Source organism: Microvirga soli, assembly GCF_016734765.1.
GTDB lineage: Bacteria > Pseudomonadota > Alphaproteobacteria > Rhizobiales > Beijerinckiaceae > Microvirga > Microvirga soli.
On the sequence record NZ_JAERQE010000017.1, the window covers coordinates 56773 to 105958 of the forward strand.

Below are 49186 nucleotides of genomic sequence, written 5' to 3' on the forward strand. Positions count from 1 at the left end.
AGCCGATCACGGCCACGCGCTTGCCGGTCTGAATGTCCGCTGGCTCCGGCTTCACGAAGCCCATCTCCCAGGCCTTGTCGGCGATGGCCTGCTCGATGGTCTTGATGGTGACCGGCTGGTTCTCGAGGTTCAGCGTACAGGCTTCCTCGCAGGGCGCCGGGCAGATGCGGCCCGTAAATTCGGGGAAGTTGTTGGTGGTGTGGAGGTTGCGCGCGGCCTCCTCCCAATCGTCGGACCAGACGAGGTCGTTCCAATCGGGGATCTGGTTATGCACCGGGCAGCCTGTCGGCCCGTGGCAGAAGGGGATGCCGCAATCCATGCAGCGCCCTGCCTGCTTGCGCAGATCGTTGGTGTCGAGCGGCAGCGTGAACTCGCGGAAGTGGCGCACGCGCTCACCGGCGAGCTGATACTTCTGCTCCTGCCGGTCGTATTCGAGAAAGCCTGTGACCTTGCCCATGGGTTTGCCCCTTACAATCCTTATTCCGCCGCCTGCAGGTTCCGGAGACGATCCATCTCCTGGAGCGCACGGCGATACTCGACCGGCATGACCTTTACGAACTTGGTGCGGTAGGTCGTCCAGTTGTCGAGGATCTCCTTGGCGCGCGTCGAGCCCGTATAGGTGTGGTGATTGGTGATGAGCTGCATCAGGCGCTCTTCATCGGGGCCGGACATGTTGGCCATGATGTCGATGCGGCCCTTGGTCTCCAGGTCGCCGCCGTGATGGTGAAGACGGCGCATCAGGTCCTCCTCCTCCTCGACGGGTTCGAGATCGACCATGGACAGGTTGCAGCGCTTGGTGAAGGTGCCGTCCTCGTCGAGCACATAGGCGATGCCGCCCGACATGCCCGCCGCGAAGTTGCGGCCGGTCTGGCCCAGCACCACCACGAGGCCGCCCGTCATGTATTCGCAACCGTGATCGCCCGTGCCCTCGACCACCGCGATGGCGCCCGAGTTGCGCACGGCGAAGCGCTCGCCCGCCACGCCGCGGAAATAGGCTTCGCCGGCAATCGCCCCGTACATCACCGTGTTGCCGACCACGATGGAGTTTTCGGGCAGTGCCTTGGAGCGAGTCGAGGGGCTGATGATGATCTTGCCGCCCGACAGGCCCTTGCCGACATAGTCGTTGGCTTCGCCTTCCAGGTTCAGCGTCACGCCGGCCGCCAGCCACGCGCCGAAGCTCTGGCCCGCGGTGCCTTTGAGCTTCACGGTGATCGTGTCATCGGGCAGACCTTCATGGCCGTAGCGCTTGGCGACTTCGCCGGAGAGCATGGCGCCCACCGTCCGGTCGGAGCTTTTCACCTTCGACTCGATGGTGACGGCCTCGCCGCTTTCCAAAGCAGGCCCGGCCTGCGCGATGAACGAGCGGTCGAGCACGTCGGTAATCGGGTGAACCTGACGCTCCTCATGGCGGATCGCTACGTTCGCAGGCACTTCGGGCTTGTGGAAGAGCTTCGTGAAATCGAGGCCCTTCGCCTTCCAGTGATCGATGGCCCCGTTCTTGTCGAGGAGATCGGACTGGCCGATCATCTCGTCGATGGAGCGGAAGCCCATCTCGGCCATCAGCTCGCGCACTTCCTCGGCGACGAAGAAGAAGTAGTTGATGACGTGCTCCGGCAGGCCCTTGAAGCGCTTGCGCAGCACCGGATCCTGTGTAGCAACGCCGACCGGGCAGGTGTTGAGATGGCACTTGCGCATCATGATGCAGCCGGCCGCAATCAGCGGCGCGGTCGAGAAGCCGAATTCGTCGGCACCGAGAAGCGCCGCGATGATGACGTCGCGCCCCGTGCGCAGACCACCATCGGCCTGAAGCGCCACACGGCCGCGCAGGCGGTTGAGCACCAGGGTCTGCTGGGTCTCGGCGAGGCCGATCTCCCAGGGGGAGCCCGCATGCTTCAGAGAGGTGAGGGGAGACGCGCCCGTGCCGCCCTCGAAGCCCGAGATCGTGATGTGATCGGCTCGTGCTTTGGCGACGCCCGCCGCAACAGTGCCGACGCCCACCTCCGCCACGAGCTTCACCGACACGTCGGCCGAGGGGTTCACGTTCTTCAGGTCGAAGATCAGCTGCGCCAGATCCTCGATGGAGTAGATGTCGTGGTGCGGCGGCGGGGAGATGAGGCCGACGCCCGGGGTGGAGTGGCGCACGCGCGCAATCCTGGCATCGACCTTGTGGCCCGGAAGCTGTCCGCCCTCGCCGGGCTTCGCTCCTTGAGCGACCTTGATCTGCATCATGTCGGCATTGACGAGATATTCCGTCGTCACGCCGAAGCGGCCGGAGGCCACCTGCTTGATCGCCGAGCGCCTGGACATGCCGTTCGCCAGAGGACGGAAGCGCTCCGGCTCCTCGCCACCCTCGCCGGTGTTCGACTTGCCGCCGATGGCGTTCATGGCGAGCGCCAGGGTCTCGTGTGCCTCCTTTGAGATCGATCCGAAGGACATGGCGCCGGTGGAGAAGCGCTTCACGATGTCCTGCGCGGACTCAACTTCGTTCAACGGCACAGGAGCGCGGCCCGTCTCATCGGCGTTCTTGATGCGGAAGAGGCCGCGGATGGTCTTGAGCTCGTTGTCCTGCTCGTTCACGAGGCGCGCATATTCGCGGTAGCGGTCCTGCGCGTTGAGGCGCACCGCGTGCTGCAGCGTCGCAACTGTGTCCGGATTCCAGGCATGCACCTCGCCGCGCGTCCGGTAGGCGTATTCGCCGCCCACATCAAGCGCGTTGCGGTAGATCGGCGCGTCGCCGAAGGCGTCACGATGGCGGCGGACGTTCTCCTCCGCCACCTCGTTCATGCCGATGCCCTCGATCGAGGTCGCGGTGCCGAAGAAGTCGCGGGCCACGAAGTCGGTCTTGAGACCGACCGCGTCGAAGATCTGCGCGCCGCAATAGGACTGGTAGGTGGAGATGCCCATCTTGGACATCACCTTGAGCAGGCCCTTGCCGATGGACTTGATGTAGCGCTTGACCGCCTCATCCGCGTCCACCTCTTCCGGCAGCTCGCCGGCCTCGCGCATCGCGGCAATCGACTCGAAGGCGAGGTACGGGTTGATCGCTTCCGCGCCGTAGCCGGCAAGACACGCAAAGTGATGGATCTCGCGCGGTTCGCCGCTCTCGACCACGAGGCCGACCGAAGTGCGCAGGCCCTTGCGGATGAGGTAGTTGTGCACGGCGGCGGTGGCGAGCAGCGCCGGAATCGGGATGCGGTCCGGGCCAACCATGCGGTCCGACAGGATGATGATGTTGTAGCCGCCGTGCACCGCTGCTTCCGCACGGTCGCAGAGGCGGTCGACCGCGCCGTCGAGAGCGGATGCGCCGAGCTCCGCGTCATAGGTGATGTCGAGGGTCTTGGTGTCGAAGCGGTCCTCGAAATGGCCGATGCAGCGGATCTTCTCCAGATCCTCGTTGGTAAGGATTGGTTGGCGCACTTCGAGCCGCTTGCGGCGCGAGGTGCCCTCAAGATCGAGAATGTTCGGACGCGGGCCGATGAACGACACGAGACTCATGACGAGCTCTTCGCGGATCGGATCGATCGGCGGATTCGTCACCTGGGCGAAGTTCTGCTTGAAATAGGTGTAGAGCAGCTTCGACTTGTCGGAGAGCGCGGAGATCGGCGTATCCGATCCCATGGAACCCACCGCCTCCTGGCCGGTGACGGCCATGGGCTGCATGAGGAGCTTGAGATCCTCGGTCGTGTAGCCGAAGGCCTGTTGGCGGTCGAGGAGCGACACGTCCGTGCGGGACTCGCGCGCCTGCACGGGCTTCAGGTCTTCCAGCACGATCTGCGTGCGCTTCAGCCACTCCTTGTAGGGATGCGCGTTGGAGAGCTGCTGCTTGATCTCGTCATCGGAGACGATGCGGCCTTCCTCCAGATCGATGAGGAGCATCTTGCCCGGCTGCAAACGCCACTTCTCGACGATCTTCTCCTCCGGGATCGGCAGCACGCCCATCTCGGAAGCGAGCACCACGAGGCCGTCATCGGTCACGAGATAGCGGGCTGGGCGCAGGCCGTTGCGGTCGAGGGTCGCACCGATCTGCTTGCCGTCGGTGAAGCACACGGCGGCAGGGCCGTCCCACGGCTCCATGAGGGCAGCGTGGTATTCGTAGAAGGCGCGCCGGTCGTCGTTCATGAGCTTGTTGCCGGCCCATGCTTCCGGGATCAGCATCATCATGGCGTGGGAGAGCGTGTAGCCGCCACGCACGAGGAACTCGAGCGCGTTGTCGAAGCAGGCGGTGTCGGACTGTCCCTCATAGGAGATCGGCCACAGCTTCGAGATGTCGTTGCCGAAGAGCTCGGAATCGACGGAAGCCTGGCGAGCTGCCATCCAGTTCACGTTGCCGCGCAGGGTGTTGATCTCGCCGTTATGGGCGACCATGCGGTAGGGGTGCGCGAGCTGCCAGGTCGGGAAGGTGTTGGTGGCGAAACGCTGGTGCACGAGCGCGATGGCGCTCTCGAAGCGCGGGTCCTGCAGGTCGAGGTAATAATCGCGCAGCTGCGTGACGAGCACCATGCCCTTGTAGACGATGGTGCGCGAGGACAGGCTGACCGGGTAGTAGCCCTTCGTGCGCTCGTCCTTCATGTCGTAGACGGCGTTGGAAATCACCTTGCGGGCGATGAACAGGCGGCGCTCGAAGGTCTCGGCATCGTCCATGCCTTTGCCCTTGCCGACGAAGATCTGGCGGTGCAAGGGCTCGGTGGCCTTTACGCTCTCACCCAGATCGCTCGAATCCACCGGCACGTCGCGCCAGCCGAGAACCTGAAGGCCCTCGTCGGTGATCGCCTTGGTGACGATCTCCTCGACGAGCTTGAAGCCTTCCGGGTCGCGCGGCATGAACAGGTGACCGGCGCCGTACTGACCGGCCTCGGGCAGCCAGATGCCGACCTTGGCGCATTCGGCCGCAAAGAACTTGTGTGGGATCTGAACGAGAATGCCGCAGCCGTCGCCCATCTTGGGGTCGGCGCCCACCGCGCCGCGATGGTCGAGGTTGTGCAGGATGGCGAGACCCTGCTCGACGATCTCGTGCGACTTGCGGTTCTTCATGTCGGCGATGAAGCCGACGCCGCAGGAATCCTGCTCATTGGCCGGGTTGTAGAGGCCCTGGGCTGCGGGCAGGCCCGGATCGCGCACGATTTTGAGCATATCGGCTGCATTGGCCGTGCGGCTTGGCACTTGGGCTTCCAGGCTCTTGGTCGGCACGTCGCTCATGGCAGGTCCTTACATCCGAACGCGTCATCTAGTTTTATTGAGGCGGCTTTTGGGCCGGCCGGATGATCGGATCGTCCGGATGCCCGCCGCTTCTTCGGTCTTGTCGAGGGGTGGGTCCGGCAGGGGAGCCCGCTCCTCGCGGGCATCCTTTGGGCTTGAGTTCAGCCCAGAGTCGCCCGTCCCGCCCACGCTTTGCGGGCGGATTTCGTGGTATCTCGTTTCGTTCGCGTGGTGCGAAGCATCAAGAAAACCCCAGGGCGTCAAACAAAGGGTGCAGGCACCCCAAAAGGGACAGTATCGCTGTCCTAATGGGTTAAAACTGCCAGAGTTTGTTGCAGGGCACAAGTGGGTTTAGAAAAATTTTAGACAAAAGTTACAAGCCAACAACCTGGGATGTAACAAAAGCAGCTTTTCGACCCATCGGGACGCAAGTCTCAGCCGATGGGTCAATGTTCTTGACATGTTGCCGGAGACGCAGGGGTGGACCTGCCCACTTCTCCCGTAAGCGCATCCAAGCCATGCCTGAAAAGGCATTTCCCTTCCGGGCGTGATGTTCTAGGACAGCGCCCATGAATTTCGCCAGCGACAACATCGTGGGAGCCAGCGCTCCCGTTCTCCAAGCCATCTTGCAGGCCAATGCCGGCGCCATGGCGGCTTACGGCAACGACGAAATCACCAAGCGCGTCAGAGAGCGCTTCAACGAGATCTTCGAGCGTGAGGTCTCCGTCTTCTTCGCGACGACCGGGACGGCGGCCAATGCGCTTGCCCTCGCGTCCGCCGTGCCACCCTATGGCCTCTGCGTCTGCCATCGGGAGGCTCACATCATCGACGATGAATGCGGGGCGCCGGAATTCTTCATGCATGGGGCCAAGCTCGCCGGTCTGCCGGGCGTCGGTGCCAAGCTGAAGGCGGATGACGTTGCCGCTTATCTGAACAGCTTGCCTAAAGCCGTGAAGCAGATGCCGCCGAAGGCTCTCTCGATTTCGCAGGTGAGCGAGGGCGGCCTCGTCTACGGCCCGGATGAGCTGGCAGCCCTGGGGCAGGTCTGCCGCGATCACAGCCTGTCCTTCCACATGGACGGTGCCCGCTTTGCCAATGCCCTGGTGGCCCTCGGCTGCACCCCGGCCGAGATGACCTGGAAGCAGGGCGTCGACATCCTTTCCTTCGGGGCCACCAAGAACGGTGGCCTCATGGCCGAGGCCATTGTGGTGTTCAAGCCGGAACTGGCGGAGGCGCTGGACTACCGCTCCAAGCGCGCCGGTCAGATCATCTCCAAAGGCAGGCTCATTGGGGCACAGTTCGAAGGCTACTTCGCGGACGATCACTGGCTCGCCAATGCCCGCCACGCCAACCGTATGGCCAAGCTCCTGTCGGAGGGGCTGATGCAGCTCCCCGGCGTGCGTCTTGCCTGGCCGACAGACGCCAACGAGGTCTTCCCGATCATCCCGCAGACCTTGAACAAGGCCCTCAAGGAAGCCGGCATCCTCTACCATCCCTGGACCGAGCTAAGCCTGCCGGAAACGGAGCGGGTGGGAGAGAACGAGGTTTTGATCCGCCTCGTCGCCTCCTGGGCCACACAGGAGGAGGACGTGCGCAAGCTTCTGGAGATTGCCTCTTCCGGGGTATCGCGCCAAGCCGCTGAGTGATTGCCCTAACCCTGCCGCATTCGCGCGCGAATGGTCATCTCAAGAGACCCTTGACCCACGGGGCAGCCCTCCAGCCCCAGCGGGATTTTACCAAGGACCAGGACTACCAAATAAAAAAGCGCCCCGGCATGTACCGGGGCGCTCTTCGTTTCAGCCGTGAAGCAGACGATTAGGCAGCCTTTGCCTCGATGGTCTGAGCGGCGTTCGTGGAAATCGGAATGAGCTTCGGCTTCTTGGCCTCGGGCGTCTCGCGCACGAGGTCGAGGTGAAGCAGGCCGTTCTCGAGGGCAGCACCCACCACCTGAACGCCATCGGCCAGCTGGAAGCGCCGGTCGAAGCTGCGGGCCGCGATACCCTGGTGGAGAACGTCGACTTTGCGCTCTTCCGAAGGCTTGCGCTCACCGCGTACGGAAAGGGTGTTCTCCTTCACCTCGACCGTCAGGTCGCGATCGGTGAAGCCGGCGACCGCAATCGAGATGCGATAGGCATTCTCGCCGGTGCGCTCGATGTTGTAGGGCGGGTAGCTCGGGGCCGCATCGACGCTGACCATCTGGTCGAGCATCGAGAAGAGACGGTCGAAGCCGACCGTGTTGCGGTACAGGGGAGCGAGATCAAACTGTCGCATGGCATATCCTCCGCTTGAAGCAACATGCAGGAAATGAAGATCCACCTGTTGAGGCTGGATCCGGTTTTCGTGCCGCCGTCATGGCCGGCACGCTCTCGATGTGGGCGTGGATATGGTTGCTTTCAAGAGGGTCGTTCCTTAAGCCGAGCTGCCCTATAAAGAGGTCACCTTTTCGAGTTGGAACCCCGAGTTGGACCCCACTGTGGAATTCATCACCACCTCTGACAATCCCGTGCCCGGCGAGCCGAAGCTGGTCAGCGTGACGACCCGCGACGGCATTGCGCTGCGAGCCGCCACCTGGATGCCGGAGACCGAGGAGCCGCAGGGCACGATCTGCATCCTGCAGGGCAGGGCGGAGTTCATCGAGAAGTATTTCGAGGTGGTGGGCGAACTCCTCGACCGGGGCTTTGCCGTCGTGGCCTTCGACTGGCGCGGGCAGGGGCTCTCGGGCCGGCAGGTGAGCAACCCGCGCAAGGGTCACGTCCGGCGCTTCTCCGATTACCGCCACGACCTTGAAGCGATCCGCGACCAGATTCTCGTGCCGCACATGCCGGAGCCGCATTTCGGGCTGGCCCATTCCATGGGCGGGGCCATTGCCCTGAATGCCGCCTACGAGACATGGCTCCCCTTCCGCCGGCTCGTGACCACGACGCCGATGATCGCGCTGTGCATCATCAAGCGCACCCGCATCTCGGCCTCCTTCGCGCGATTCCTCAGGCTCTTCGGAATGGGCAAGATGTTCGTGCCCGGCGGCGGCGAAACCTCGATCTCCACCATGCCGTTCAAGGGCAATCGCCTGACCGGCGATCCTGTCCGCTATGGCCGCAACGCCGAGGCTGCCCACGCCATCGGGGCCGGGGCCATCGGGGCCCCGACCGTCGCCTGGATCGACGGCGCCTTCCGGTTCATGAAGCGCTTCGCCGATCCGCGCTATGCCATCAAGATCCGCCTGCCCACGCTGATCGTGGCGGCTGGCGCCGACCCCGTCTGCGCGACACCCGCGACCGAGCGTTTCGCCTCCCGGCTCAAGGCGGGCCGTGTGATCGTCCTCCCGGGCGCCCGGCACGAGATCCTCATGGAGCGGGATGTAATCCGCGAGCAGTTCTGGGCCGCCTTCGACGCCTTCATCCCGGGGACGCCCGATCCGGTGCCATCAGCAAAACGCGATCTGGCGGAGGTCGGTTTAACGGCTGAGCAGCTCGATGGCGGCGGCATGGACCCGGCGGTCGCCCGCAGCGACGACGCGCCCGCCCTCAGCGGCGGAGCCGCCATCCCAGGCGGTGACGATGCCGCCGGCGCCCTCGATGATCGGGATCAAGGCCGCGATGTCGTAAGGCTTTAGCCCCGACTCGACCACGAGGTCGATGTGGCCCGCCGCCAGCATGCAATAGGCGTAGCAATCGCAGCCGTAGCGGGCGAGGCGCGCGACGCTCTCCACCCGGTCATAGGCGCGCAGTTCGTCCCCGGCGAAGATGCGCGGGCTTGTGGTGGAGATCACCGCATCCTTGAGCGAGGCGCAGCGGCGGGCTTTCAGCTTGCGCTCGCCGCCGGGGCCGCGATAGGTCGCGCTGCCGGTATCGCCGAAGAAGCGCTCGCCGGTAAACGGCTGGTGCATCATGCCGAAAACCGGCTGCTTCTTGTGGGTCAGGCCGATCAGCGTGCCCCAGGTGGGAAGGCCCGCGATGAACGCTCGGGTGCCGTCGATGGGATCGAGAACCCAGACGTAATCCGCATCCGCTTGTTCGGCGCCGAATTCCTCGCCGATGATGCCGTGCGTGGGAAAGCTGCGCTTGATGAGATGGCGCATGGTCGCCTCACCGGCCCGGTCGGCCTCCGTGACCGGATCGAAGGCTCCGCCACGGGACTTGTCCTCCGTGGCGATGGCGGTGCGGAAGAAGGGAAGGATCGCCTGGCCTGACTGGGTCGCGAGTTCATTGACGAAATGCGTGAAGTCGATGAGCGCCATGGCGTCCCAATCCCCTGAAAGAATAATGCGGACGGCCTTGGCCCGCCTGCGGTGAGCTTTTATCAAGCGCCTGTCGCGCGGCAAGAGAGCAGCGGCGAATAAGGATCGAGAACGCATGGATTCCGCGCCCAAGCCTGGCCCGACCCGCTCCGAGACGGCCCTTTTTCTGATTGCAGCCCTCGTGTCGATCTATGCAGTCAGCCAGTTCCTGCGCAACTCCATCGGGGTCATCGCCAATGATCTGGCCCGGGAGCTCGATCTCTCGGCCACCCAGACGGGGCTGCTCTCAAGCGCGTTCTTCTTCTCCTTCGCGGCCGTGCAGATTCCGATCGGCATCCTCATCGACCGCTATGGCCCCAAGCGCACCATGCTGGCGACGGCCGTGCTGACAGTGCTCGGCACTGTTCTCTTCGCACTCGCCCCCTCGGCTTCCCTGCTCATTGCCGCCCGGGTGCTGATGGGGCTCGGCTGCTCCACCTTCTTCATGGCCCCGCTGGTGATCTATGCGCGGCGCTTCTCCCCGGAGCGTTTTGCCGGGCTCACCAGCCTGCAGATGGGCCTGGCCAATGTCGGTACCCTGGCGGCCACGGCTCCCTTGGCAGCGTCGGCTGCCGCCTTCGGCTGGCGGGCCTCGTTCCTGGCCGTTGCGGTCCTGACGGTCGCCATCGCCCTCATGATCGTCTTCCTCGTGCCCAAGGATTTAGGAGCGGACAGGCCGAAGGAGACATGGGCTGCCGCGTTGCGGGGCGTTGCCGCGGCCTTGAAGGTGCCTTCCTTCTGGCCCGTCTTCTTCATGCACTTGGCTACCTATGGCTGCTTCGTCTCCGTCGTCGGCCTCTGGGCCGGGCCGTGGCTGTCGGACGTGCATGGGGCGGATCTCACGACCAGAGGGAATGTCCTGCTCCTGGGCGCGTCGGCCCAGATCTGCGGCATGCTGCTGTGGGGGGCGATGGATCGGTTCTGGGGGAGCTACAAGAAGCCGGTGATGATCGGCAGCACGATGACGATCCTGCTCCTCGCTGTCCTGGTGTTCGTGCCCCTGCCTCAGCCCTGGGCGACGCTCTGGTTCGTGCCGTTCGGCCTCTTCGTGGCCTACACGCCTATTCTCACCAGTCATGGAAAATCGCTGTTCCCGTCGGCCCTGACGGGGCGGGGCATTACGCTGATGAACATCGGAACCATGGGCGGGGCCTTCCTGTCGCAGAGCGTGACCGGCATGCTCATCGACCTTATGGGACGCTCTGAGCAGGGCCTCTACCGGCCCGAAGGCTATCGCCTCGTCTTCGGTGCCCTGGCGGCAGCGCTGCTGCTCAGCCTGCTCTTCTATACCAGAGCCATCGATCCTCATCCGAGCAGATATGCAACAAAGTCATAACTGAAGGCGAAATTTCTGTTGCAATTTGTGCGCTGCGGCGTAATTATTGCAGTGCGATATGGCGATGGCGTCGCCTTATTGCATGCCCTTCTTGGGCGTTTCCTCCCTAAACTTCGGGCCGCTGGCAACAGTGGCCTTTTTCTTTGCCTGAAGCTCCTCGGAAAACTTTGAGCCTTATTCCGCCGCGATGGGCCGGGAGGTCAGTTCGCCGGCGATATCCGCGATCACCTGGGCGAAAGCCTGGGTTAGATCGTCGGCCAGCACCGGGAAGGCGGTTTTCTTCGCCATGCTGCGCTCGTCCATGTAGAGCGCCCGATTGATCTCGATCTGCAGGGCATGCCGCCCGAGGGCAGGTTCGCCGTAATGTTCGGTGATGAAGCCGCCCGCATAGGGCTTGTTGCGCACAACCGTGTAGCCGCGCCCCCGCAGAGCCGCCTCCGCGAGATCGATCAGCAGGGTGGCGCAGCTCGTCCCATAGCGGTCGCCGAGCACGATATCGGCCTTGATCCCATCCTCACGGCTGACGCTGGAAGAGGGCATGGAATGGCAGTCGATGAGAATGGCATGGCCGAAGAGCTGCGACGTGCGGCGCACCAGATGACGCAGAGTGCGGTGGTAGGGCTTGTAGAGCCATTCGATCCGGTGAAGAGCCTCGTCCACCGGCAGGCGCGAGCGGTAGATCTCCTGCCCGTCGGCCACGATGCGCGGGATCGTGCCCAAGCCTCCCGCCACCCGCATGGAGCGCGTGTTGGAGAAGGATGGCAGGCGCCCGTCGAACATCCGGGAATCGAGTTCGTAGGGCTCCCGGTTCAGGTCGAGGAAGGCCCGCGGGAAATGCGCCGTCATCAAGGGAGCGCCAAGCTCCATGACCGACGCGAACAATTCATCGACGAAAGCGTCCTCGGACCGTCTCAGGGCAATGGCATCAAGCCGGGATGAAGCCAGAAAGGACGCCGGATAGATGGCACCCGCATGCGGCACGTTGAACACGAAAGGGACCGTCTGCATGGCAGGTTCGGTGACGGTGAAGGGAGGATCGAACTCGTCGACAATGGCTGGCCGCATCAGGAAATGAACTTGACTATGGTGGAAGAAAAGCCGGTCTTCAGGCTAGTGTAAGGCAGCGCCGTCGCCTGTCCATGACAATATCGTATCGAAACCGCGGCCTTCTTTCACGGCTTGTTTACTCTCGATCCGGCATGAAGGTCTGAACCCATTCGCTATGATTCGGGGCTGGCAACCGATGAAGATCATTCTCGCCGAAGACGACAACGACATGCGACGCTTCCTCGTGAAGGCGCTGGAGAACGCAGGCTACGACGTAGCCTCGTTCGACAACGGCCTTTCCGCCTATAACAGGCTGCGCGAGGAACCGTTCGAACTCCTGCTGACGGACATCGTCATGCCCGAGATGGACGGCATCGAGCTGGCCCGCAAGGCCACTGAGCTCGATCCGGACATCAAGGTGATGTTCATCACGGGCTTCGCCGCCGTCGCGCTCAACCCGGACTCCCAGGCTCCTCGCGATGCGAAGGTCCTGTCGAAGCCGTTCCACCTGCGCGACCTGGTGACCGAGGTCGACAAAATGATGGCGGCCTAAAAAAGGCCTCCTACAAGGCTTGCGCCCGCGCCCGCTTGTGGGTATATCGCCCCCACAGCCGAGACGGGACCTAAAAATCACCGTTTCCCGGGCGCGTAGCTCAGCGGGAGAGCACTACGTTGACATCGTAGGGGTCGCTGGTTCGATCCCAGCCGCGCCCACCATTTTTCTTTTTTCCGGCCTTCCCGAGGGGCCGCAGGAGACCGGATATGAAGATCCGTAACTCGTTGAAGTCGATCCGCGGCCGTCACCGCGACAACCAGCTGGTTCGTCGCAAGGGCCGGGTCTACATCATCAACAAGACCCAGAAGCGCTACAAGGCCCGTCAGGGCTGAAGTGGCGGGTGCGGCGATGCCGCACACGAGAATCTGAATTGACCGTGCATGCCGGGACCCTAAAATTCCCGGCATGCGCTTTTTCGCGTCTGCCCTGATCCTATCTCTGAGCCTCCTGTCACACCCCCTTGGTGCGCAGGAGCCTGCGCGTCCAAGAGGCGCCCCGAAGGACCAGACCGAGCCGGCCAAGCCCAACCCCCCGAAGGTATCCAGCCTCGACGAGCTGTTCGGGCGTCTCGGCAAGGCTGAAAGCGAGCGGGAGGCTAAAGGAATTGCCTCCCTGATTGAGCGGCGCTTTTCCCGTTCCGGCTCCGACACGGCCGATCTCCTGCTGAGCCGGGCCGCCGAAGCGTTCGGGAAGAAGGACTTTCCCCTCTCCATCGAATTGATCGACCGCGTCCTGGCGCTCCAACCCAATTGGGCGGAGGCCTGGTACAAGCGCGCCACGGTGTTCTACCAGCTCGACGACCCGGTGGGCGCCATGGCGGACCTTCATCGGGCGCTGAAGATCGAGCCCCGGCACTTCAACGCCTGGACGGGCCTGGGCCACATCCTGATGGCGTCCGATGACAAGGTGCGGGCGCTGCAGGCCTACCGGAAGGTGCTCGAGATCAATCCGCAGATGGATGACGTCAAAACTATCGTGACGCGGCTGACCCCTGAGGTTGACGGGCAGGATCTCTGATCCCAGGTTCCCGGGATGACCCTGCTCCTCGTCCTGGCTGCGCCTTTCCTCGTTCTGATCCTAGGGGCCGCCTTCACCTATCTTTATGCCTGGAGCATCGAGCGGCGCTTCCCGCCGACGGGCCGCTTCATCGAGGTCGAGGGCTGCCGCCTCCACTATCGGGAGGAGGGGCCCGCAGGTGTCCCGTCCCAAGGCACCATCGTCCTTCTCCATGGCGCATCCTCGAACCTTGTCGAATCCATGCTGGGCATGGGAGCGGCACTCTCGCAGCGCTATCGGGTGATCGCCATCGACCGCCCCGGCCATGGCTGGAGCGAACGCAAGCCCGGAATGGCCGAGGCCGATCCTGCCCGGCAGGCGGCGCTGCTCGCCGAGGCCCTGCGCCGACTCGACGTGCACAATGCGGTGGTCGTGGGGCATTCCTGGTCCGGAACCATCGTGCCGCATTTCGCCCTCGACTACACCGACGTGGCCGGCGCGATTGTCGTGCTCGCCGGCATCACGACCCCCTGGCCCGGCGGTTATATCGGCTGGTACCGCCGCCTGATCGATTCCTGGGCAAGCTGGATCTGGTTCCGCACATGGGCCGTGCCGCTCCTGCTCGTGCTCCGGCCCTGGATGAAGAAGAAAACGTTCTGGCCGCAACGCCCGCCCAAAGGCATCGTGACGAAGGGCTTCATCCCGCTGGCCTTCCGGCCAAGGGCCTACGAGGTCAACATGCAGGACTTCGCCGTCATGTATGACGGCGTTGTCGAACAGAGCAGCCGCTACCGGGGGATCCGCCTGCCCACGCTGGTGATCGCAGGGGATGCGGACGAGATCGTCTGGACCGACCTTCACAGCCGGTGCTTCGCCCGCGAAGTGCCGGACGCGGAGCTGATCCTCATGCCTGGCATCGGCCATATGCCGCAATATGCGGATCAGGAAACGGTGCTCTCCGCCATCGAGGCCCTGGCCGAACGCATCGCGCCGGCCAGAGCCTCGTTCGGGCGGAAGTGGATCACGCCTGAGCGGCATGCTCCTGATTGATGAAGGCGATGCGCACCATGTTGGTGGCGCCCGGCGTGCCGAAGGGCATGCCGGCCACGATGATCACCCGGTCGCCGACATTGGAGAAGCCTTCGCGCACGGCGAACTTGCAGGCGCGGAATGCCATGTCGTCGATGTTGCTCGCATCCTTCGTGCGGATCGAATGCACGCCCCAGACCAGGGCGAGGCGGCGGGCGGTGTCGATGCTGGGAGTCAGCGCAATCACCGTGGAATTCGGCCGCTCGCGGGCGATGCGGAAGGCTGTCGAACCCGAGAAGGTCCAGGCCGCCACCGTCTTGAGGTTGAGCGTATCGGCGATCTGGTGGGAGGCCGCCGCGATGGCGTCCGAGCCCGTGGCTTCCGGCTCTGCATTGAGCGTGCGCACGATCGACCAGTAGTTCTGATCCTGCTCCACCTCTTCGGCAATCCGGTTCATGGTGGCCACCGCGTCGATCGGATACTGGCCCGAGGCGCTCTCGGCAGAGAGCATCACCGCGTCGGCTCCGTCATAGACGGCGGTCGCCACGTCGGACACCTCGGCGCGGGTGGGCACCGGGGAGGTGATCATGGATTCCAGCATCTGGGTCGCCACCACAACGGGCTTGCCATAACGGCGCGCCGTGCGGACGATGCGCTTCTGGATGCCAGGCACCTTTTCCAGCGGCATCTCGACGCCGAGATCGCCGCGGGCGACCATGACCGCGTCCGAAATCTCGATGATCTCCTCAAGGCGGGTGATGGCCTGGGGCTTTTCGAGCTTGGACATGACGAGGGCGCGGCCGCGGGCCACCTTCTTCACCTCCGCCACGTCCTCCGGGCGCTGCACGAAGGACAACGCGATCCAGTCCACGCCGGCATCGAGCGCGGCCTCGAGGTCCGAGCGGTCCTTCTCCGTCATGGCAGCCACCGGAATGGTGGTGTCGGGCAGGCTCACGCCCTTGCGGTTGGAGATCTTGCCGGCAACCTCGACCGAAGTCGTGGCCGAGCCCTGCTTCACGCTCTTCACGCGAAGCCGCAGCTTGCCGTCATCGATCAGGATCGTGTGGCCAGGCTCGAGCGAGGAGAGGATTTCCGGATGAGGCAGGTGCACCCGGTCGATGGTGCCGGGCGTCTTGTCTGCGTCGAGGGTGAAGGACTGACCCGGCACCAGCATGGCACCGTCGCCTTCGAAGGCGCCGATGCGCAGCTTAGGGCCCTGCAAGTCCGCCAGGATCGCGATGGGACGCCCGAACTTGGCCTCGACGGAGCGGATCATCGCGACCCGCTCCTTCAGCTTCTCGCGGGGCAGGTGGCTCATGTTGAGGCGGAACACGTCGGCGCCCGCCTCGAACAGCTTGGCGATCATCTCCGGGTTCTCGGAGGCCGGCCCCAAGGTTGCTAGAATCTTCGTGCGTCGTGAACGTCTCATTATGGCTGCCCCCCTGGGCGGTTTGTTTCGGTGAGCTGAATGGTCCAGCTCTTCTGTTCTCCGGTGTCGACTTCGAAGAAGCCGCTGCGGTCAAAGCCTCTGGCGAGGCAATCCTCCGTGCCGCGAATCGTGAATTCGCGCTCCCGCGTGCACATGAACGAGCGCCCGCTCCACTCACCGCCCCGGTCGTAATCGATGGCGTAGACGTAATAGAAGCGTCCGGCGAGCTGGCCCTTCAGCAGGGTCTCGCAGCCACGAGCGGTGAGATTCCACCAGCCTTCCGTGACCCAGCCTTGCGCATCCCGGTAGCCGAGCGCGATGCCGACCCGGCTCGAGGTCATGTTGCACAGGCGCAGATCCGCCTTCGCGGGAGAAGCGGCCAGCAGGCCCCCGCCCACGACGAAGGCCGCGAGTGCAAGGCTTCGCCGGCAGAAAGCGGACGATGTGAGGGTGAAGGCCTTCATGGATATGGTTTGGTCGAATCGAAAGGAATGAAATCGCACAATGGGTCAAGAACTTTGGCGAATCGTTGTCGGCCAGATGCGCCCCAGGAGCAAGACTTTCGAACCGATGGCTCGAAGAATTTGCCGCCGGCATGGCTTCATCGACACAGGCGGCGGACTTGAGGGCCGACAACGCTCCCCGTTCGGGGAGGAGATTGCCGTGCTGTCAAGGCCTGCGTCTCGGGTTTCGGGCGTGCCACCCAGATGCCGAACAGAATCAGTGCTCCGCCCAAGGCCTGGATCGGCGTCAGTGCCTCGTTCAGCACGGCCCAGCCGAACACGGCCGCGGCGATCGCCTCCAGGAAGATCACCAGTGACGAGAAGGTCGCCGGCAGCCGCCCGAGCGCGATGGCGAGCAGACCCTGGCCACCCGCATGGCTGATGTATGACATGGCCAGCAGCGCCGCGATGCCTTGCGCCGTCTGCGGGATCACCCGCGTGTCGAACAGGACGGCGATGACCAGAAGGATGGCCGATGTGATGAGCCCCGCCTCGAAGGTCACCCGCGCGGCGCCTGCCGTTTTGCGCGCCCGGCTGGCAGCGAGAAAGTACATGCCGAAGAAGAACGCCGTGGCGACCCCGTAGAGATCGCCCTCGATCCGGGCCGGATCCGCCTGGAGGCTCTGGCCGATCAGGGCGGCTCCGCCCAGGAGACAGAGGCCGAGGCCGAGAAAGGTGCCCCGCGACACCTGCTGCCGGAGCACGAGCCAGACGGTCAGCACGACGAAGAGCGGCGCCATGGTGGCAAAGAACGTGGCGTTGGCCACCGTCGTCTTGAGAATCGCCAGGTGCCAGAAGAACAGATCGCCGGCAAAGACGATGCCGCCCAGAATGCTGGCCTTGGAAAAGCGAACCCTTGGCGCGTCACTCGGCGCACGCTTCTCCTCAATGCGCATCCACGCATAGAGCAGGGGCAGGCAGAGCGAGACGCGCCAGAAGGCGCTGGCGAACGGCCCCACATCGGCCGGGGTTCCGCCCATGTCGGCGGAGGCGAAGCGGACGAAGATCGGCGAGATGCCCATGGCCACGGCGCCCAGGCAGAGGGCGGCAAAAGCGGAGGCAAAGCCCGGTTCAACGCGGGCCGTGGTGGATGTCGGGGACATGTCGGTCTTGAAAGTATGTTGCGCGGAAGGTCGCGTTGTCAGGGTTGGAGGGGCAGGGTAAGGCTTTTCCTCCGCCGTTCAATCCATCCTTATCTCGAAACCCGTTTCGCTATGTCTGTTTCCGCCGCGCTCAGGCTGGACGAGCCTGATCTTGAGACCCATCCGGTCGAAACCATCTCCGGTTCCGTCGAATCAGGCATCCTGGTCCTGTGCGACCATGCGTCGAACGCGGTGCCGCCGGATTTGGGTGATCTTGGCCTGCCAGAAGCCGAGTTCCAGCGCCACATCGCCTATGACATCGGTGCCGCGGCCGTGACCCGCTCCCTCGCCCGGCGCCTTGGGGCTCCGGCCATTCTCACCCGGTTCTCGCGGCTGATCATCGACCCCAACCGGGGAAGGGACGATCCGACCCTGGTCATGCGCCTGTCCGACGGCGCGGTGGTGCCGGGCAATGCCAGGGTGGACGATAGGGAAGTTCAGCGGCGCATCGCCCGGTTCTACGACCCTTACGATGACGCCATTGCGGACGCGATCCACCGGGCGACAGGGGCGGGCCATCCGCCGGTGATCGTCACGGTCCACAGCTTCACCCCGGTCTGGCGCGGCTGGGCGCGGCCCTGGCATGTGGGGATTCTCTGGGATGCCGACGACCGCTTCGCCAGGCCGCTCCTGGATGGGCTGCAAGCGGAGGACGGACTCGTGGTCGGCGACAACGAGCCTTATGATGGAGCGCTGGCCGGCGACATGATCGACCGTCACGCCACGGTCCGGGGGCTCGCCAATGCGTTGATCGAGATCCGTCAGGACCTGATTGCCTCCGACGAGGGCGCCGAGGAATGGGCCGAGCGCTTCGCCCGACTGCTCAAGCCTCTTAGCAAACGGCCGGAGCTTCGGGCGCCCAGGATCTTCGGGACCCGCACCCGGGACCGCCTGCGCCAGCATGGAGGATCGAGCTCATGAAGGATATCGACGACAGGACCCGCACGGAATTGGAAGCGGCAGCCTTCCGCCGGCTGGTCGAGCACCTGCGCGAGCGCACGGACGTTCAGAACATCGACCTCATGAATCTAGCGGGCTTCTGCCGCAACTGCCTGTCCAACTGGCTGAAAGATGCCGCCGACGAGCGCGGCGTCGCCCTCTCCAAGGAGGACAGCCGGACTCATGTCTACGGCATGCCCTACGACGAGTGGAAGCAGCGCCACCAGGGTGAGGCCAGCCCGTCTCAGCTTGCAGATTTTGAGAAATCGAAGCCCGGGCATTAAAACGGCTTCAACCAAATGACCATAACACTGGCACCAACGCCATCAATCAGGGGCTTCATTCATGGATGACGCAGCTTTCAATACCGAATCCGTCGCCGCCGACCAGCTGAAGGCCTTCATCGAGCGCATCGAGCGCCTCGAGGAGGAGAAGGCCGGCATCGCAGGGGACATCAAGGACGTCTACGCCGAGGCCAAGGGCAACGGCTTCGACACCAAGGTCCTGCGCAAGATCATTTCCCTGCGCAAGCGCGACTATGCCGAGCGTCAGGAGGAAGAGGCGATCCTCGAACTCTACATGCAGGCGCTCGGGATGATTGGCTAAAAACCAGCCTTCTCGGAGACTTGAAAAGGGCCCTGCAGCGCAATCTGCGGGGCCTTTGTCATTCCTGAGGCGCGTCCACCAGCATCAGGCCCTGTAAAATTTCGACCGTTGCAGGCGGCAGCGGGGTCGAGCGGCGCGTTTCCTTGTCCACCATGGCGATGGTCGCCTCTGTCGTGGCGGCGAGATGCCCATCCTTGAAGATGCCCTGGGCCAGGGTGAAAGAGCTGCGCCCGACCCTCACCACGCCGGTCCCGATATCCACGCTTCCGGGCCAGAAGAGCTCCGCCCGAAAGTCGATTTGCAGCCGGGCGATGACGAAGCTTCGGCCCTCGGTGGCCAGCGGCCTTGCCGGATCGTACATGAAGGCGACCCGCCCGACCTCGGAGAAGGTGGCGAAGACCGCGTTGTTCACATGCCCCTGCCGGTCGAGATCCGCATAGCGGATGTCGGTGGAAGTGCGGCTCGGATAGGCCTCCAGCGGGCGCAGGGCACTCAAGTCGTTCATCGTCCGGTCCTTGTCATGGGGCCATAGAATACGAAACACCGCATGGCTCAAGAGAGGGACCTTCTTATTGAGTCCTTTTCGCCCTCGATGATCAGCCATGCAGCCCGCGCCCTCGCTTGGAGCGATCCGATTCTCTATAGATTCCAGGAGATTCGCTTGCGGAGGGATGCATGAAGCGCGCGGCACACGAAGTCACGGAACCTCAGGACGCGGAGGCGCGCCGCAGGGTTGCGCCCGTCATCTGCTACCCGGTCGAGACCCTGCCGCGGCCCGATCTTGCTGCCTATCAGGCCGCCCGCGATGGCTGGGAGAAGGTGGCCGAAGTTGTGGTGCCGCCCCGCGAGGCGCGCTCCTTCCACGTGCCGGCGGGCTCGTTCTTTCGCATCGTCAGCATCGAAGGCCCGCAGGTGGGTGACCTCAATCTCTGGTCGGCCGATGACGTCGATGAGCGCTTCTTCTCAGGCAAGACGCGCGCGCTGCACGGCACGCATCTCTCCACCGGCGATCAGCTGTGGTCGTGCCTGCCTTACCTGCGCCCCATGGCGACGATCACCCACGACACCCTGGACTGGTACGGCTTCGATGCGTTCGGCGGCTCGGTGCACGACGTGATCGGCACGCGCTGCGATCCCTACACCCACAAGCTCCTCTCCGGGGAGGAATACCACCATTGCTGTCACTCGAACCTGACCCGCGCCCTCAGCGAGCGCCTGGGCAAGCCGAAGCAGGAGGTGGAGCCCGCCGTGCACGACGTGCTCAACGTCTTCATGTGCACGGGCTTCACCCGCGACACGGGGCAGTACTTCATGAAGGCGAGCCCGGTGCGGCCGGGCGACTATCTCGAGTTCTTCGCCGAAATCGATCTTCTGGGCGCGCTTTCCGCCTGTCCGGGCGGCGATTGCAGCACGGAGCATTCGAGTGACACAGCCGCCTGCCATCCGCTGCTGGTGGAGGTCTACAGGCCCAAGGCGCAGCCTGCCGGTTGGACCTCGCCTCCCCGAAACGGCTACAGCCGCAGTCATGAGGACTGAAACGAAAAAGGGCCCCGTCGGGGCCCTTTCTTATTGCACCACTTTCAGCGGTTTGACCGCCGGTCCCGTGAACCGGTTCGTCGCCAGATCGGCCACCGGCTTCTTCGAGAAGCCCATATGCAGGCTCGGCTCCGCCGTCATGAGGGCCGTGAGCGCCGTGGCGGGCGGCTCCTTCGCGGCGGCCGCAGGAGCCTTGGGTGAAGCAGCGGGCTGGGGCTTCGCTGGCTTGGTGTCCTTCGGCGTGGAGCCGGTGGTTGCGACCGGGATATCGACCGGAGCCACTGCTGCAACCTGGATGGGCCGCAGATCCGGGCGAGGCGGAGGCAGGGGAGCCGGGGAGATGGATGCAGTGCTGGTCGTGCCGCGCAGGTCAGCCAGAACCGGGATCGGGTTCGTTGCCGACAGCGAGCCCGGACGGGCCGGCGGGAGCGGCGCATAGGCCAAGGCGACGGTGCCTGCGAGAGCCTCGATGTCGGTGTCATCCGAGTCGGGCCGCCGCGGCGGCATCGGCGCGAAGGCCATGCCCTTGGCAATCGACATCTCCGCGGCGCCGGGACCCTGCTGCCAGCCCAGGGCCGGGCCGGAGGCGGTCTGGACCGTGCCCGGTGCCCCGTTGATCCGGGTCGGCGGCAGCGGAGGCGGCGGGGGCGGCGTCAGATCCTCACGCAGGGCAGGGGCCATGGAGGCCACGACGGCAGGCGCAGGCGGCTCGGGCCGCGGCTGGATCGCCACCGGTGCGCGGCGGGCCGTCGGTGCCGGATTCGCGTAGGATTGCATGGCCGCGTAGACCGACGAGTTGGAATCGCTTGCGTAATTGTCTTGCGGCGACGGCTGCTGGCGGGACGCGATGAGCGCCCGGCCCGGCCGCGACGCCACACGGATCTCCTCCGCATCCTCGTCCTCGTCATCGCCGCCACCGAACAGAGTGGCCCAGAAGCTCTTGCGGCGCGGCTGGTTGGCAATGGCCTCCTCGGCATCCGCATAAGCCGTGTAGCCGGCCACCGTGCCGCCCTTGGCCAGCACTTCGGCCCGCGCCTCATCATAGCCGGGCAAGGGCCTGCCATCGGCGGGAATATGGACGGTCTTCCCATCCGGGAAGATGCCGGCGAGCTGCGAGCGGGTCATGCGCGGCCAGGCGCGCACGCTGCCCACATCGAGATGGATGAAGGGCGTATAGGCATTGGGATAATAGCCGACGCCGCCGTTCTGGAGCCGCATGCCGATGGCCCGGACACGGGAGGCGGACACGTCGGGCAGGTAGAAGTCCAGCGCCTTGCCCTGCATGTGCTGGCTGTTCTTGGCCACCGCGCTGGAGCGCCGCCGAAGCATCGAATTGGTCTGCGGAGAGCGGTAGGCGGAGTTCACGTGAACGGGTGCGTCGGAGCCTACTTCGCGATAGACCTCCCACACCGTATCGAACAGGCGCGGATCCATGCGGGTCGACTCGGCGCGCCGCCAGTCGCGCAGGAACCAGTTGAGCTGCTGCAAGGCGGCCGAGTCGTACTGCCCATTGCGCCGGAAGGTGACGGTGAGGCTTTCCTTGGTGTTGTTGTGGTAAAAAGTCAGCGTGCGGGTATCGCCGTTGGCGACCGCATCCTGCGTGCCGCGCACTCCGCTCACCATGACGGCCAGAAAGGCCGCAAGACCAATGCCAACGCGAGACGCGAGGCGGCCAGTACGCATTACTCTCACTGTGCTACTCGTCTTTACAGGCTGCATCCGTGGATGCGGCAATCCTTATAGTGAAAGGATCTTTGCCGAAGACGGTTACGTTCCCGTTAAGTGAGTGAGAGAAACTGGTTGAAAAGGTGGCGTGACGAGGGGGTTATTCGGACAGGTTCAGGGCCGCACGGACCTTGCGATCGAGGCCATAGATATCCTCGAAGCGCTTCACCTCGCCCTTCTCGTCGACCGAGAGGGTGAAGTAGGTGAGATGCACCGGCAGGGGATCCGTGAGGTGCACGTAGCGCTCGCCTTTGCCGATGAGGCCCCGCAGCTTCTGCTCGGTCCACTTGCCGTCCTGACCCATGATCTCCTCTGCGAGCTCGAAGGGCTTGTCGACGCGCACGCAGCCATGGCTGAAGGCGCGCTTGCTGGCGGAGAAGAGGTTGCGGTTCGGGGTGTCGTGCAGATAGACCGCATGCTGGTTGGGGAACATGAACTTCACGTAGCCCAGGGCATTCCTTTCGCCCGGAGGCTGCTGCACCGAGATCTGGTTACCGCGGCGGATGACCTTGTAGCCCTTTCGCGCGGCGTAATAAGGATCGTTGGCCAGCCCCGGCAGGATCTCCTTCTTCATGATCGACGGTGGGATCGTCCAGGACGGGTTCACCACCAGATACTTCATGCTCTCCGAGAAGATCGGCGTCTGCGACTGTTCCTTACCGACGATCACGCGGGTTTCGTGAACCACCCTGCGGCCTTCCGTCAGGCGCAGACGGTATTCGGGGACGTTCACGGCGATGTGCCGGTCGCCCAATTCAGCCGGCAGCCAGCGCCAACGCTCCATGTTCGCGATGATCTCCGATTCGCGCTGTGCAACGGATGGGCCGGAGAGCGCCGCCACGGTCTGGGCGTTCAGCACACCCGTATCCGGCAGGCCCTTTTCCTTCTGGAAGGCCGCCACCGCAGAGGCGACGCGCTCGTCGTAGACAATCTGGTTGTCGGAATCCTTGGCGAGATTGAAGCGGGCGCGGACCAGAGGGACGCGCGGATCCTTCATCCCCACGCGCAGGGTCGGGCCCTTGGGCAAGCGGACGCTGGGCTGGGAGGGATGGTTCTCACGCAGCTGCGCCAGCCGCTCCTTCAAGGCCCTGTAGCCGGCATGCGGCGGATTGTAGGCCGCCAACGCCGCGCCGGCGTTCTTCGCCGAGGCAACCTCGCTCAGCACTTCACTGACGTCGGGAATTGCCAGTTTCGGCGTCACAAGCTGCGAGAGGCGCGGGAGATCGATGCGGGCGCCTCGGGCATCGCGGGCATAGCGAATCACGGAGAGCGAGAGCTTCACATCGGCCCTGGCCCATTGCGCCAGCGGTGCATCCTTGCGCAGGCCCGCATCACGAAGGACATAGTCAGTCGGATCGAGACCGTCCTCGTCCGCAGCCTTCAGGCGGTCCATGGCGGCCTGAGCGGCCGGCGTCCAGGCTTCATCCTGCGCCCATAACAGGGGCCGCTCGGCCTGCGCGTAATAGGCGGCCAGAGCCGCGCGATCCTTGGCGCTCACGCGCAATTCGCGCATGGCCGTATCGTCGGCGAACAGGCCTTCCACGGCCATGCGGCCGATGTCCGCCTGCATGAGAGCCGTGACGGGCGCTGCATCGGGCAGGGGTATTTCAATCGCAGGAGCAGGCTTCAGATCCGCGGCTTCGATCGACACAGGTGCCGGCTCAGTCAGTGGGATCGCCTGGGAGGCCACATCCTGCAGGGCCGGAGCATTCTGGATCGCCACATCGTGGAACGATGGCTGCGCCGGATCTGGGCTGATGGTGATGTCGTCCGCCGAAGCGGCGAGGGGCAGGAGAGAAACGGATCCGAACAGACCCAGCCAAACGGCTGTCTTGCGCAATCCACGCATGACCATGCTCCTCGTCGCAATGAATGTGGAGGACTTCACCAATCCCCCATCCAATGAATTTCGTCAGTGTGCGGGCACACGTCTGTTACGCTTAACGCGCAAAACGCGATGCGGCTTCACCGTCTAAGCCAAGTTCTTTCAATTTTCTGTAAAGACTTGCCTGACGGGGATACCGAGCCGGCACGGGATGGCCGGCATATGTCATTGATAATGAACGACCGCGCAGCCAGTCGCCCGCGCCTTTGGAATGACTCACGTGCGCATTTCACCGAGAGCGTTAACCAGTGGTAAAGCGCGTGCATCTGGCTTTGCGATGATTTCGTCTTCGGGAACTCCGCTGGCGGACCCAGGGCAAACCCGATTCTAACGGCAGCCCGCCTCCTGAGTTGGTGACCGTCCGGCACGGGTTGATCCCTGTGGGCCGGCGGCCAATATGTGTGCAGTATCTCCGACCCTCGATTTCCGGACAGGCCTTCGCTCGTGACCTCTCAGACCTCCTCCGCCTTGCATCTCCCCTTGTCCTCCGGCGCGGCACAGACCGAACTGGGCATGCTGCCCGAATGGAACCTGTCCCACCTCTATCCCGGCATGGACAGCGAGGAGTTCAGGCGCGATCTCGCCAAGGCTGAGGCCGAGTGCAAGGCCTTCGCTGCTTCCTATCGCTGCAAGCTCGATGCCATGGCACGGGGCGAGCGCGCGTCGGAGACGCTGAGCGAGGTCGTCAAGCGATACGAGGCCCTGGAGGATCTCCTCGGGCGCATCATGTCCTATGCGGGCCTGATCTATTCCGGCGACACCACCGATCCGGTGCGGGCCAAGTTCTACGGCGACACGCAGGAGCGCCTCACCGCGGCCTCGACCGAGCTGCTCTTCTTCGCCCTTGAGCTTAACCGTATCGAGGACGCGGTGCTCGACCAAGCCATGAGCGAGGAGCCGCTGAAGCATTACAGGCCGTGGATCGAGGACCTGCGCAAGGACAAGCCCTTCCAGCTTGACGACCGGATCGAGCAGCTCTTCCACGAGAAGTCGGTGACCGGCCGCTCGGCCTGGAACCGCCTGTTCGATGAGACCATGGCGTCCTTACGCTTCAACGTGCGCGGCGAGGAGCTTCCCATCGAGCCGACGCTGAACAAGCTGCAGGATTCCGACGAGAGCGTGCGCAAGGATGCCTCGGATGCATTGGCCAAGACCTTCAAGGCCAATCTTCGCACCTTCACGCTCATCACCAACACGCTCGCCAAGGACAAGGAGATCTCCGACCGCTGGCGTGGCTTCGAGGATGTGGCCGATTCCCGCCATCTGGCGAACCGGGTCGAGCGCGAGGTGGTGGAGGCCATGGTGTCGGCCGTGCGCGAGGCCTATCCGCGCCTGTCCCACCGCTACTATGCCCTGAAGGCTCGGTGGTTCGGCAAGGACAAGCTCGACCATTGGGACCGCAACGCGCCCCTGCCGAAGGTCGAGCAGCGCACCATTTCCTGGAACGAGGCCCGGGACACGGTGCTCTCCGCTTATTCGGCCTTCTCGCCCCGCATGGCCGACATTGCCCGCCGCTTCTTTGACGAGGGCTGGATCGACGCGCCGACCCGCCCCGGCAAGGCGCCCGGTGCCTTCGCGCACCCCACCGTTCCCTCGGCTCACCCCTACGTGCTCCTGAACTACCAGGGCAAGCCGCGGGACGTGATGACCCTTGCCCACGAGCTGGGGCATGGGGTGCATCAGGTCATGGCCGGGCCCAACGGGGCGCTGATGGCACCAACCCCTCTGACGCTCGCCGAGACGGCCTCCGTGTTCGGCGAGATGCTGACCTTCCGCCGTCTCCTCGACCAGACCACTAACCCGGTACAGCGCAAGGCCATGCTGGCCGCCAAGGTCGAGGACATGATCAACACGGTGGTGCGCCAGATCGCGTTCTATGCCTTCGAACGCAAGGTCCATCTGGAGCGCCGCAACGGCGAGCTGACGGCCGACAAGCTCTGCGAACTCTGGATGTCCGTACAGGACGAGTCCTTGGGCCCGGCGATCCGCCTTGGTCCAGGCTACGAGAGCTACTGGACCTACATTCCCCACTTCATCCACTCGCCGTTCTACGTCTATGCCTATGCCTTCGGCGACTGCCTGGTGAACTCACTTTACGGCGTCTATGAGCGCTCCAACGAGGGGTTCGTGGACCGCTACTTCGCGCTGCTCTCGGCCGGCGGCACCAAGCATTATTCCGAGCTTCTCGCGCCCTTCGGCCTCGACGCCAGCGATCCGTCCTTCTGGCAGATCGGCCTGTCGATGATTGAGCGGCTGATCGGCGAGCTTGAGGCCATGGAGGACGCGGCCGCTTAAGGCCGTTCTGCTTGGCCGAGCGCCCTAGTGCTGGCACTATGAGGGTGGACTCTCTCGCCTGAACGCCACCGGCTTCCGCACTCTTCGTCGGAATGCCAGTTCGGGAGCCGGGCCATGCCGGTCGACACGCATTATGCCAGGAGCGGCGATCTCCGGATCGCCTATCAGGTCATCGGCGAGGGGCCGCTCGATCTGGTCTTCGTGCCGGGCTTCATCTCGAACCTGGATCTCTACTGGGACGAGCCCAACATGGCGCGCTTCCTGTCCCGGCTGAGCGCGTTCAGCCGCCTCATCCTGTTCGACAAGCGGGGAACCGGCCTCTCGGATCGCCTCGGAAACCTGCCTACCCTGGAAGAGCGCATGGATGACGTGCGCGCGGTGATGGATGCGGTGGGAAGCACAAAGGCGGCGCTCTTCGGCATTTCCGAAGGGGGCGCGATGAGCATGCTCTTTGCCGCGACCTATCCGGAGCGGACGCAGGGGCTGATCCTCTATGGCACCTATGCTGACTTTCACACCTGGGTTCTGCCACGCGACCGTTTCGAGACGTTTCTGGACAAGATCGACCGGACCTGGGGGCAGGGCGAGAGCCTTGCCGCCTTCGCACCGACGAAGGTTGCGGACGAGCGCTTCCGGCAATGGTGGGCGCGCTTCGAACGGCTAAGCGCCAGCCCATCCTCCGTCATCACCCTCATGCGCATGAACAGCCAGATCGACGTGCGTCACATTCTGCCGTCGATCCGCGTCCCGACTCTCGTCCTGCACCGGGTAGGCGACACGCGGGTCAATGTCGAGGGCGGCCGCTATCTCGCGGCCAACATTCCCGGCGCCAAGTCTGTCGAGTTCCCCGGCATCGACCATCTCCTGTGGGCCAATGATGCGAGCCCGGTGGCCGATGAGATTGAGGAGTTTCTTACCGGCACACATGGAGAGAGCGAACCCGACCGTGTGCTGGCGACGGTTCTGTTCACGGACATTGTCGATTCGACTGGTAAGGCCGAGAAAATGGGAGACCGCAGCTGGCGCACGCTCCTCGACCAGCATGACCGGATCGTGCGTGATGAGATCGGCCATTTCAAAGGCCGGGAAATCAAGACGCTCGGCGACGGGTTCCTCGTGACTTTCGACGGTCCCGCGCGGGCCGTGCGATGCGCGGGCGCCATCGTCGAGGCACTCCGGGTCCTGGGGCTGCAGGTCCGCTGCGGGGTCCATACGGGCGAGATCGAGATGAAGGATGATGACATCGGCGGCATCGCGGTTCACATCGCGTCCCGCATCGCCGCGCTGGCCGATGGCCACGAAGTCCTGGTGTCGCGCACGGTGCGTGATCTCGTGGCCGGCTCCAGCCTGCACCTGGAGGATCGGGGCGCCTTTCCCCTCAAGGGGTTGAGCGAGCCCATGCCGCTCTTCGCAGCCGCAGCCAGCCCGAGGTCGTGAAGCCGCACTACCCTGGCGGTCGCTGCTGCACGCCATATCTTAAGCTCTCCAGTTCAGAGCAAGAGATCTCACGATATGGCCGAGTCCGACCGCGAAGCGAACCGCTTCTCCGCGCGCGCTGCCCGCTATGCCCGGGTCGGGGCGAATATGGGTGGGGTGGCGGCCCGCATGGCCGGATCGCGCCTGTTCGGGGGCGATGATCGCGATGCCTCGAACGCCGCGGTGCTGGCGCAGGCGCTTGGCGGCCTGAAAGGCCCGATCATGAAGGTGGCGCAGCTGCTCGCCACCATCCCCGACCTCATCCCGCCGGAATATGCCGCCGAGCTGCAGAAGCTCCAGAGCGAGGCGCCGCCCATGGGGGCGGCTTTCGTCAAGCGGCGCATGCAGGCGGAGCTGGGGCCGCAATGGCAGGGCCGGTTCGGCTCCTTCGAGCTCAACCCCTCGGCCGCCGCCTCCCTCGGCCAGGTGCATCGAGCGACCACGAAGGACGGCGAGGCGCTCGCCTGCAAGCTCCAGTACCCGGACATGCAATCGGCCGTTGAGGCGGACCTGAGCCAGCTCGAATGGGTCTTTGCCGTCCACCGCCGCATGGACCCGGCCATCGATACCCGCGAGATCGCCAAGGAGATCGGCGAGCGGGTGCGCGAGGAGCTCGATTACGAGCGCGAGGCCAAGCACGCGGCGCTCTATGCTCGGGCCTTGTCCGACGTGGAGGAGGTTCGGGTGCCGCGGGTTCATCCGGAGCTGTCCACCCGGCGGCTGCTTTCGCTCGAATGGCTCGAAGGCGAGAAGATCTTAGGGTTCACGGAGGCCCCGGTCGAGATCCGCAACCGGCTGGCGGTGGCCATGTTCAAGGCCTGGTGGCACCCCTTCAGCCATGCGGCTGTGATCCATGGCGATCCGCATCTCGGCAACTACACCGTCTTCTCCGAGGACGGGGAGGCAAGGGGGATCAACCTCCTCGATTACGGCTGCGTCCGTATCTTCCACCCGCGCTTCGTCGGTGGCGTGGTCGATCTCTACCGGGGTTTGCAGACCGACGACCGTGCCCGCATCGTCCATGCCTACGAGACCTGGGGCTTCAAGAGCCTGTCGAACGAGTTGATCGACATCCTCAACATCTGGGCCCGCTTCATCTATGCCCCGCTGCTCGACGACCGGATTCGCACCGTGGCCGATGGGGTCAAGCCCGGCGAATACGGCCGCCGGCAGGCCTTCGAGGTGCACAAGGCTCTCAAGGAAAAGGGGCCGGTCACGGTCCCGCGCGAGTTCGTCTTCATGGACCGGGCCGCGGTGGGTCTGGGCGCCGTCTTCCTGCACCTGAAGGCCGAGTTGAACTACCACCACCTCTTCGAGAACGAGATCGAGCGGTTCTCTCTGGAGAAGCTGGAGCAGAGGCAGGGGGAAGTTCTGGCAGCTTCCGGTTTACCAAAACCCGTGTAATGAGGTTGCATCTTCCGCCGTTCGGCCTTAGGGCATGACGGTAGGGAAGAGCATTTTCAGGCGAAGTGGACTCCGGTTCGCCTGAAAATGCGACCAGACAAGAACACTCGAAGCCTCTTGCGAGCCTTGAAGGTCGTAGGAGGCTTGAGGGGGCAGCCGATGAAGATCGCTTTCGTTCACCAGAACTTTCCGGGCCAGTTCCTGCGCCTGTCTCGGTCCTTTGCCGAAGAAGGCCATGAGGTCGTGGGCTTAGGGATGGTCAAGCAATGCTCCATTCCGGGCGTGAAGTACTTCTCCTACGACGCCGTGCCGGGGCCGGAGGATGCGCCCTTCCAGAACCGCTACTCTCCCGTGATTCCACGCCTGCGCCGGGCCTACGGCGTCGCTCACAGGGCCAAGGCGCTCGCCGAGCAGGGCTTTGAGCCGGACGTGGTGGTGGTCAATACGGGCTGGGGCGAGAACCTGTTCCTGAAGGACATCTGGCCGAAGGCCAAGCACGTCGCCTATTTCGAGTATTACTACCATGCCAAGGGGCAGGATCTCGATTTCGACCCCGAGTTCCCGGTCACCAACGAGGAGGTGATCTGGCGCCTGCGCCTCAAGAACTCCATGCAGCTCGGCGCCCTGGACGCGGCCGATCTCGCTGTGGCGCCCACCCGCTACCAGCGCGACACCTTCCCGGAATATCTGCGCGACCGGCTCGCCATCATTCATGACGGCATCGACACCAAGCGGCTCGTCCCCGACCGCAATGTGCGGATCAGGCTCGGCCAGGATGGGTCTCCGCTGACCCGCAATAGTCCTGTGGTCACCTATGTAACCCGCAACATCGAGCCGATGCGGGGCGCCCATATCGTCTTCAAGAGCCTGCCCTACCTGCTCGACATCGACCCCGAACTCCGGGTGGTGATCATCGGCGGCAAGGGCACCAGCTATTCCGGCTCCGCTCCGGGTGGGCAGTCCTGGTTCGACGTGTTCAAGGCCAGGATCGAGCGCCCGGTTGACTGGTCACGGGTCCATTTCGTCGGGAACCTGCCCTACGACCAGTTCGTGAAGGTGCTGCAGGTCTCCTCGGCCCATGTGTACATGACCTATCCCTTCGTGCTGTCCTGGTCGTCGATCGAATCCATGGCGCTCGAATGCCGGATCGTGGCCTCCGACACGGAGCCGGTGCGCGAGATCATCCAGGACGGGGTCAACGGCCGTCTCTTCCCCTTCTTCGACGAGAAGGCCCTGGCCGAGCGGGTGCGCGAGACCTTGGCCGAGAAGGAGAAGTCCGCCGCCATGGCCGCCGAGGCCCGCCGGATCGCCGTCGCGAAATACGATTACGAAACCGTGTGCCTGCCTCAATGGCGCGACTTTCTGGGGATCCAATAATTCCACGAAACATTGATAAAGTTCCGCCGGGAGCCATTCGAAAGATTGCGGCTCCTCACCGCATGCGGTAAACGCAGCAATTAACACGTGACGCTCAAACGGGGCTTTGAATCATGGCCGATACAAAACATGCGCCGCATGGGGGCTATAGTCCGGATATGGACAGCCGCGCCCATGAGGCGACCTACAACGGATTCATTCAGTTCGCTGAAATCAGCACCGCCGTTGTGATCTGCTTCGTGCTGGCGCTGGCCGTCGGCGGCATCAAGCATGCTTGGCTGACATCCATCTTCGGTGTCGTTCTCTCTCTGGCCGCAGGCGGGCTCGGGGCCATGGCTCCCTCCATCGGGGTGCGTGCTCCCGCAGCCGTCGGCGTTCTTCTTCTCCTGGCGCTCGTCTTCTACTGAGCCGCGGGAGTTTCCACCGACACGAGACAAGAGCTTGATCTCAAGCCATTGACCAAATCGCAGGGGGGCTAAAATGCGGATCGCCGTTCTCTCCGAAACCGATGGAGCGGAGACCCGTGTTTCCGCCACCCCCGAGACGGTCAAGAAGTACAAAACGCTCGGCGCGGATGTGGTCGTCCAGGCCGGCGCGGGCGCCAAGGCCGGCATCCCCGATGCCGAGTTCGAGACCGCGGGCGCCTCGGTGGCGGCCAGTGCCGCCGATGCCCTCAAGGATGCGGACGTCATCCTGAAGGTCCGCCGCCCGGCCGAGGGCGAATTGTCCGGTGCCAAGCCCGGCGCGCTTGTCATCGCCATCATGGATCCCTACGGCCAGGACACGGCTCTCAAGGCCCTGGCCGATGCGCAGGTTGCCGCCTTCTCCATGGAACTGATGCCCCGCATCACCCGTGCCCAGGTGATGGACGTGCTCTCCTCCCAGGCCAACCTCGCCGGCTACCGCGCCGTCATCGACGCCGTTGCCGAATACGGCCGGGCCATCCCGATGATGATGACCGCAGCCGGCACCGTGCCGGCAGCCCGCATCTTCGTCATGGGCGCAGGCGTCGCCGGCCTCCAGGCCGTCGCCACGGCGCGCCGCCTCGGCGCGGTGGTGACCGCTACCGACGTGCGCCCCGCCGCCAAGGAACAGGTGGAGAGCCTGGGCGCCAAGTTCGTCGCGGTCGAGGACGAAGAGTTCAAGCAGGCCGAGACGGCCGGCGGCTATGCCAAGGAAATGTCGGCGGAGTACCGGGCCAAGCAGGCCGAGCTGGTGACAGCCCATATCGCCAAGCAGGACATCGTCATCACCACGGCCCTGATCCCGGGCCGCCCGGCTCCCAAGCTCGTCACCCGCGCCATGGTCGAATCCATGAAGCCGGGCTCGGTGATCGTCGATCTGGCGGTGGAGCGCGGCGGCAACTGCGAGGCCGCAATCCCCGGCCAGGTGGTGGAGCATAACGGCGTGAAGATCGTGGGCCACCTCAACGTGCCGGGGCGCCTCGCCGCCACGGCCTCCAGCCTCTACGCGAAGAACCTCTATGCCTTCGTCGAGACGCTGGTGAACAAGGACACCAAGGAACTGGCCGTGAAATGGGACGACGAGCTGGTCAAGGCCACCTGCCTGACCCGCGACGGCGCCATCGTTCACACCGCCTTCCAGCCGACCGCTTAAACCGTCCAGGGAGGACATCATGGCACTCACGCCCGAACAGGCTGTCGAGCAGGCCCGAGCGGCGGCCGAGGCCGCCCGCCGTGCCGCTGAATCGGCCCAGTCCATCGCAGACCAGCTGGCCGACACGGCAGGCCACGCCGCAGCAGTTGTCACCCACGGGGCGGTGGACCCCACGGTGTTTCGCCTGGCTATCTTCGTGCTGGCGATCTTCGTCGGCTACTACGTGGTCTGGCAGGTGACACCGGCCCTGCACACGCCATTGATGTCGGTGACCAACGCCATCTCGTCGGTGATCGTGGTCGGCGCCGTCCTGGCGGTGGGGGTCAATGTAGCACCGAGCCTTGGCGAAGGCCCGATCTGGGCCCGGGCGCTCGGCTTCATCGGCCTGATCCTCGCGTCCATCAACATCTTCGGCGGCTTCCTGGTGACCCAGCGCATGCTCGCCATGTACCGCAAGAAGGGATGAGGCGATGTCGGCCAATCTAGCCTCGATCCTCTACCTCGTCTCCGGCGTCCTGTTCATCCTGGCCCTGAGGGGCCTCTCGCACCCCACCACCTCCCGGCAGGGCAACCTCTACGGCATGGTGGGCATGGGGATCGCCATCCTCACCACCCTGTTCGTCTCGCCCCCGAGCGGTTTCGGCGGCTGGGCGCTGGTAATCCTGGGGCTCGCCATCGGCGGCGGCATCGGCGCGGTGATCGCCCGGCGCGTGCCCATGACGGCCATGCCCCAGCTCGTGGCGGCCTTCCACTCCCTGGTGGGGCTCGCGGCGGTGCTGGTGGCGGCAGGCGCGCTCTACGCGCCGCAGGCCTTCAGCATCGGGGCGGAGGGCACCATCCATGGCGGCTCGCTCTTCGAGATGGCGCTCGGTGTGGCCATCGGGGCCATCACCTTCACCGGCTCCGTCATCGCGTTTCTGAAGCTTGACGGGCGCATGTCTGGCAAGCCGATCATGCTGCCGAGCCGGCACCTCATCAACATCGGTCTGGCCCTCCTGCTGCTGGTGCTGCTGGTCGCCTTCATCCGCACCGAGAGCCACGCAGCCTTCTGGCTGATCGTGCTGGTCTCCTTCGTGCTCGGCGTCACCCTCATCATCCCCATCGGCGGCGCCGATATGCCGGTGGTGGTGTCGATGCTCAACTCCTATTCGGGCTGGGCGGCGGCTGGCATCGGCTTTACGCTCGGCAACCTCGCGCTCATCATCACCGGCGCGCTGGTGGGCTCGTCGGGAGCGATCCTGTCCTACATCATGTGCAAGGGCATGAACCGCTCCTTCATCTCGGTGATCCTCGGCGGTTTTGGCGGCGAGACCACAGGGGCTGCAGCCGGCGGTGCGGTCGAGACCCGGCCCGTGAAGCAGGGTTCGGCAGATGACGCCGCTTTCATCATGAAGAACGCCTCCAAAGTCATCATCGTGCCGGGCTACGGCATGGCGGTGGCTCAGGCGCAGCACGCGCTTCGCGAAATGGCCGACGAGCTGAAGGCCGAAGGCGTGGAAGTGAAATATGCCATCCACCCAGTGGCGGGCCGCATGCCTGGCCACATGAACGTGCTGCTGGCGGAAGCCAATGTTCCCTATGACGAGGTGTTCGAACTCGAGGACATCAACGGCGAGTTCGCCCAGGCGGATGTCGCCTTCGTCATCGGCGCCAACGACGTGACGAACCCGGCCGCCAAGACCGATCCGGCCTCGCCGATCTTCGGCATGCCAATCCTCGATGTAGAGCGGGCCAAGACCGTGCTGTTCATCAAGCGCGGCATGGGCTCCGGCTATGCGGGCGTGGAAAACGAGCTGTTCTTCCGCGACAACACCATGATGCTCTTCGGTGACGCCAAGAAGGTGGTCGACGAGATTCTGAAAAATCTCTGATCGGGTGATCGGAGAAGCGTTTCATGCCCGGCCTTCGTGCCGGGCATTTTTTGTTTCTCGTTACATTCCCACTGTCATTCCGGGGCGAGCGGTAGCGAGAGCCCGGAATCCATAATCACCACGCCTTACGAGGGAGCGAGCAGCGTTACGCTTCTTCCTGCATTGTTAGCGGTTATGGATTCCGGGCTCGCCTTCGGGCGACCCGGAATGACGGTGGAACGGTGACGGAAAACGAGAAATCTGCTTTAACGCCGTCTCTGTCGCGCTTTGCTCGGACGTCCCATGCCCTCCATCTCCCTCCGCACCGCTCTTCCTGCCGACCGGAGCACCGTCGTCGAGCTGATTCATCAGCTCAATGTCTTCGAGGCCGATCTCGTCGGTGACCGCCGCCGCGATTACGCTGCGGCCGAGGAATATTACGACGAGCTGATGCAGCGTCTGTCGCGCCGCAACGGCCGCATCATCCTGGCGGAGGCGGAAGGGATCGTCATTGCCGCCATGGGCTTTTCGCTCGATCAGGATGCCGCTTACGTGATCGACGATGTACGCAACCATGGCACCGTGACCGACCTGATCGTGCACAATGACTGGCGCGCACGCGGCATCGGCCAGATGCTGCTCAACGAGGCCGAGCGCCTGACGAAAGAAGCCGGACACAAGCGCCTCGTCATCGGCGCCCTCGTGGCCAATGAGCGGGCCGAGCGCACCTACCGGGCTTTCGGCTTCGTGCCCTACGTGTCGATCCTGTCGAAGGAATTGTGAGAAGCCGGATAGGCCTCCTGCCATGACATCAGCATGGTCAGCTTCGGCCAGCGGGCGGGCCAATCCTTCGTGATGATCCGCTCGCGATAGATGTCCATCTTATGCCCGAAAACCGGCGTCGGGCGCACGATCAGGTTCAGAAGGTCGTCGATACCGTAGGGCGCCATCACCTCGACCCTGCCTTCGACCGTGCGGGCTGCGATCGCGGTCGCCGTTTCGGCCCAGTGAGCCACGGCATCGGCAGTATTGTGGTAGGGCGCATCGCCGTTGTGCAGGTGCATGCGCGCCTGGTTCTTCACGGACCACGGAATGCCTGGTGCCAGCATGCGCAGCCTGCGCTCGATCTCGGCCTCCCGCGCCTTGCTGGTGTCATCACGGTCGAAGTAGAGCATATCCACATCGGCAAGACGCGCCACGTCGATGGTGCGCCTATGCAGCACGTCCCAGACGCTGTTGCGGATGAAGCCCGCGCCGATCCAGGCGTCGGGAAGCTGGATGCTCTCCACATGCAAAAGAAGCGCATGCGAGGCTACATGCGCTTCGAGAAGCCGTTCGATGTCGGAGATTGCCCGCAGGGGAGGGGCGGGGTTCATGCCGCCGCGCCCTAACCAATCTTTTGGTTGGCGCATCGTGTGGTCCGGAAAACCGGGTCCACTTTTCCGCACGATGCGCTACGAGCGGAACAGACCGGCGACACCGCCGCCCTGCAGGCGGGACGAACCCTGGCGGGCGACGCTGTTGCTGTTGTCGATGGTGAGAGCCCGCGAATAGCTCTCGAGGGCTTGGCTCTTGTCGCCCTTGCGCTCCATGGCCACGCCGCGCCATGCCCAGGAATTAGCGTCCTTGGCATCGACGTTGAGGGCCGCGTTGAAGTCCTCGATGGCCTTGTCGTACTGGTTCGTGGCCACGAGGCTCTGGCCGCGGGCCGCATAGGGCGCGCCCACGAAGGGGTTGCGGTCGATGGTGGCGTCGAAGTCGAGGATCGCCTGCTGGTGCATGCCCTGGCGCTGATAGAGCAGGCCGCGGGAATGCAGTGCCTCGGCCGATTCGGGCAGGAGGCGCGTTGCCATGTTCAGGTCGCTGAGGGCTTCCTGGAACTGGTTCTGAGCGCGGTAGAGATTGGCGCGGCCGATATAGGCCGGGCCGTAATTCGGATCGGCCTGGATCGCCCGGGTGAAGTCGGCGAGTGCCTGGTCGTTGCGGTTCGTCTGGCGCAGGGCCAGCGCCCGGTTGGTATAGGCCGGCGCGTAGTTCGGATCGATCTGCACCGCCTTGGTGAAGTCGGTCATGGCGCTGCTGTAATTGCCCACGCGGGCATAGGCCGCGCCGCGGGTGTTGTAGGCGCTCGGATCGTTCGGGTTGCGCTGAATCACGTCCGAAAGGGACGAGATGTTGACCGTGCTCGTGCCCTGGGTGTCCTCTTCCACCACGGCGATGCGCTGGGTCGGGGCGCCGCCCGTCGTACCGCAGGCAGAAAGACCGAGGGCGACTAGGGTCAGGCTCAAGGGGGCAAAACGGCGGATCGATGGGGCGAACACGTTCGTCTCCAGCTTCTTACTCAGTACCAGGAGGCGGCACTCTGGCGGGAAATCCTTAACAGCCGTGAAACAAGGCATCAAAAAGGCGCCTGAGGGGGAATTTGCCGTTCGGGCGGAGCATCGGGTCGCAGGAGGGGAGGCCCAAACATGCAAACAGCGCCCCGCTTGCGCGTCGGGCGCTGTTTCACAACCGATAGTCCAGCCGATGGCTCGATTGAGAGCTTAGCGGCCGCCCGTCGTCGGGCGCGGCTTCGAAGGCAGAAGGCCTTCGCGCTGCATGCGCTTGCGGATCAGCTTGCGGGCGCGGCGAACGGCCTCAGCCTTCTCGCGGGCCTTCTTCTCAGACGGCTTCTCGTAGTGGCCGCGAAGCTTCATCTCGCGGAAGATACCCTCACGCTGCATCTTCTTCTTGAGAGCGCGGAGCGCCTGATCGACGTTGTTATCCCGGACAAGAACCTGCACGCGAATTCCTCGTATTTGAACCGTTTCGATTGTGATAAAAAACAAAGGAGGCGCGTCAGGCGCACCTCTATCTGGCCGGCGTCAGTATCAGAAGAAGCCTTGCCTGTCCAGGGTTGCCGCCTAAGAAATGCGCCGGGCCAGAAAGACAATCGACGGGCCTGAAAAAGGTTCAATCCTGTTCCGGAAATACCCTGGTCACATGCCCCATCTTGCGGCCGGCCCGGGCCTCGGCCTTGCCGTAGAGGTGCAGATGCGCGCCCGGCTCAGCCAGAATCTCCTCCCAGGCATCCGCATCGTGCCCGATCAGGTTCTTCATCTCAACACGGCCGAGGCGGGCGCTGTCGCCGAGCGGCCAGCCGCAGACGGCGCGCACATGCTGCTCGAACTGCGACGTTACGGCGCCGCCCAGGGTCCAATGGCCCGAATTGTGCACCCGCGGGGCGATCTCGTTGACCACGAGGCGCTCGCGCCCGCCTTCCGTGACCAGGAACATCTCGACTGCCAGCACGCCCACATAGTCCAAGGCTTCTGCGATGGAGCGGGCGATGCGGACCGCCTGCTCCGCCGTCTCCTGCGAGACGCCGGCGGGAACCCGGGTGGTGTCGAGGATGTGTTGGCTGTGCTCGTTGGCGCAGAGATCGTAGGCCGCAAAGGCCCCGGAGGCGGTGCGGGCGGCCACCACAGAGACTTCCCGCTCGAAGGGCACGAAGCCCTCGACAATAGAGGAGGCGCGGCCGATCTCCGCCCAGGCGGCGGCAGGATCGGTGTCGGGCCTGACCATCACCTGCCCCTTGCCGTCATAGCCGAAGCGCCGGGTCTTGAGCACGGCAGGCCGGCCGATGCGATCGAGCGCTTCCATGAGCTCGGCCTCATCCGAGAAGGCCGCGAAGGGGGCGACATCGATGCCAAGGCCCGCAATGAAGCTTTTTTCCAGGAACCGGTCCTGCGACACGGCCAGGGCCTGGGCATTGGGGGCCAGCAGGGTGTGGGTGCTCAGGATCGCGGCGGTCTCGCTCGGCACGTTCTCGAATTCATAGGTCACCACGTCCACGGCCTTGGCGAAGCGCACGAGGCTCGCCTCGTCCTCATAAGCCGCGACGGTGCACTCGGCCGCCACCTCGAAGGCCGGGCTGTTGTCGTCCGGGGCGTAGACATGGGTCTTCAGGCCCAGCTGCGCGGCCGCCATGGCGATCATGCGCCCGAGCTGGCCGCCGCCGAGAATGCCGAGGGTGCAGCCGGGGCGGATCATGGGCGTGTCAGCTTTCATCGGAGGGGCGCTCGGCCACGCCTTCGCTCTGGCGCGTGCGCCATGCGTCGAGGCGGTCGGCCAGCGCCGGATCGTGAAGGGCGAGGACGGCCGCGGCGAGGAGCGCCGCATTGACGGCCCCGGCCCGGCCGATGGCGAGCGTCCCGACCGGGATGCCGGCCGGCATCTGAACGATGGACAGCAGGCTGTCCTGGCCCGAGAGGGCCTTGGATTCCACCGGCACGCCGAAGACGGGCAGGGGGGTCATGGCGGCGGTCATGCCGGGAAGGTGAGCCGCGCCTCCGGCGCCCGCGATGATCACCTGGAAGCCGTCGGCCTTGGCCTTCTTGGCGAAGGCATAGAGACGATCCGGGGTGCGATGGGCGGAAACGATCCGGGCGTCGTAAGGAATGCCCAGCGCCTCCAGGGTTTCGGCGGCATGGCGCATGGTGGCCCAGTCGGACTGGCTGCCCATGATAATGGCAATGGGGGTTCCGGCCATGGCGTCGCTCCGGCTTCAGGGCCTTTGGTGTCCAGCCCGAATAGCGAAGGCGCCCCCGGCAGGCAAGGGAGATACGGATCCTCGTACCGGAATTCTCAGGCGATGATGTCGGGGGTGAGCTGGTCTTCCAGCCGAATGATCTGGTCCTTGAGGGAGAGCTTGCGCTTCTTCAGGCGCTGAACCTGCAGCTGATCGCCGGCGACCATGCTCTCCAGCGCATCGATGGCCATATCGAGATCGCGGTGTTCCTGCTTGAGGCGGGCCAATTCCGCCTCCATTTCAGCCAGTTCGGTCATTCAAAATACCTAAGATGCCAAGCCGTCTATGAATGCCGGGCCAAGAGGGGCGGAAGTATGCTCTGCGGGTCTGTGGAGAGCAAGATCGTCAAAGCATCTTCTACTCTCGATTTTGCAAATTTTGCCTTCGACTCGCCACACTCGGGCTGCCACAATATCCGGGTCAGAGATCACATAGGAGGAACTGACATGCCACTGCAGAATCACCTGACGGAACTGGAACGGAAGCATCGGGCTATCGAGCGCGAGATCCAGGATACCCTCAACCGACCCTCCGCAGATGACATGAGGCTGGCAGAACTCAAACGAAAGAAGCTTCAGCTCAAGGACGAGATCTCACGACTGAGAAGCTCCGAATCGGCGGTGCACTAGCCGCGCATTTCCTCAATATTCCCACCCTCAAGAAGCCGTCTCTTCATCCGAAGTGGCGGCTTTTTGCTGGGTTTCTTCAGAGAAGTGCGGCCGCTCCGTCATAGACGAGCTTGGCCCCCACGAAGACCAGCAGCACATAGACGGCCGTATAGAAGAGCTGGCCGGACACGCGCCGCACCAGCACCACTCCGGCCCAGGTGGAGGCGATCGCCACGGGAAAGAGGGCTCCGGCCGTCGCCATGTTCTCGGCCGTCATCTGGCCAAGCGCCAGATAGGGTGGCACCTTGATCCAGTTGATCAGCGCGAACACGACTGCGCCCGTGCCGACGAAGACGTCGCGCGCCAGGCGCTGCGGCATTACGTAGATCTGGAACGGCGGTCCGCCCGCATGGGCGATCATGCTGGTAAAACCCGTCACCCAGCCCCAGAACATCCCGCGCGGCACGTCGGCGGGCGTCGCCTTCGGCTCCCGTCCGCCCCGCTCCAGAACCAGGCGGCGAGCCGCAAAGGCGATGGAGATCAACCCGACGGCAAGCTTGATCGCCGCATCGGACACCTGAGCGGCCAGAAGATACCCGGTGACGATCCCCGAGGTGGCGCCCACGACCAGGATCACGACATTGCGCTTATCCCAGGTGTAGCGATAGGCCCAGACCGAGACCACATCCTGCACGATCAGGATCGGCAGGGTGATGGCGGCTGCCTGCACGGGCGAGACCACCAGGGCCATGAGCGGCAGGGAGAGCATCCCGAGGCCCGAGAAGCCACCCTTGGCGAGACCGAGGAGCGTCACGGCGGGAATGGCCGCGGCATAGAAGAGAGGATCGGTGATCACACGGGCACTCGCCGAAAGCAGGACTCGCCGAAAGTCTCCGCTGACCACGACGTAACCGCCTGCTACCACACTGGCCATTCGAAGTCTCATGCCGTGAACGCAACGGGGAAACGCCATGTCATCGACCCAAAGCCGTTATCATGAGGTCTATGCCGGCTGGAAAGCCGATCCGGAAGGGTTCTGGGCTCAGGCCGCGCGCGAGATCGACTGGATCAAGCCCGCCGACAAGATCTTCGACGCAGCATCGGGCGCCTACGGCACGTGGTTTACGGGAGCTGTCTGCAACACCTGCTACAACGCCGTCGACCGGCATGCGGCCACCCGCGCCGATCAGGCGGCGATCATCTATGACAGCCCCGTCACGAACTCCAAGCGCCGCATCTCCTATGCCGAGTTGCGCGACGAGGTGGCGACGCTTGCCGCCGTGCTGCAGGACATGGGTGTCCGGAAAGGTGACCGCGTCGTCATCTACATGCCGATGATTCCCGAAGCGGCTTTCGCCATGTTGGCCTGCGCCCGCATCGGCGCGATCCACTCGGTGGTGTTCGGCGGCTTCGCGGCCAAGGAGCTTGCTACGCGCATCGACGACGCCAAGCCGAAGGCGATCCTCTCGGCCTCCTGCGGCATCGAGGGCGCCCGCACCATTCCTTACAAGCCGCTCATGGACGAGGCGATCACGCTCTCGGCCTCGAAGCCCGATGCCTGTCTCGTCTACCAGCGGCCGCAATGCGCGGCTTCCCTCGTCGAGGGCCGTGATCTCGATTGGCAGAAGGCCGTCGCCGATGCCCGTCAGGCGGGCAAGCAGGCCGAGTGCGTGCCGGTCGCCTCCACCGATCCGCTCTACGTGCTCTACACCTCGGGCACGACCGGTAAGCCCAAGGGCGTCGTGCGCGACAACGGCGGCCACATGGTTGCGCTGAAATGGTCCATGGGGAACTTCTTCGGGATCGAGCCGGGCGAGGTATTCTGGGCCGCGTCCGACGTGGGTTGGGTGGTGGGCCATTCCTACATCGTCTATGCCCCGCTGCTCCATGGCTGCACGGCCATCCTCTACGAGGGCAAGCCGGTGGGCACGCCCGATGCCGGCGCCTATTGGCGGGTGATCGCAGACCATGGGGTTGTGACCCTGTTCACGGCGCCGACCGCTTTCCGGGCGATCAAGAAGGAGGATCCCGGCGCGGAACTCCTGAAGGGATACGATCTCTCGGCCTTCCGCGCTCTGTTCCTCGCGGGCGAGCGGGCGGACCCCGACACGGTGAAATGGGCCGACGATATCCTGCAGGTCCCGGTCATCGACCATTGGTGGCAAACCGAGACCGGCTGGCCGGTGGTGGGCAACCCGTTGGGCCTCGGCGCGCTTCCGGTCAAGCACGGTTCGCCCACAGTGCCGCTTCCCGGCTACACGGTGCAGGTGCTGGACGAAGGCGGCAAGCAGGTCGCCCCCGGCACCATGGGCGCCATCGTCATCAAGCTGCCGCTCCCGCCCGGCGCCCTGCCGACCCTCTGGCAGGCGGAGGAGCGGTTCAGGCAGGCCTATCTCTCCGTCTATCCCGGCTACTACAACACCTCGGATGCGGGCTATATCGACGAGGACGGCTATGTCTGGGTCATGGGCCGCACGGACGACATCATCAACGTGGCGGGCCACCGCCTCTCGACCGGCGGCATGGAGGAGGTTCTGGCCTCCCACCCGGCAGTGGCCGAATGCGCCGTCATCGGCGTGAAGGACGCGCTCAAGGGCGAGGTGCCCTGTGGCTTCGTGGTGCTGAAATCCGGCGTGCAGAAGACCCCCGAGGAGATCGAGAAGGATCTCATCAGCCTCGTGCGCGAGAAGATCGGGCCGGTGGCCGCCTTCAAGCTCGCCATCACCGTGCCGCGGCTGCCGAAAACGCGCTCGGGCAAGATCCTGCGCGGCACCATGAAGAAGATCGCCGATGGCGATCCCTGGACCACCCCGGCCACCATCGACGATCCGATCATTCTTGAGGAGATCGGGGAGGTGCTGAAGGCGAGGGGACTGGCGGGGTAAAGTTGCCGAATTGTCATCCTGGACGCCGCAGGCGATCCGGGATTGGGTGCAGGATGAGGCGCCAGAAACTCAACACTGTCATCCCCGCGCAGGCGGGGATCCATAACCACGACGCTTCAGGACGATGCGAGCAGCGACGCGCCTTATTCTGCATCGTCAGCGGCTATGGATCCCGGGCTCCGCTAACGCGGCCCCGGGATGACAGTGCTAGGCTGGTTTGAACGATCCCGGATCGGCTTCGCCGTCCGGGATGACGGCTTACCAGAAACAAAAAGGCCCGGATCGCTCCGGGCCTTTTGCATGAAACTTACTCTTCGTCTTCGTCGTCGCGCTTGAGCGTCTTGAGCTTGGCGAAGACCGAGTTGACGTCGATCTGTTCTTCCTGAACCGGCTTCGGGCGGCTCATATCAGCGAAGGGGTCGACCCGCTCGGGGGCCGTTGAGACTTCCGCGGGCATCAGGGTGCCGCCATGATCCTGGGCTTCCACCTGCGGACGATCCTTGGCGGCGCGCTGCACCTCGAAATCGAGGTCGATCTGCGAGCACAGGCCGAGCGTCACCGGATCCATGGGGGCGAGGCTCGCCGAGTTCCAGTGGGTGCGCTCGCGGACCTGCTGGATCGTGGTCTTGGTGGTGCCCACCAGCCGCATGATCTGCGCGTCCTTGAGCTCCGGATGGTTGCGCACCAGCCAGAGGATCGCATTCGGGCGGTCATGGCGCCGCGACACGGGGGTGTAGCGCGGGCCCTTCTTGATCTTCTTCTGCTCCGGCAGCTTCACCCGCGACTCTGCCAGCCGCAAGCGGTGGTTCGTGTCACCCTGCGCCTTCTCGATCTCTTCGCGGGTCAGCTGGCCCATGGAGATGGGGTCCGCGCCCTTGATGCCCGCGGCCACTTCGCCGTCGGCAATGCCCTTCACCTCGAGCGGGTGGAGCTTGCAGAAGTCGGCGATCTGGTCGAACGACAGCGATGTATTCTCGACAAGCCAAACGGCTGTCGCCTTCGGCATCAGCGGTCCCTGGGACATGTAAGCGAACCTCCTTCAGGCCGGGCGCCGGACATTTCGGCGCCGCACGGCAAAACTCTCTTGCGCTCCGAACCGGTGCGGACCGGAGCATCTCGTCTCACGCTGTGAGGGAAACGGGATGATTATAGGGATCGTGCCGCGATGTTGCAAATATTTGAGCACCGGACCCGGAAATTGGTTTCAGATTATTGGGTCCAGTGCTCCCCTTGGCGTCAGAGGGTCAGCACGATCTTCCCGATATGCTCGCCCCCGTCCATCCGGGCATGAGCCTTGGCCACATCCTCGAAGGCGAAGGTCGAGTCCATGACCGGGCGGCAACGGCCTTGGGCGAGCAGCGGCCAGACCTTGTCCTCGAGCGCACGGGCGATGCCTGCCTTTTCCGCCGGTGAGCGCGGCCTTAAGGTCGAGCCCGTATGGGTCAGCCGCTTGACCATGAGGCGGCGGAAATCGACCTCGACCTTGGGGCCGTGCAGAAAGGCGATCTGCACGATCCGTCCATCCTGGGCCGCCGCGTCGTAGTTGCGCGGAATGTAATCGCCACCGACCATGTCGAGGATCAGGTCCGCGCCCCGGCCGCCGGTGGCCTCCTTCACGGCCGCAACGAAATCCTCGCTCCGGTAGTTGACCGCGCTGTCGGCGCCAAGCCGCAGGCAAGCGTCACATTTCTCCCGGCTTCCCGCTGTTGCGATGACCGTAGCACCGAAGGCCTTGGCGAGCTGGATCGCCGTGGTGCCGATGCCGGAGGTGCCGCCATGGACCAGGAAGGTTTCGCCCGCCTGGAGGCGGCCCCGGTCGAATACGTTGGTCCAGACCGTGAAATAGGTCTCCGGGATCGCCCCGGCCTCCTCAAAGGACAGGCCTGGGGGAACCGGCAGGGCGTTGCTCTCGTGCACGAGAGCATATTCCGCATAGCCACCGCCCGGCACCAGGGCCATGACGGGCTCCCCGATGGAGAAGCGCCCGGCGCTGGGACCTGCCCCAACGGCTTCGCCGGCGATCTCGAGTCCGAGGATATCCGGTGCTCCGGGGGGCGGCGGATAGCCGCCCTGGCGCTGGAGCACGTCGGGGCGGTTTACGCCCGCCGCCTTCACGCGCACCAGGATTTCACCGTCTCCGGGCCGGGGAACGGGGCGCTGGACGACCTTGAGCACCTCGGGTCCGCCGCTTCCCTCCGCAACGACTGCGCGCATCATGTCCGGAATCTGCCCCATTTTTCCCTCCTTTGGTCAACACTCTCCCGGGATATAGGCCCCGTTGGCAAGGAATGCATGCCGAACTAACCTGATGACCAACCTTGAAGAGGAGAATGCCATGGCCCTCGATCCCTTCGCCGATGAACCGCGGCGCATCGTCAGCGCACATGAAATCGGCCAGGACCTGTCGATGCTCTCCGTCGATGAGCTTGAGGAGCGCGTCGAGGTGCTTGAGCGGGAGGTCGCCCGTCTTCAGGAGGCGAAGGCCAAGAAGGAAAGTTCCCTTGCCGCCGCGAGCGCCTTCTTCAAGCTCGGGCAGGCTTAGGGGCTTAACCGCGCATTAACCATTCTCAAGCATGATTGAGGCATCCAGATTTCTCCCTGGATGCTGAGTGGCTTAGAGGCTCACTCTGTTTGACGCTTCCCTGTTAGACTTCAAGAGCCGCCACGAGCGGCTCGATTTTTGTGAACCGGCTTAACCTTAAGAAGAGGTTACCGAGGCAAGTCTCCACGAACCGTCCTATAATCCTCTCATGAGTTGCAGCCCTCCGCTCCCGGCGGAGGAGTGGTCTTTGGGAGAGACGCGTGAACGAGCCCGACGTGATCCAGCTTGGTGTCGATCCTGTCCGGTTCGGGCAGAGTTTTGTAGGGTCCGATGCCTTCAGGGCCTTGTTTCAGGAAGGCATGGAGCTGATCGAGGAGACGGCCGCCTATCTCGACGGTCCGGGCCGGGAGGAATCCCGGCACCTGGAGCGCCAGGCGAGCCTCGTCTATGCCAGCGAAAGCATGCGGCTCACCACCCGGCTGATGCAGGTCGCCTCCTGGCTCCTGCTGCAGCGGGCGGTTGCCGAAGGGGAGATCTCCTCCGATCAGGCCCAGAATGAGAAGAACAGGGTTCGCCTGAACTCGTCGGACACCAAAACGAGCATTGAGGATTATGAGGCGCTTCCGGAGCGCCTGCGGGAGCTCATGGGTCTTGCAACCCGCCTCCACGCCCGCATCCTCCATCTGGAGCGCCTGATCGCCGAGGCGGGATCCACCCCCCGCCCCGCAGCGCTCAACCCGATTGCGGCCCAACTCGGCATGCTGGAAAAGGCGTTCGGGCCAGCTGAGTGAGAGACATCCGCCGCCAACGAAAAAGCCCCGCTTGAGCGGGGCTTTTTACATTCCTGGTTGAAACAACCGGCGCTTTAGCAGCGCATCGTGTGGACCGGACCCGGAGGGCCGCGCTAGCGAAAACCGGGCCCACTTTTCCGCACGATGCGCCAAGCGCCCGGTTACTTCTTGGCGCCGAGGCCCAGGCCGCCGAAGCGCGAATTGAAGCGCGACACGCGGCCGCCGCGGTCGAGCAGCTGCTGCGAACCGCCGGTCCAGGCCGGATGGGTGCTCGGGTCGATGTCGAGGTTGAGGGTGTCGCCCTCTTTGCCGTAGGTCGACCGGGTCTGATACTCGGTGCCGTTGGTCATGACGACCTTGATGAAGTGGTAGTCGGGATGTTCGGTTGCTTTGCGCGCCATTGCCATAGTCCTTCTCGCGGCCAGCCAAGTCTGGTCAGCCCGCAATGTGAGATCGAGCCTGAATTAATGAATGCGCGCCTATACCTCACTTAAGTGGTTGAAACAAGCCGGGGCAAAGGTGCTAAACCGTCCCAGAGCACTTTTCGGCCGGGCGAGCTTGGTTCGCCGTCGAAAATTGAGGCAGCTCAAAAGAAAAGGGCTGTTTCCGTGCCAATGGAAGCAGCTCCGGTCCGCGATTTTCCGTCAACGAAGGCTGACATGGCCGATTTGCCCTCCGACCCATCCCGCTCCAAGGCCGCACTCAGCGCTCTGAGACCGCTCATTCCCTACGGCCTCGCTTACAAGGGCAGGATCGCCGCGGCGCTGGCCGCTCTAGTCATGGCGTCCGGCGCCACGCTCATCGTTCCCATCGCGGTGCGCCGGGTGATCGATCTCGGCTTCTCGGACCAGGGCCGCGACTACATCAACGCCTATTTCGTCCTCCTGATTGGGGTCGTGGGCGTTCTGGCCTTGGCCAGCGCGCTTCGCTATTACTGCGTCATTACGCTCGGCGAGCGGGTGGTGGCGGATCTGCGCGCCGCCGTGTTCCGGCACCTGACGTCCCTCGATCCGGCCTTCTTCGACCAGACCAAGAGCGGCGAGATTGTCTCGCGGCTTACCGCCGACACCACCCAGGTCAAGGCGGCCTTCGGGGTGAGCATCTCGATCGCGCTGCGCAACCTGTTCCTGTTCCTGGGCGCGACGGTGCTCATGATCATCACGAGCCCGAAGCTCTCGGCCCTCGTGCTGCTCGCCATCCCGGTCATCGTTCTGCCGCTGGTGTTCTCGGGCCGTGCCGTGCGGCGCCGGTCGCGGGCGGCGCAGGATCGCCTGGCCGACGCCTCGGCCTATGCGGCGGAGGCCGTGGGGGCCGTGCGAACCATGCAGGCCTTCGGCATGGAACGCGCCACCGCAGCCCGCTTCGCCGCCGCCGCCGAGGAGGCCTTCGGCGCAGCCCGGCTCTCCACCACCATGCGGGCGTTTCTGACGGGCGCCGGCCTCTTCCTGGTCTCGGCCAGCGTCGTGGCGGTGCTCTGGTACGGCGCGCAGGACGTGCTCGCCGGCACCATGACGGGCGGGCGGCTGTCGCAGTTCGTGCTCTACGCGGTCTTTGCCGCAAGCTCCCTCGGCCAGCTCTCGGAGGTCTATGGCGAGCTCGCCCAGGCTGCCGGCGCGGCGGAGCGTCTGGGCGAGATCCTCGCCGCCAAACCCGCCATTGAGGCGCCGCGCAACCCGAAGCCCCTGCCGAACCCGCCGCTGGGTACGGTGTCGTTCAAGGACGTGCATTTCGCTTATCCGACCCGCTCCGAGCAGCAGGCTCTCCACAGCCTGAGCCTGACCGTGAGTTCCGGCGAAAGGGTCGCCATCGTTGGGCCTTCGGGCGCCGGCAAGAGCACGATCCTGCAGCTTTTGCTGCGCTTCTACGACCCCCAGGGCGGCTCGATCTGGGTCGACGGCGTTCCCATCCACGAGGCCGATCCCGTCAGCTTACGTGCCCGCATGGCCCTCGTGCCGCAGGAGCCGACGATCTTCGCCACGAGCGTCCTCGACAACATCCGCTACGGCAGGCCAGAGGCCACGGAGGACGACGTGCGCCGCGCCGCCGAGCTCGCCTCCGCCGACGGCTTCATCCGGGCCCTGCCGCAGGGCTACCAGACCATGATCGGCGAGCGCGGCGTGACGCTCTCCGGCGGCCAGCGCCAGCGCCTCGCCATCGCCCGGGCCATCTTGAAGGATGCGCCGATCCTGCTCCTCGATGAGGCAACCTCGGCGCTGGATGCGGAGAGCGAGCGCAAGGTTCAAGGGGCTCTCGACCGCCTGATGGAAGGCCGCACCACCCTGGTGATCGCCCACCGCCTCGCCACTGTGCGCTCCGCCGACCGGATCCTCGTCATGGACCAGGGCCGGATCGTCGAGGAGGGGACCCACGAGGCGCTGCTTGCCCAGAGCGGCCTTTACGCGCGGCTCGCGCGGCTGCAGTTCACTGGGGATCAGGAGCACAGCGAGGCCGCGGAGTAGCGCCAGCCCTGAAAAGAATGCCTGCTGGGGTGGCTGACATCCGGTGTGTCATGGATCAGGTCCGGGGCACCGCGCAGGTTCTGGAGCGGTAGTCATCTCAAGCTGGAGAGGGATCTACCTAAAAGAACCTCTACGTCAGGTCCGGGCGATCAGCGCCGATTTCAAACAAGTATTAGCATAAAAAGTTTAGACGTGAACCTTGATATACGTAGTAATACCTAAAGAATTTATTCAGTAGCGTTTATTAGTTTCAGTTAATCTATCATTTACTTATATATCTAATGGTCTTTTCACCTGAATATTGCGTGCCAGGGGGGTACGCGCCCTCCGCGGTGATGCGGGCAGGTCACTGAAAGACGATGCGTTTCCTCAATAATTTGAAGCTTCTCACAAAGCTGGCCATCCCGGTCACCATCTTCGTAGCGATCACAGTCGGTCTCATCTTCCTTGCCGATGTCGGTCTGAACCACATGGCAGAGGACACGCAGGAATTGGTTGAGCAGGAAGTCGCGCGCCAAGTGCTGACGCTCCAGATCAACGCTGAGGTGAATGAAGCCTCGATCCAGGAGAAAAACATCATCCTGTACGAGCCTGGCGACTTGATGAATTCAGCCGCAAAGCAGTTCGATAAGTACAAGGACTCGGCACTCCAGCATGCGGATGAGCTTCTGGCTCTCGCTGATACAGCTGAGCGGAAAGCCAACTACTCCGAGGTGAAGACGCAGGTTACGAATTACTTCGGCTTCATGGAAAAGAGCATCGAGCGGGCGCGTGTGAACGATGACTCGGGCGCTCTCAAGATATCCAGTGGCGAAGGCCGGGACGTTCGTATCAAGATCCGAGGGCTTCTCGCCGAGCGCATCGAAGGAGCCAAGAAGTCTCTGGCTCAGGCTGCCGACGACGCGGATGCACTGGCCTCCAGCACCTCCTGGATGCTGATGTCCTCCGCAGCTCTCGGCATCATTGCGGCTCTCGGCCTCATCGGCGCGATCATGATCTACGGCGTGACGCGTCCGCTTGGTTCGATGACGTCAGCGATGGGCCGGTTGGCTGCGGGCGATCTGGACGTGAGTGTCACGGGCACGGAGCGCCGCGACGAGGTGGGGCTGCT

46 protein-coding genes, 1 tRNA gene and 1 pseudogene (1 of these 48 cut by a window edge) are annotated in these 49186 nt (G+C 64.3%); 27 read left to right on the forward strand and 21 right to left on the reverse strand.

Going from position 1 to position 49186, the window contains the following annotated elements:
* Nucleotides 1-457, reverse strand: the 5' portion of a protein-coding gene (locus tag JKL45_RS15690) for a glutamate synthase subunit beta (protein ID WP_201862459.1). Its footprint begins 965 nt before the window's first position; the window shows 457 of its 1422 coding nt (coding positions 1-457); it begins with the start codon at nucleotides 455-457; its stop codon lies beyond the left edge, outside the window.
* Between the two features lie 20 nt (nucleotides 458-477).
* Nucleotides 478-5196, reverse strand: coding sequence for a glutamate synthase large subunit (gene gltB, locus JKL45_RS15695; protein WP_201862460.1), 4719 nt, complete (start codon nucleotides 5194-5196; stop codon nucleotides 478-480).
* A 569-nt stretch (nucleotides 5197-5765) separates the two neighbouring features.
* Between gltB and JKL45_RS15700 the strand changes: the two genes are divergently transcribed.
* Nucleotides 5766-6842: a threonine aldolase family protein gene (locus tag JKL45_RS15700; RefSeq protein WP_201862461.1), complete on the forward strand. Its 1077-nt coding sequence runs from the start codon at nucleotides 5766-5768 to the stop codon at nucleotides 6840-6842.
* Nucleotides 6843-7011: 169 nt separating this feature from the next.
* On the opposite strand, the gene JKL45_RS15705 is transcribed toward JKL45_RS15700, so the two are convergent.
* Nucleotides 7012-7467: an Hsp20 family protein gene (locus tag JKL45_RS15705; protein WP_201862466.1), complete on the reverse strand. Its 456-nt coding sequence runs from the start codon at nucleotides 7465-7467 to the stop codon at nucleotides 7012-7014.
* Between the two features lie 190 nt (nucleotides 7468-7657).
* On the opposite strand from JKL45_RS15705, the pseudogene JKL45_RS15710 reads away from it, so the two are divergent.
* Nucleotides 7658-8602: pseudogene (locus JKL45_RS15710) on the forward strand (alpha/beta hydrolase); the annotation flags it as partial.
* Between the two features lie 48 nt (nucleotides 8603-8650).
* On the opposite strand, the gene hisN reads toward JKL45_RS15710, so the two are convergent.
* On the reverse strand, nucleotides 8651-9433 hold the full coding sequence (hisN, locus tag JKL45_RS29955) for a histidinol-phosphatase (protein WP_312896969.1): 783 nt from the start codon (nucleotides 9431-9433) through the stop codon (nucleotides 8651-8653).
* Between the two features lie 115 nt (nucleotides 9434-9548).
* On the opposite strand from hisN, the gene JKL45_RS15715 reads away from it, so the two are divergent.
* Nucleotides 9549-10808, forward strand: a complete 1260-nt coding sequence (locus JKL45_RS15715) for an MFS transporter (RefSeq protein WP_201862467.1) — start codon at nucleotides 9549-9551, stop codon at nucleotides 10806-10808.
* A 174-nt stretch (nucleotides 10809-10982) separates the two neighbouring features.
* Here JKL45_RS15715 and JKL45_RS15720 read toward each other — a convergent pair whose 3' ends face one another.
* Nucleotides 10983-11873 (reverse strand): N-formylglutamate amidohydrolase, encoded by an 891-nt coding sequence (locus tag JKL45_RS15720; RefSeq protein WP_201862468.1) that lies wholly within the window; start codon nucleotides 11871-11873, stop codon nucleotides 10983-10985.
* A gap of 178 nt (nucleotides 11874-12051) precedes the next feature.
* Here JKL45_RS15720 and cpdR point away from each other — a divergent pair, with 178 nt between their 5' ends.
* From cpdR to JKL45_RS15745, 5 genes are all read left to right on the forward strand, one after another.
* Nucleotides 12052-12408, forward strand: coding sequence for a cell cycle two-component system response regulator CpdR (gene cpdR / locus JKL45_RS15725; RefSeq protein WP_201862469.1), 357 nt, complete (start codon nucleotides 12052-12054; stop codon nucleotides 12406-12408).
* An 89-nt stretch (nucleotides 12409-12497) separates the two neighbouring features.
* A tRNA-Val gene (locus JKL45_RS15730) sits at nucleotides 12498-12572 on the forward strand.
* Between the two features lie 45 nt (nucleotides 12573-12617).
* A complete protein-coding gene (gene ykgO, locus JKL45_RS15735; protein ID WP_009763379.1) occupies nucleotides 12618-12743 on the forward strand; it encodes a type B 50S ribosomal protein L36 in 126 nt (41 codons plus the stop codon).
* Between the two features lie 73 nt (nucleotides 12744-12816).
* On the forward strand, nucleotides 12817-13428 hold the full coding sequence (locus JKL45_RS15740) for a tetratricopeptide repeat protein (RefSeq protein WP_201862470.1): 612 nt from the start codon (nucleotides 12817-12819) through the stop codon (nucleotides 13426-13428).
* Between the two features lie 15 nt (nucleotides 13429-13443).
* A complete protein-coding gene (locus JKL45_RS15745; protein ID WP_201862471.1) occupies nucleotides 13444-14457 on the forward strand; it encodes an alpha/beta fold hydrolase in 1014 nt (337 codons plus the stop codon).
* On the opposite strand, the gene pyk is transcribed toward JKL45_RS15745, so the two are convergent.
* The 3 genes from pyk to JKL45_RS15760 all read right to left on the reverse strand — a co-directional run bounded on the left by pyk (nucleotide 14429) and on the right by JKL45_RS15760 (nucleotide 17471).
* On the reverse strand, nucleotides 14429-15865 hold the full coding sequence (pyk, locus tag JKL45_RS15750; RefSeq protein ID WP_201862472.1) for a pyruvate kinase: 1437 nt from the start codon (nucleotides 15863-15865) through the stop codon (nucleotides 14429-14431). The two genes, JKL45_RS15745 and pyk, sit on opposite strands and share 29 nt — an antisense overlap.
* Entirely contained in the window at nucleotides 15865-16329 is a 465-nt protein-coding gene (locus JKL45_RS15755) for a DUF1036 domain-containing protein (protein WP_201862473.1), read from the reverse strand. The genes pyk and JKL45_RS15755 overlap by 1 nt, the downstream gene beginning before the upstream one ends.
* 137 nt (nucleotides 16330-16466) lie before the next feature.
* Complete coding sequence (locus tag JKL45_RS15760; protein ID WP_201862475.1) at nucleotides 16467-17471, reverse strand: DMT family transporter; 1005 nt, start codon at nucleotides 17469-17471, stop codon at nucleotides 16467-16469.
* Between the two features lie 111 nt (nucleotides 17472-17582).
* Here JKL45_RS15760 and JKL45_RS15765 point away from each other — a divergent pair, with 111 nt between their 5' ends.
* From JKL45_RS15765 to JKL45_RS15775, 3 genes are all read left to right on the forward strand, one after another.
* On the forward strand, nucleotides 17583-18431 hold the full coding sequence (locus JKL45_RS15765; protein ID WP_201862477.1) for an N-formylglutamate amidohydrolase: 849 nt from the start codon (nucleotides 17583-17585) through the stop codon (nucleotides 18429-18431).
* Entirely contained in the window at nucleotides 18428-18733 is a 306-nt protein-coding gene (locus JKL45_RS15770) for a DUF1244 domain-containing protein (protein WP_201862479.1), read from the forward strand. Before JKL45_RS15765 ends, JKL45_RS15770 begins: the two co-directional genes overlap by 4 nt.
* Nucleotides 18734-18794: 61 nt before the next feature.
* A complete protein-coding gene (locus tag JKL45_RS15775; RefSeq protein WP_196265023.1) occupies nucleotides 18795-19055 on the forward strand; it encodes a DUF2312 domain-containing protein in 261 nt (86 codons plus the stop codon).
* 58 nt (nucleotides 19056-19113) lie between these two features.
* Here the strand turns inward: JKL45_RS15775 and JKL45_RS15780 are convergent, their stop codons facing one another.
* On the reverse strand, nucleotides 19114-19560 hold the full coding sequence (locus JKL45_RS15780; RefSeq protein WP_201862481.1) for an acyl-CoA thioesterase: 447 nt from the start codon (nucleotides 19558-19560) through the stop codon (nucleotides 19114-19116).
* A 170-nt stretch (nucleotides 19561-19730) separates the two neighbouring features.
* On the opposite strand from JKL45_RS15780, the gene JKL45_RS15785 reads away from it, so the two are divergent.
* The gene (locus JKL45_RS15785; protein ID WP_201862483.1) at nucleotides 19731-20591 is read left to right on the forward strand and encodes an urea carboxylase-associated family protein; all 861 of its coding nucleotides are present in this window, start codon (nucleotides 19731-19733) and stop codon (nucleotides 20589-20591) included.
* A gap of 30 nt (nucleotides 20592-20621) precedes the next feature.
* Here the strand turns inward: JKL45_RS15785 and JKL45_RS15790 are convergent, their stop codons facing one another.
* Together JKL45_RS15790 and JKL45_RS15795 are read right to left on the reverse strand one after the other, a co-directional pair.
* Nucleotides 20622-22274: a peptidoglycan L,D-endopeptidase MepK gene (locus JKL45_RS15790; RefSeq protein ID WP_201862485.1), complete on the reverse strand. Its 1653-nt coding sequence runs from the start codon at nucleotides 22272-22274 to the stop codon at nucleotides 20622-20624.
* Between the two features lie 142 nt (nucleotides 22275-22416).
* Nucleotides 22417-24165 carry a L,D-transpeptidase family protein gene (locus tag JKL45_RS15795; protein ID WP_201862488.1) on the reverse strand — a complete coding sequence of 583 codons (1749 nt, stop codon included), beginning with the start codon at nucleotides 24163-24165 and terminating at the stop codon, nucleotides 22417-22419.
* Between the two features lie 549 nt (nucleotides 24166-24714).
* Here JKL45_RS15795 and JKL45_RS15800 point away from each other — a divergent pair.
* The 9 genes from JKL45_RS15800 to JKL45_RS15840 all read left to right on the forward strand — a co-directional run bounded on the left by JKL45_RS15800 (nucleotide 24715) and on the right by JKL45_RS15840 (nucleotide 35003).
* A complete protein-coding gene (locus JKL45_RS15800; protein ID WP_210345790.1) occupies nucleotides 24715-26496 on the forward strand; it encodes a M3 family oligoendopeptidase in 1782 nt (593 codons plus the stop codon).
* Between the two features lie 114 nt (nucleotides 26497-26610).
* Nucleotides 26611-27933 carry an adenylate/guanylate cyclase domain-containing protein gene (locus JKL45_RS15805; RefSeq protein ID WP_201862492.1) on the forward strand — a complete coding sequence of 441 codons (1323 nt, stop codon included), beginning with the start codon at nucleotides 26611-26613 and terminating at the stop codon, nucleotides 27931-27933.
* Between the two features lie 75 nt (nucleotides 27934-28008).
* Nucleotides 28009-29376 (forward strand): ABC1 kinase family protein, encoded by a 1368-nt coding sequence (locus JKL45_RS15810; protein ID WP_201862495.1) that lies wholly within the window; start codon nucleotides 28009-28011, stop codon nucleotides 29374-29376.
* A gap of 159 nt (nucleotides 29377-29535) precedes the next feature.
* Nucleotides 29536-30753 carry a glycosyltransferase gene (locus JKL45_RS15815; RefSeq protein WP_201862497.1) on the forward strand — a complete coding sequence of 406 codons (1218 nt, stop codon included), beginning with the start codon at nucleotides 29536-29538 and terminating at the stop codon, nucleotides 30751-30753.
* Nucleotides 30754-30866: 113 nt separating this feature from the next.
* A complete protein-coding gene (locus JKL45_RS15820; RefSeq protein ID WP_201862498.1) occupies nucleotides 30867-31160 on the forward strand; it encodes an aa3-type cytochrome c oxidase subunit IV in 294 nt (97 codons plus the stop codon).
* 73 nt (nucleotides 31161-31233) lie between these two features.
* Nucleotides 31234-32370, forward strand: a complete 1137-nt coding sequence (locus JKL45_RS15825; protein WP_201862500.1) for a Re/Si-specific NAD(P)(+) transhydrogenase subunit alpha — start codon at nucleotides 31234-31236, stop codon at nucleotides 32368-32370.
* Between the two features lie 19 nt (nucleotides 32371-32389).
* Nucleotides 32390-32836: a proton-translocating transhydrogenase family protein gene (locus JKL45_RS15830; protein WP_036355015.1), complete on the forward strand. Its 447-nt coding sequence runs from the start codon at nucleotides 32390-32392 to the stop codon at nucleotides 32834-32836.
* 4 nt (nucleotides 32837-32840) lie between these two features.
* Nucleotides 32841-34241, forward strand: coding sequence for an NAD(P)(+) transhydrogenase (Re/Si-specific) subunit beta (locus JKL45_RS15835; protein WP_201862502.1), 1401 nt, complete (start codon nucleotides 32841-32843; stop codon nucleotides 34239-34241).
* A 282-nt stretch (nucleotides 34242-34523) separates the two neighbouring features.
* Nucleotides 34524-35003 (forward strand): GNAT family N-acetyltransferase, encoded by a 480-nt coding sequence (locus JKL45_RS15840; protein ID WP_201862504.1) that lies wholly within the window; start codon nucleotides 34524-34526, stop codon nucleotides 35001-35003.
* Here JKL45_RS15840 and JKL45_RS15845 read toward each other — a convergent pair.
* The 6 genes from JKL45_RS15845 to JKL45_RS15870 all read right to left on the reverse strand — a co-directional run bounded on the left by JKL45_RS15845 (nucleotide 34973) and on the right by JKL45_RS15870 (nucleotide 39047).
* Nucleotides 34973-35632 carry a nucleotidyltransferase family protein gene (locus JKL45_RS15845; RefSeq protein ID WP_201862506.1) on the reverse strand — a complete coding sequence of 220 codons (660 nt, stop codon included), beginning with the start codon at nucleotides 35630-35632 and terminating at the stop codon, nucleotides 34973-34975. The genes JKL45_RS15840 and JKL45_RS15845 overlap by 31 nt on opposite strands.
* A 42-nt stretch (nucleotides 35633-35674) precedes the next feature.
* Nucleotides 35675-36541, reverse strand: coding sequence for a tetratricopeptide repeat protein (locus JKL45_RS15850; RefSeq protein ID WP_201862508.1), 867 nt, complete (start codon nucleotides 36539-36541; stop codon nucleotides 35675-35677).
* A gap of 222 nt (nucleotides 36542-36763) precedes the next feature.
* Nucleotides 36764-37003 (reverse strand): 30S ribosomal protein S21, encoded by a 240-nt coding sequence (rpsU, locus tag JKL45_RS30495; protein WP_190846124.1) that lies wholly within the window; start codon nucleotides 37001-37003, stop codon nucleotides 36764-36766.
* A 169-nt stretch (nucleotides 37004-37172) separates the two neighbouring features.
* A complete protein-coding gene (locus JKL45_RS15860) occupies nucleotides 37173-38270 on the reverse strand; it encodes a 5-(carboxyamino)imidazole ribonucleotide synthase (protein WP_201862510.1) in 1098 nt (365 codons plus the stop codon).
* A complete protein-coding gene (gene purE / locus JKL45_RS15865) occupies nucleotides 38260-38751 on the reverse strand; it encodes a 5-(carboxyamino)imidazole ribonucleotide mutase (RefSeq protein WP_201862512.1) in 492 nt (163 codons plus the stop codon). Before purE ends, JKL45_RS15860 begins: the two co-directional genes overlap by 11 nt.
* Before the next feature lie 95 nt (nucleotides 38752-38846).
* Nucleotides 38847-39047 carry a YdcH family protein gene (locus JKL45_RS15870; RefSeq protein ID WP_201862514.1) on the reverse strand — a complete coding sequence of 67 codons (201 nt, stop codon included), beginning with the start codon at nucleotides 39045-39047 and terminating at the stop codon, nucleotides 38847-38849.
* A 189-nt stretch (nucleotides 39048-39236) separates the two neighbouring features.
* Between JKL45_RS15870 and JKL45_RS15875 the strand changes: the two genes are divergently transcribed.
* Entirely contained in the window at nucleotides 39237-39419 is a 183-nt protein-coding gene (locus tag JKL45_RS15875) for a YdcH family protein (RefSeq protein WP_201862516.1), read from the forward strand.
* 76 nt (nucleotides 39420-39495) lie between these two features.
* On the opposite strand, the gene JKL45_RS15880 is transcribed toward JKL45_RS15875, so the two are convergent.
* On the reverse strand, nucleotides 39496-40332 hold the full coding sequence (locus tag JKL45_RS15880; RefSeq protein ID WP_210345787.1) for a sulfite exporter TauE/SafE family protein: 837 nt from the start codon (nucleotides 40330-40332) through the stop codon (nucleotides 39496-39498).
* A 37-nt stretch (nucleotides 40333-40369) separates the two neighbouring features.
* Between JKL45_RS15880 and JKL45_RS15885 the strand changes: the two genes are divergently transcribed.
* On the forward strand, nucleotides 40370-42283 hold the full coding sequence (locus JKL45_RS15885; RefSeq protein WP_201862518.1) for a propionyl-CoA synthetase: 1914 nt from the start codon (nucleotides 40370-40372) through the stop codon (nucleotides 42281-42283).
* A 307-nt stretch (nucleotides 42284-42590) separates the two neighbouring features.
* Here the strand turns inward: JKL45_RS15885 and JKL45_RS15890 are convergent, their stop codons facing one another.
* The gene (locus JKL45_RS15890) at nucleotides 42591-43307 is read right to left on the reverse strand and encodes a DUF1013 domain-containing protein (RefSeq protein ID WP_201862520.1); all 717 of its coding nucleotides are present in this window, start codon (nucleotides 43305-43307) and stop codon (nucleotides 42591-42593) included.
* Between the two features lie 212 nt (nucleotides 43308-43519).
* Nucleotides 43520-44518: an NAD(P)H-quinone oxidoreductase gene (locus JKL45_RS15895; RefSeq protein WP_201862522.1), complete on the reverse strand. Its 999-nt coding sequence runs from the start codon at nucleotides 44516-44518 to the stop codon at nucleotides 43520-43522.
* Between the two features lie 73 nt (nucleotides 44519-44591).
* On the opposite strand from JKL45_RS15895, the gene JKL45_RS15900 reads away from it, so the two are divergent.
* Nucleotides 44592-44825 carry a DUF1192 family protein gene (locus tag JKL45_RS15900; RefSeq protein ID WP_376771040.1) on the forward strand — a complete coding sequence of 78 codons (234 nt, stop codon included), beginning with the start codon at nucleotides 44592-44594 and terminating at the stop codon, nucleotides 44823-44825.
* A 260-nt stretch (nucleotides 44826-45085) separates the two neighbouring features.
* The gene (gene rcdA, locus JKL45_RS15905; protein ID WP_201862524.1) at nucleotides 45086-45616 is read left to right on the forward strand and encodes a protease adaptor protein RcdA; all 531 of its coding nucleotides are present in this window, start codon (nucleotides 45086-45088) and stop codon (nucleotides 45614-45616) included.
* A gap of 161 nt (nucleotides 45617-45777) precedes the next feature.
* On the opposite strand, the gene rpmE is transcribed toward rcdA, so the two are convergent.
* The gene (gene rpmE, locus JKL45_RS15910) at nucleotides 45778-46017 is read right to left on the reverse strand and encodes a 50S ribosomal protein L31 (protein ID WP_201862526.1); all 240 of its coding nucleotides are present in this window, start codon (nucleotides 46015-46017) and stop codon (nucleotides 45778-45780) included.
* A gap of 258 nt (nucleotides 46018-46275) precedes the next feature.
* On the opposite strand from rpmE, the gene JKL45_RS15915 reads away from it, so the two are divergent.
* Nucleotides 46276-48075 (forward strand): ABC transporter transmembrane domain-containing protein, encoded by a 1800-nt coding sequence (locus JKL45_RS15915; RefSeq protein ID WP_201862530.1) that lies wholly within the window; start codon nucleotides 46276-46278, stop codon nucleotides 48073-48075.
* Between the two features lie 359 nt (nucleotides 48076-48434).
* Nucleotides 48435-49186: MCP four helix bundle domain-containing protein (locus JKL45_RS15920; protein WP_201862531.1), on the forward strand; the 752-nt coding region annotated here is incomplete at its 3' end.

Excerpts from the sequence above, each read along its gene's own strand:
- JKL45_RS15755 (WP_201862473.1), bottom strand. The coding sequence starts at position 16,329 with ATGAAGGCCTTCACCCTCACATCGTCCGCTTTCTGCCGGCGAAGCCTT.
- pyk (WP_201862472.1), bottom strand. The coding sequence starts at position 15,865 with ATGAGACGTTCACGACGCACGAAGATTCTAGCAACCTTGGGGCCGGCC.
- JKL45_RS15900 (WP_376771040.1), top strand. The coding sequence starts at position 44,592 with ATGACCAACCTTGAAGAGGAGAATGCCATGGCCCTCGATCCCTTCGCC.
- JKL45_RS15765 (WP_201862477.1), top strand. The coding sequence starts at position 17,583 with ATGTCTGTTTCCGCCGCGCTCAGGCTGGACGAGCCTGATCTTGAGACC.
- JKL45_RS15745 (WP_201862471.1), top strand. The coding sequence starts at position 13,444 with ATGACCCTGCTCCTCGTCCTGGCTGCGCCTTTCCTCGTTCTGATCCTA.
- JKL45_RS15880 (WP_210345787.1), bottom strand. The coding sequence starts at position 40,332 with ATGGCCAGTGTGGTAGCAGGCGGTTACGTCGTGGTCAGCGGAGACTTT.
- JKL45_RS15785 (WP_201862483.1), top strand. The coding sequence starts at position 19,731 with ATGAAGCGCGCGGCACACGAAGTCACGGAACCTCAGGACGCGGAGGCG.
- JKL45_RS15890 (WP_201862520.1), bottom strand. The coding sequence starts at position 43,307 with ATGTCCCAGGGACCGCTGATGCCGAAGGCGACAGCCGTTTGGCTTGTC.
- JKL45_RS15915 (WP_201862530.1), top strand. The coding sequence starts at position 46,276 with ATGGCCGATTTGCCCTCCGACCCATCCCGCTCCAAGGCCGCACTCAGC.
- JKL45_RS15700 (WP_201862461.1), top strand. The coding sequence starts at position 5,766 with ATGAATTTCGCCAGCGACAACATCGTGGGAGCCAGCGCTCCCGTTCTC.
- JKL45_RS15790 (WP_201862485.1), bottom strand. The coding sequence starts at position 22,274 with ATGCGTACTGGCCGCCTCGCGTCTCGCGTTGGCATTGGTCTTGCGGCC.
- ykgO (WP_009763379.1), top strand. The coding sequence starts at position 12,618 with ATGAAGATCCGTAACTCGTTGAAGTCGATCCGCGGCCGTCACCGCGAC.
- JKL45_RS15775 (WP_196265023.1), top strand. The coding sequence starts at position 18,795 with ATGGATGACGCAGCTTTCAATACCGAATCCGTCGCCGCCGACCAGCTG.
- JKL45_RS15705 (WP_201862466.1), bottom strand. The coding sequence starts at position 7,467 with ATGCGACAGTTTGATCTCGCTCCCCTGTACCGCAACACGGTCGGCTTC.
- JKL45_RS15845 (WP_201862506.1), bottom strand. The coding sequence starts at position 35,632 with ATGCGCCAACCAAAAGATTGGTTAGGGCGCGGCGGCATGAACCCCGCC.
- rpmE (WP_201862526.1), bottom strand. The coding sequence starts at position 46,017 with ATGGCGCGCAAAGCAACCGAACATCCCGACTACCACTTCATCAAGGTC.
- purE (WP_201862512.1), bottom strand. The coding sequence starts at position 38,751 with ATGGCCGGAACCCCCATTGCCATTATCATGGGCAGCCAGTCCGACTGG.
- JKL45_RS15770 (WP_201862479.1), top strand. The coding sequence starts at position 18,428 with ATGAAGGATATCGACGACAGGACCCGCACGGAATTGGAAGCGGCAGCC.
- gltB (WP_201862460.1), bottom strand. The coding sequence starts at position 5,196 with ATGAGCGACGTGCCGACCAAGAGCCTGGAAGCCCAAGTGCCAAGCCGC.
- cpdR (WP_201862469.1), top strand. The coding sequence starts at position 12,052 with ATGAAGATCATTCTCGCCGAAGACGACAACGACATGCGACGCTTCCTC.
- JKL45_RS15805 (WP_201862492.1), top strand. The coding sequence starts at position 26,611 with ATGCCGGTCGACACGCATTATGCCAGGAGCGGCGATCTCCGGATCGCC.
- hisN (WP_312896969.1), bottom strand. The coding sequence starts at position 9,433 with ATGGCGCTCATCGACTTCACGCATTTCGTCAATGAACTCGCGACCCAG.
- JKL45_RS15720 (WP_201862468.1), bottom strand. The coding sequence starts at position 11,873 with ATGCGGCCAGCCATTGTCGACGAGTTCGATCCTCCCTTCACCGTCACC.
- JKL45_RS15780 (WP_201862481.1), bottom strand. The coding sequence starts at position 19,560 with ATGAACGACTTGAGTGCCCTGCGCCCGCTGGAGGCCTATCCGAGCCGC.
- JKL45_RS15885 (WP_201862518.1), top strand. The coding sequence starts at position 40,370 with ATGTCATCGACCCAAAGCCGTTATCATGAGGTCTATGCCGGCTGGAAA.
- JKL45_RS15740 (WP_201862470.1), top strand. The coding sequence starts at position 12,817 with ATGCGCTTTTTCGCGTCTGCCCTGATCCTATCTCTGAGCCTCCTGTCA.
- JKL45_RS15795 (WP_201862488.1), bottom strand. The coding sequence starts at position 24,165 with ATGCGTGGATTGCGCAAGACAGCCGTTTGGCTGGGTCTGTTCGGATCC.
- JKL45_RS15835 (WP_201862502.1), top strand. The coding sequence starts at position 32,841 with ATGTCGGCCAATCTAGCCTCGATCCTCTACCTCGTCTCCGGCGTCCTG.
- JKL45_RS15760 (WP_201862475.1), bottom strand. The coding sequence starts at position 17,471 with ATGTCCCCGACATCCACCACGGCCCGCGTTGAACCGGGCTTTGCCTCC.
- JKL45_RS15875 (WP_201862516.1), top strand. The coding sequence starts at position 39,237 with ATGCCACTGCAGAATCACCTGACGGAACTGGAACGGAAGCATCGGGCT.
- JKL45_RS15810 (WP_201862495.1), top strand. The coding sequence starts at position 28,009 with ATGGCCGAGTCCGACCGCGAAGCGAACCGCTTCTCCGCGCGCGCTGCC.
- JKL45_RS15870 (WP_201862514.1), bottom strand. The coding sequence starts at position 39,047 with ATGACCGAACTGGCTGAAATGGAGGCGGAATTGGCCCGCCTCAAGCAG.
- JKL45_RS15815 (WP_201862497.1), top strand. The coding sequence starts at position 29,536 with ATGAAGATCGCTTTCGTTCACCAGAACTTTCCGGGCCAGTTCCTGCGC.
- JKL45_RS15860 (WP_201862510.1), bottom strand. The coding sequence starts at position 38,270 with ATGAAAGCTGACACGCCCATGATCCGCCCCGGCTGCACCCTCGGCATT.
- JKL45_RS15840 (WP_201862504.1), top strand. The coding sequence starts at position 34,524 with ATGCCCTCCATCTCCCTCCGCACCGCTCTTCCTGCCGACCGGAGCACC.
- JKL45_RS15715 (WP_201862467.1), top strand. The coding sequence starts at position 9,549 with ATGGATTCCGCGCCCAAGCCTGGCCCGACCCGCTCCGAGACGGCCCTT.
- JKL45_RS15820 (WP_201862498.1), top strand. The coding sequence starts at position 30,867 with ATGGCCGATACAAAACATGCGCCGCATGGGGGCTATAGTCCGGATATG.
- JKL45_RS15825 (WP_201862500.1), top strand. The coding sequence starts at position 31,234 with ATGCGGATCGCCGTTCTCTCCGAAACCGATGGAGCGGAGACCCGTGTT.
- JKL45_RS15895 (WP_201862522.1), bottom strand. The coding sequence starts at position 44,518 with ATGGGGCAGATTCCGGACATGATGCGCGCAGTCGTTGCGGAGGGAAGC.
- JKL45_RS15830 (WP_036355015.1), top strand. The coding sequence starts at position 32,390 with ATGGCACTCACGCCCGAACAGGCTGTCGAGCAGGCCCGAGCGGCGGCC.
- JKL45_RS15800 (WP_210345790.1), top strand. The coding sequence starts at position 24,715 with ATGCTGCCCGAATGGAACCTGTCCCACCTCTATCCCGGCATGGACAGC.